Source organism: Dendronalium phyllosphericum CENA369 (assembly GCF_016056275.1).
GTDB classification, from domain to species: Bacteria; Cyanobacteriota; Cyanobacteriia; order Cyanobacteriales; family Nostocaceae; genus Dendronalium; species Dendronalium phyllosphericum.
Genome location: NZ_JAECZA010000003.1, coordinates 57,672 through 103,647, shown reverse-complemented (window position 1 = coordinate 103,647; position 45,976 = coordinate 57,672). Strand labels below are relative to the sequence as shown.

The window sequence follows — 45,976 nt, the reverse complement described above, 5'->3', positions numbered from 1 at the left end:
ATATTTTATTGACCATTATTGAAGATGGTATTGCTCAAGGGATATTCCTCAATCCACCTGCACTTAATGTTCAAATTACTATTAACAGCATTATTGGTACGATTAATTGGACTCTTTACGATCTACTCGTTGTCCAAAATCAAAACCTAGAACCTGAAGTCTTAGCCACACAGATATCTTCCCACTTGCTACGGAGTCTGGCACGTTAGTTCCCCCTCCCCCAAACGCTAGATACGCCCAGATGTGACTCTTCATCATAAAAAGCGATTTCCCGCAAACAGGACAGACATATTGTTGCTTTTGGGCTATCTTCTGTCTACTTTTGATTAATTCGGATTTGGCTTTAGCTTCTTGCCGTTTAATCCAGTAGTCCCTTAATTTGGGCACCCAAAACGGAAAAATTGTACGCTAAGGAACTGATGCTAAAGTTGCTTAATCCCATCCTCTGTCAACCGTATATTCATGCTTTTTAGTGTAGCAAAAATTTTTTAGAAATGGCTAAAAGCTAGACATAGCAGTAGTTTTTAGACTATTTGGCATAATTTTACAAGGATCTCGGCTCAATACCGTATACAGTTTGATTTCAGCATAATTTCCAAATCTAAAGAAAATCTAAAATATTACATAACCTTGTTCAATGTATGAGAACTTATACAAAAAATAAGTTTTGTTAATTAAATGGGGTCAGCTGATATAAAGACCCTAAAGATAAAATTTGCTAAAGCGTCAATCTCTTCACAGGGCTTGGCGCTTTACATATTGAATCCGAGTTGAAGTTATTTTTGAGGATGTCAATGAGTAAATCTCAGCAGCCAAATTGTCTGCTCTAGGAGCGTTCCCAGCCAATGAGAGACTATCAACGCACCCTACTACCTTCATGGATTGGGGTGGCGATCGCCTTATATGCCTTTATTGCTATTGGTATCGCTGAAGCAGGATTAGGAGTTCTTCTGCCTTCCATTGTATCTACATATCACCTGACTCCAGCAACCGTTACCCTGCTGTTTGTCAGTCAAATTAGCGGCTACATTCTAGCAGCATTCACCAGCAGTCTTGTGAGTAACCGACTGGGGTTAGCTCGAATGCTATTGATTGCTGCGGGTGCGCTAACGATGGCGCTGACGATTTATGCCACCTCACCCTCTTGGTTTCTTATGGTTGCTGCCGGAGCAGAGTTAGGATTGGGGATTGGACTGATTGATGCAGGGATCAATACTTACATTGTGCAAGATTCCCGCAGTGCCAGTCTGATTGGTTTGCTTCATGCTTTTTATGGTGTAGGCGCACTCTTAGGGCCTGCGATCGCCACTACTTTATTAGCAGTAGGCATGAATTGGCGACAAATTTATTGGGTGTTAGCCGGGATTGTCAGCCTCTTGATTGTAAGTGTGCTAGGCGTAATTATCTACAAATACACACCAATGACAGTACGAGTATCGGCATCCAATACAACTGCGCTAGAAAATCTAGGCAGATCGCTCCAAACTCCGATAGTACTGCTAAGTGGACTACTTTTGCTGGTTTATGTTGGCATCGAAGCCTGCGTTGGCAACTGGGCATACACTGTGCAATCCGTTGCTCGTTACACTCCCACGCTGATTGCTGGTTACAGCGTTAGTGCCTACTGGCTAGGATTAACATTGGGACGTTTTATCTTAGGTTATTTCTTGCAATGGCTGGGGGCAGTTCGCACAATCAGTATGTCGCTCACTCTTACAATAATTGGATTGCTTGCTTGGTGGCAACTGCCCCAGCAATGGATTAGTTTACCTTTAATCGGATTTGGGCTGGCAGCAATCTTTCCTGCCACCATTTGGTTACTCCCTCAACGATTGCCAGACCCTCTCGTTCCTGCGGCTGTTAGCTTTGCCACTAGTGCTGCCAGTTTTGGCGCAGCGATCGTACCTACTGGAGCAGGCTGGATTGCTAGTTGGGTAGGTTTAGAGATTATTCCAATTTTGATGCTGCCGTTGGCGCTCTTGATGGTAGGCTTACATTGCTGGCTAGTGCAACATTCGTTGACATATCCACCTGAATCAAATTCCGGGAATTCTAGGTTCAAATAGACGATTGCTCGTGAGGTTCGTTGACCGCTAACGGTTAACTGTCAACAGTCAACACAAAAAGATGTGCTCAATGTTTTACCCATTTCAATATCTTCGGATCGTTGTTATAGTAGTAGGTTATATTATCCTTTGTAGTGACAGATTTTCCTTGACTTGCTCTGGTTTTGATAGTGGTAAGAGAATAGTTTGTTAATGTTTGCAGCTCTTGATGAGAAAGCCCTACAATTGTGGCTGTCGCTGCTGAAGGTTCTGATTCTAGTTGGAATTTATTTTTAGGTGAGATACATATTGTGTTTGGCTCTTTTTCAACTGGTTTAATAGCAATTTCTTTTTGCAGCAGATAATCTTCTATAGAAACAAGCTGCCAACTTGATTCTTGTGAAAGTTCTAATACCCATTGATGATAATTAAATAAGCTTTCTCTGTGACCAACGCTGAGAAAAGTTGTTTTGGTTTCTTGTAACTTTTGATATAAATTAGCTTCATTATTCAAATCTAAAGCACTCGTCGCTTCATCTAAGATAGTGAAACTAGGATGTGTAATCAATAGTCGGGCAAAAGCAAGGCGTTGTTGTTCTCCTAACGACAATATATTTTCCCAAGGAACCTCTTCATCAAAGCCTTTAACACGGGTAAGTAAATTTTGCAAGTTAACTTGTTGTAAAATTTGTTCGAGTTCGCGATCGCTCATTTTGCGATCTGTATGTGGATAGAGTAACTGTTCGCGTAAACTCCCTAAAATGATGTAAGGACGTTGGGGTAAGAATAATACTTCTTTTAGAGAAGGACGCACCAGACGACCAGTTCCTGCGTTCCACAAACCTGCGATCGCTCTCAACAAAGAACTTTTACCCCTACCGCTAGGGCCAACAATTAGTAATCCTTCGCCTGGTTGGACAGAAAGTGACAAGTCTTCAACAATAACCTGCTGATAATTTGGTGTTTGTAAAGTAACATGCTCAAAAGCCAAACGTTTTTCTTCTATGACTTTAATAGTACTGACATGCTCTGGTTCTTTACTAACAGCCTCTAGCGCACCTGAAAACTGAGCTAAACGCTGTACATAACTAGAAAAACGCCCTGCAATCCCAAATTCACCGATTAACTCTCCCAGAGCATTAGAAAACATAAAGCAAGCAAAACTGACTTGATTAATTTCTCCAAAATCAATTCGATCTTGAATAAATAAAGGAGTGAGGATAAACATCGAAAATACACCAATGGCAGACTGATATGCTCTGCCGAAAGCATCTTGTCCTCTTTCCAAACTTAGCCTACGTTCAGCGGTTTCCAGAACATTATTAAATCGACGCTGGATTATATGTAATTCTTTTTCTTCTCCTTGAAAAAAAGCAATCGATTCAGCGTGATTACGAATATGAGTTAAGCAATAAGCAAAGTCTGCTTTAAACGCAAGTTCTTCTTGATTAACTTTATTTATAGTTTGATTCACATAAACTGCTATTATATTACCTATAATTGTATAAATTACTAAATAAATTGCAATTTCTGGGGAAACTATCCAGAGAATTATTACAGCACTTCCCATTTCCAAAACTTTTTCTAATAAAGCAGATGAAAATCTTAAAGCACTACTAGTAATAGGTTCTATTTCTTGGGATAAACGTTGATCTGGATTATCTATATTAGATTGAAAATTTATCTTATAATAAGCTTGATTGCTCAGATATTTTTCTAAAATATGATTGTTTAACCATTTGTACCAATCAAGAGTGATTTTCTTCCTGATATATCTCAAGAAAGTTACCAAGAGAACCATCAGTATAACAATTAGACAGGACAGCCATAAAGTACTGTTATATTTAGCAAGGTCTCTTTCTTCAATAACAATATCAATTACATAGCGATTCCAGTAGCTATTTGCTGCATTTGCCGCTACAACTCCGACTATTAATACTACTAGGAGAATAAGCATTCCCCACGAACTAATCACATCTGTGAATGCTCTTCCTTCTGCTTTTGTCGGATACCAATAAGGTTGAGCAACTACTTTCACATCCTCCCAAAATTGAGTTAACGCTGAAAAAGGATTTGTTGCGTTTTGCTCGCGCACAGATGGAATTTGCATATTCTCAATATGTAGCCGCTATTAATTAGACTAGGAATTTTGAAATGACCTTTGAGAATAAAATTAGACTCAGAGACCATTTTGTTTTTAGAGATTGAATAAAGTTTTATTGTTGGCAGTCGAAAATTTTCGAGCCTCCTAAATTCCCTTAATAAGGTGGACTAGGGAGAGTCAAATAAAATTTAATAGGTAAATTGTTCCTCATCAACAACCTCGACTGTTTTCAGAACTGGGACTTCTTCAGACTCAATAAAAAGTATCGGGCGAATGTGATGTTTCAGTTTGAGTTTTAGGTCGTCTGTAATGGGTAACTCTTGAATTTCTTTAAAAATAAATCTTACAGATTCAGTTTTGCTACGTTCTGTATAGATGAGCTTGAGAATGTTTTCAACTCCAAATCCTGCTATATATTCTGCTAAAATGCCTACCAGTCCTAGTAAGCCCAAACCTCCTAAGACACCCAAAGGCCCGCCCAGCGATGAAAGCATAGCGACAACTGCTGCGACACTACCCCCTGATGTAGCCGTTGCAATCACAAAAAGTATACCAGGAAGACCTAAACCAGCAATTTTTTTAACGAGTTCATCCATTGTACTTACCTATAATCCTTATATTTTAGGTGAAAACATGACTGATAAAGCGATCGCTAAATTAAAAGAAATTTTCTAATCAGAATTTAGCCCAACAGATTACACAACTTATCGATTTTTTGGTCTGCATTTGTGCTGGAGTAGAGGGAGAATTCCAAATGCTAATACTTGCTAATTATCCTTTGCGACATCTACTCTTTTGATTGTGTTTGCAGACATGGTGTTTTCTTTGAAGGAAATTACTTTTGCAATTAAATATATATCAGTAATTAAATAGGTGTGCAAGGACAGTTAAGAAGTAATTATAAAATATTTAAGACATTTAAGACATTTAAGACATTTAAGCAAAATTTTTTTGATAAATATTAACATTAAGTAATCAATATTAAACTAGAGCAACTTTATTCGAGCGATGAATAAGTAGATTTGAGTTCGGCGAGGTAATGATTAGTAATTAATCACATAGCAGTTCTAAATGATTTGTGAAAACGCAGATATTTTGCAAAATAGCTATCGATAACTGCTTTATAAAAATATAAGTTCAATGCTTATTAGCAGTGGGCTTAAACTGTTTAATTTATGAAAAAATAATAGTAAATATTTGACCTAAAATTGACAAAATCCTTGTATAAAGCTGTGCTATCATATTTATAATATTCACTTTTAATAAGTTATCTAAAAAATGCCAATCATTATGTTAATCTCTTGATTTGATAATCCTACTCAAATATGAAATATCAAGTAGGGGGTAGCCTCCGCAGTGACGATCCGACATATGTTACCCGTCAAGCAGACGAAAGACTTTATGCCAGCTTAAAATCTGGCAATTTCTGTTATGTCTTAAACTCTCGTCAGATGGGCAAGTCATCCTTACTGCAGCGTACAAGTTATCGTCTTAGAGAAGAAGGACATAGCTGTGTTTACTTGGATATGACTCGTTTGGGTATCGAAGATACTACATCAGAGCGATGGTACAAAGGGATTATTCTCAGCTTGTTCTACAGCTTCAATTTAGCCGAACAGGTCAACTTTAAGCGTTGGTGGGAGATGCAAGCAGGTATTTCCTCAGTGCAAAAACTGCACCTGTTTGTCGAAGGAGTTTTATTACCAAATGTCAACAGCGAACATATTTTCATCTTTATTGATGAAATTGATAGCCTACTGAGTTTAAGTTTCCCAATTAACGACTTTTTTGCCTGGATTCGTCAGTGCTATAATCTGCGATCGCAAAACTCAAACTTCGAGCGCTTGGGATTTGCACTATTTGGTGTAGCAAGTCCCTCTGACTTGATTGCTGATAAACGCCGCACGCCCTTTAACCTTGGAAAAGCAATTGAGTTACAGGGTTTTGAACTCCATGAAGCTATGCCCCTGCTTGGAGGATTAGAGTCAGTAGTCAGTCAACCACAAGCAATACTGCAAGAAGTTATTCACTGGACAGGCGGACAACCGTTTCTGACACAAAAACTCTGTGACTTAATTACCTATGTTGCTTCTGAAACTCCTACAGGAATAATTACCCTTCCTCCAGGTACAGAAGCATTGTGGGTGAAGCAATTAGTCAAAACATACATTATTCAAAATTGGCAGTCACAAGACGAACCGGAACATCTGCGTACTATCAGAGATCGCCTTCTATTCAACCAACAACAGGCAGGGCGGTTGTTAGGTATTTATCAGCAGGTGTTGCAAGCAGAGTCAGTAGAGGACATGGGGACGCGGAGACGTGGGGATGCGGGGATGCGAGAAGACGGAGACACAGGGATACAAGGACGCACAGACGCAAACACAGAAGACACTAATAACTCTTTGCGTCTTCTTTCTCCTGTTCCAACTGATGATAGTCGAGAACAAACAGAACTATTGTTATCTGGTTTAGTGGAGAAACACAATAGCTATCTCAAAATTAAAAATCCCATTTACCGCCATGTTTTCAATAGCGAATGGGTGGTAAGGCAATTAGATAATCTTCGTCCTTACTCGCAGACATTCAATGCTTGGGTAATCTCAAACTATCAAGATGAATCGCGTTTACTGCGAGGGCAGGCATTGAGAGATGCCCAAAAATGGTCTCAGGGTAAAAGTCTCAGCGATTTGGATTATCAGTTTTTCGCTGCAAGTGTTGAATGCGACAGGCGTGAAGTGCAAACCGCATTGGAAGCAGCACGGGCACTAGAAGTAGAAGCACGACTCCTGCAAGAAAAAAGAACAGCTTTATTGCAGAGATATCTATTAGTTGCAGTAGGTATTGGCTTGCTCATTTCTATTAGTTTGGGAATAGGAACTTTCACTTTGTATCGCCAGACTCAAGAAAGCGAAACTCAAGCTAGAAACAGTGAAATTAAAGCGCTTGTATCTTCTTCTGAGGGACTTTTTGCTTCAAACCGTCACTTAGATGCACTTGTAGAAGCCATCAAAGCCAAAAAAAGACTGCAAAAGTTAGGCATTACAAACATAAATATTGAGCGTCAGGTAGAAAATGTACTGCGGCAAGCTGTGTATGGGGCAGATGAATATAATCGTTTTTCAGGTCATACAGCAGCTGTTCTGGCAGTGGATGTTAGTCCTGACAGTTCTCTGATTGCTTCAGCAAGTGTAGATAAAACAATTAAACTTTGGCGGCGTGACGGTACAGAAGTTGCAACTCTCAAAGGTCATACCGCAACAGTTAGATCGATCGCTTTTAGCCCCGACGGTCAGAGACTCGCCTCGGCTAGTGAAGATGGTACTCTTAAACTTTGGCAGCTAAATGGTGAGCCAGCGCTGCGGGAGGGTTTCCCTCCGCAGGCGACTGGCGAACCCCGAAGGGGTCAGCTGCTAAGAACTTTCAAAGGTCACACAGCTTCAGTCTGGGGAGTTGCATGGAGTCCTGATGGTCAATTCCTTGCTTCTGCCAGTTTTGACACAACGGTGAAACTCTGGAAGCGAGACGGGAAGCTGTTAAGAACGCTTCAAGGTTACAAACAGGGGTTTTGGGGAATTGCATGGAGTCCCGATGGTGAAATCGTTGCTGCCGCAAATCTAGACAAAACAGTAAAACTCTGGAAACGAGACACTTCAGGCTGGCAAAATGCCAAGTCACTACAACCTCTTTTAGGTCATACTGGTTGGGTTGTCGGAGTAGCTTTCAGTCCTGATGGTAAAACCATTGCTTCATCAAGTGAGGACAAAACTGTTAAACTTTGGCAGCGAGATAGCAAAGATGGAAGCTACCACCAGTATAAAACTCTTACAGGTCATAGTGCCGGGATTTGGGGAGTCGCCTTCAGTCCCAATGGTCAGACTATTGCCTCTGCTAGTCTCGACAAAACGATTAAACTTTGGAACATTGATGGTACAGAACTGAGAACGCTCAAAGCACATACTGCGTCCGTTTGGGGAGTGACTTGGAGCAAGGACGGTAGCTTTATTGCTTCAGCAGGCACAGAAAATGTTGTCAGACTTTGGCAGAGTGAGAACCCATTTCAAAAATCTATTATTGCCCATAAAGTTGGGATTTGGTCAATCGCGATCGCTTCCAACAGTTCGACCATTGCTACAGCTAGCCACGAAAATACTGTTAAACTTTGGAGTCGCCAAGGCAAGCTGTTCAAAACCTTAACTGAACCTGGGCACATAGTCTTTGAGGTTTCATTCAGTAAAGATGGTAAGTTAATTGCTTTTGGCATTGATAATGATAGCGTAAAACTCAAAAAGCCAGACGGCACTAATGTTGCTACTTATAACGATTCTCAAAGTAAGCTCTTAACAGCAGTATTGAGTCCCGACGGACGTACAATCGCAATGGCAAATATTAACAAGATTGTTCAAATATGGCATCGCGATCGGTCTGCACCTCAAATTCTTAAAGGACATCAGGCGGAAGTTTGGCACATCGAATTTAGTCCAGACGGTCGCTTTCTTGGTTCAGCCAGTGGTGATGGTACTGCTAAACTATGGACATTGGATGGCAAGTTGTTTAGCACCCTTGTAGGACACTCGGCGGCAGTATGGAGAGTTGTCTTTAGTCCTAACAGTAAAATGGTAGCTACTGGAAGTGGCGACAATACCGTTAAGCTGTGGACGCTAAATGGTGAGCCAGCGCTGCGGGAGGGTTTCCCTCTGCAGGCGACTGGCGAACCCCGAAGGGGCAAATTGCTGAAAACTTTCAAAGGTCACAGTGCTGCAATTTGGGGAGTTGCATTTACTCCCGATGGAAAAATACTTGCTTCTGGTAGCGTAGATGCTACTATCAAACTTTGGAAACTTGATGGTACAGAAATAACAACCCTAAAAGGACATACCGCAGCGATTAGAGAACTTGTTATTAGCGCTGACGGGACTTTGCTAGCTTCAGGGGGTGATGACAACACACTCATTTTGTGGAATTTGCAACGTATTCTCAACCTGAATGCACTAACTTATAGTTGCTCTCTGGTGCAAGATTATCTGAAAAATAACATAGCAGTGGAAAAAGACGATCGCTTGCTCTGCAATCACTCTTAGAACTATGAGAAATATTTTTTAACATAAATAGAGATAGCGATCGCCCTTGCTCCAAAACTTATAGTGGTAGTATGCGTGCGAAACAAAAATGATATAAATCCACCCTACCTACATCTGCTATTCGATCGAAGACATATTGGCAAGGTTTTAGATCGCACCAGAGTTAGGCTATTTTTTATACTGTTGATTAAATAAAAACCTACAAGAATTAACCTTTGAGGGTGTGACAATCAGGTTGTAATGTTAAATCAATTACCAATCTTACTTAAGCATCAACACTTAGCCCATCGATTCTATATGTACATGATTGTAGATAATTCAATTAATCGTAGGGCAATTCAATGGAGACCCGAACTACATTTACAGCGCAATATTGATTTATATCAAACTCAGCACGACCTATTTGCAACGTTATTAAATCAAAAAAATGAGCAAGGCTTAGTTCAATTCTGGCTGGATATAGCCTTAAATAACTTGCCATCAAAATATAATTGGGAACCTGAAAACCGCATACAAAAAGCATGGGAGCATTTAAGTCTGTATTGTGAGGATAGTTGTTATCGTGCTGCTTTACAAGTTTGGAAAGAGAATCGATGTAAATGTTGGGAAGAATATATTTTTATTGCGAGATGCTTAATTTACGATCCTGTGAAATTTCGAGAGATATTAGCGAAGTATGACCCTAGTATTTCGCCACTTTACGTCTACATAATTGAGGTTTTGCGAAAAACTATTAAAGACGAGGGTGCTGTTGCTAAATTTTCCAAATGGCGGTTGTTGTGCAAAAAAAGTAACAAAGAACTTAAAGAAGCACTAATTCGATATGGAATCTTTGAACCGGAAGTTTCCAGATTTTTGTTTGCACGTAAATATTTTAGACAAATTTATCAATTCAATAAAATCCAAAACCCTGCAACTCGTAGCGGACAGCGTTGGATAGAACCAGATAGTAATGACTTTCAAGAAGCCGCACAATATTACAACGCCGAAAAATCACTAGCTATAGCACCACATCAAGTTGCGATCGCTAAAGATGTGACTAGCGAACAACTGCATAGGTGGATGGAAATCTGCATTACTGCTTTGCGAAATTATCCACAATCAATTATCCCAAGAATTTCCCTCGAAGTAATAAGTACAGTTAGTTATGAAATTGAGCCAAGTTTGGGTTTTTACTTGGAAATAGAAAACTCAATATTTGAGCAAAAAAGCCTTTGTCAGCGAACAGATGCGGTGTTACAACAGGAATTACTAGCACTCAATGACAACCAAAAAGAAATTTTATATCTTTACTATGGATTGGGATGGAATCAAAAACAAATAGCTGCGAAGTTTGCAGTCACTCAAGGAGCGATCGCCCGTCGTCTACAAACCATTGAACGTCGGCTAATTAATGCGGTATATTCATTAAAGCAACCGCCGCAATGGGTTACTGGATATGTAACAACATGGTTGAAGTATAATTACGAAACTCCCGATAATTCTGATTTAATTCATGCTGCGTTAGTTATAGCAATCCAACGACTGAACGCTCAATCTCAGAATTTATTGCGACTTTACTATGGGCAAAAACTAGATACTAATGCTATTAGTAAACAACTTTGTCTTCCCCTCAGTATAGTAAATGAATTACTCTCTCAAATAAATTATGAATTAGAATGTGCATTATTCAAAGAACTTGATTTAATCATTAGAAAATTTTTAGATATCTGGCTAAATAAAAAGTACCAATATATAAAAAATCAAAATTTTATTTTACAATCTCAACAGTTAATATTGGCATAAAATTTTAGAAAAAATGTTGCTATTTATGGAAATTAAAAATTTGGTAGAGGTATTAAACCCGTTTATTCATCTACTAATCGCACAGTATTCAAGCCTGTATTCTAGCTTTGGACTCCTAAATTATGAATTCTTCTTCAAATTGATGTTAAATTTTTAACATATAATAAATCTAATCGTAAATAAACAAAATTAGCTTTGAACAACGAATTATTGTTGCAAATACCTACTTCCATACAACAGCAAGCCTGGAAAGAAGCACAACAGCATTCTCATAAAATCGCGCAGTACAGTGCCTATTTAAATCGTGTTTGTTTGTATACATTTTTAGGCTGGCTAAACGACGAACTCTCTGATGAAGCTTTATCTAATTCTGCAATTTATCCTAGTGAAGATAGCTTACACAGCATTTTAGAAGTAGTAAATGGTTTTGCGATCGCAATTGGTACGCGGCGAATTATACTTATCCCCTACGAAAATATAGATTCAGAATCATGGCGAATTCCTCAAGAGTGGATAGATATTCCCACTTTTGTCGGTGACTATTACTTGGCAGTACAGGTTGATTTAGAAGCAAAAGCAGATGAATGTACATTGACAGTACAAGGGTTTGCGACATACAGTCAAGTCAAACAGCAAAGTAAGTACGATCCACGCGATCGCACTTATATATTACCAATACACAACTTAACTAAAAGCCTCACAGTTATGCAGCTAACATTAGATATGCAAATGCGTAAGGAAGTCCCAGAATTGCCAATTTTATCTGAACCTGATGCTCAAAGTTTACTAAAGATGCTGGGAAATGCATGTATTTATTCTCCGCGTTTGCGAGTTGATATACCATTTACACAATGGGCAGCACTGCTGAATAATGATGAATGGCGACAACAGTTATATCAGCGACGCATGAGTAGATTGATGACAAAAACTATAGCTACGAACAACTTGAGTAAATGGTTACAAAATACCTTTGATAATGGTTGGCAATCTCTAAATACTTTATTGAATCAAGAATCTGGAAATTTACTTTATAGTTTTAGACAGTATCAGATAGCAGCTCAAGGTATATATGTAGATGGATTCAAATTAATTGATTTAGAAATGCGATTGAGTAATCAATCGGTTGCACTTTTAGTTGGTTTGATACCAGAAATAGATGGAAAAATAGCTGTACGCGTACAACTGCATCCAATCGAAGGACAAACTTATTTACCACCTAATATAAAACTAGCTTTAATTTCTCAATCAGAGTCGATTATTCAAGAAATTCAATCGCGGATTCAAGATAACTTTATTCAATTGAAACGATTTATTTGCCCACCAGGAAAATTATTTAAAATTCAGGTGGCTATTAATGAGTTTAGTGTAACTGAAGAATTTATAATTGAACCACTTGTATTTACACAGCAATGAGTAAGTTAGTTATCTTAAACTTGGGAAAAGGTAACTTGCACTCAGGTTTTCCTTTTGTGAATGTTCAGTTATTCTACGAAAAATTGTTTGACGAACGTCTACACGAAGAAGGTAATTTACAATGGAAGCAACTTCAAGGTAATTTACCAGCTAGTCCAATTCTTAGCGATTTATATTGTCGTTGGCAATTATTATATAAATTAATCTATGAATCTCGCTATATAAATGTAAATTTACGCCAATCTCAGCTAAGAAATGAAGATATTAAAATTGATGATACTGATGTAACTCACTTTTCTGATGTAGATTTTTATCAAGTATGTCACGAGTTACAAAAACAAATTGATATTTGGCTAGATGCTGAAGAGTTTCGCCACATCGAGCGCCAATTACGGATGCAGTTAAGTAGCGACGATGAAATCCGCTTTATTATTCAAAGTGAAGATATATTGCTGAGAAAACTTCCTTGGCATCTTTGGCGTTTTTTCAGTGATTATCCTAAAGCAGAAATTGGCTTAAGTTCCATCGAATTTGGAACTCAAACTCAGGTTAAAAAACATACACAACAAGTAAAAATCTTAGCGGTTTTAGGTGATAGTAAAGGAATTGATATTGATACAGATAGGAAGATATTAGAAAAATTACCCTATGCGAAAACAGTATTTATAGTAGAACCAAAACATTCAGAATTAGATACACTCCTCTGGGATAATCAAGGATGGAATATTCTATATTTTGCTGGTCATAGTTATACAAATTCTCAAACCAAAAGTGGATATATCCATATAAATAAAAATGAAAGTCTAAATATCAATTATTTGACTAATGCTTTAAAAAAAGCTTTAAAAAATGGATTGCAGATAGCAGTTTTCAACTCTTGCGATGGCTTGGGATTAGCACAAAAATTAGAGTATTTACATGTTCCCCAAATTCTTGTTATGCGTGAAAGGGTTCCAGATAAAGTAGCGCAAGAGTTTTTGAAACACTTTTTAACGAACTTTGCTGAAGGTCAATCATTTTATTTATCAGTACGGCAGGCTAGAGAAAAGTTACAGGGTTTAGAAAGCGAATTTCCGGCTGCTAGTTGGTTACCAGTAATTTGTCAAAACCCAGCAGAAATCTCCCCGACTTGGGAAAATTTAAGAAATGGAAAGCAAGAATTAAAAAAATCTATTTTATCTTCATCGCAATTATTAAAGATTAAGTTTCATCTAATTTTATTTATTAGTATAACTGTCACTATTTTATTGACAGTAATTAGGAGTTTTGGGTTATTACAGTTTTGGGAAATGAAAGCATTTGACCATCTAATGCAAATGCGATCGCCAGAATCAGAAGATAGTCGTCTATTAATAGTTGGTGCAGATGAAAAAGATATCCGCACCTATGGTTATCCTCTACCAGATGCTATAATAACTCGACTTTTGGACAAATTACAGCAGCATCAACCCGCAGCTATTGGCTTGAACATTGTCCGCGATTTACCTGTACCGATTAACGATACAGTTAATCATCAAGCACTAATTAATCATTTCCAGAAAAATCACAACCTGATGGCTATATGTGCATTCAATAATAATCTCGAACAAAGCATTGCACCTCCATCTCAAAGTTCAGAAATCCAACTAGGTTTTGTTGACTTATACGACGACAAAGAGCAAACTCACAACCAAGATACAACAGTCCGTCGCTATCTTTTATCCCGTAGCGAAAATCCTATATCTGAAGCTTCTCCCTGTACTACAAAATATTCCCTTGGTTGGCGATTAGCATATCAATATCTTAATGCCAAAAAAATTCCAGTAATAACCTTCAAAGATGATTGGAAATTCGGTACATTTGTCATCCAGCGACTAGAAAAATTTAGTGGAGGGTATCAAAACTTAGATGCACGAGGAAACCAACTGCTGATTAATTATCGCCATACTCCAGACCCCATTCATATTGCTCAACAAGTTACCCTAAGAGATATTTTGAATGCAGATAGCGATCGCTTTAACCCGGCTTGGGTGAAAAATAGAGTCGTCTTGATTGGTGTTGTTGCACCAAGCGTCAAAGACCCGCATCAGACACCTTATGGTGAAATGCGATCGCTTTACATCCACGCCCATGTCGTCAGTCAATTACTCAGTACCGTTGAAGACCGCAGACCGCTATTATGGTGGCTACCAAAATGGAGTGAAACGCTATGGATATTTGGCTGGTCATTGACGGGAGGTATTGTAGTTTGGCGTTTCAGAATCTTACTTCACCGAGGCTTGGTATTAAGTATTTGCAGTGCTATTTTATACGGATTTTGCTGGAGCATTTTCTCTTTGGGTGGGTGGACACCACTTGTTCCAGGAATCATTGCCTTGATTGCACCTTGGGGTGTTATCTGGGTAGGTAATGCAGTTTACAACAAACAACAGACATGAAACAGCTTAGGATTTCCATCGGGTTTATCTGTAGTGGGATTTTGATGTTGAGTACACAAGGACTCGAACAAGCAAGTTTATCCGCAAGTCCACCACAACCACCTGCTACAGGTACGCCAAAAGGAAATTCCACACCCGGAACAACGCGTCCAGAAGCAACGTGTAAGCAAACGAGTAAACCTCTAACAGCACTTAACGCCAACAACGGCAATGATTTTACAGCCTCTCCATATCCCAGCTTTTGGTTTTACGTGCCTTACAGCCAGAACGATGTTAAACGCGCAGAATTTTTACTACTTGATGGACAGGAACACAAAACAATTTACCATACAGCAATTCAGCTAGCTAAAAAACCAGGACTGATCGAAATCACCCTACCGAGAAATCCTCAAACCTTACTAAATCCTAACCAAAATTACCGTTGGTATTTGATGATGAACTGTTATACCAGTCGTAGTGATGAACCAGATATTGTTGTCGATGGCTGGATACAGCGTAAAATAGTTGATGGCGATCGCTGGCAGAATCTTCAAACAGACGAGTCACAAAAACTGATTTTTTATACTAAAAATAATCTTTGGTACGATGCAGTCAACTATTTAGCAGAACTGCATTTTCAATACCCACATGATGCTGGTATTCAAGCAGCTTGGAATAATTTACTTAAGCGATTAGATAAAGAATCGGTAGCACAAGAAGCATTCATTGGTTCGATAACGCTTTCATCTCAAGAGTGATGTATTATAGCCGTAGCCACAACCTTTAGGACAATTGCCATTCCTCAAAGCCCTATAGCAACTGGGTTTTTACTCAGCAACGCCACTTGCTCTACTTTGGGAAACCCCAAGACCGTACTGCTTCACCGCAGTGGCTCCTCAGCACTCAGCACTCAGCACTTTGCTATAGAGGGCGATCGCAAAATTTTCCCAAAATTATTTTCAAAGAACTGATACGACCCTCATATTGCTCTGCTTTTGTCTCCAAATAAAATATTAGGTCAGAAAAAATGGTGGAGAAGTGGAGATATGGAGCAAAGTAATCAGTTCAACTCGGAAAAATTTTCTATTAAGCAACAGTACCTAACTCCCTTTGAACGAAAGGAACTGCAAAAAATTTTAGAGCAAGAAGACTTATCTAAAAAATATCGTCAGCGTATCCAAATTATGCTACTAGCAGACGAACGTAAAACGCAGAGTCAAATCTGTAAATTACTAAACTGTTCGCGGGTGACAGTCCGACACTGGATTTTGGTAGCTAAATCAGGTGAGGTTCATAATTGGAACGCCTTTCCTCTTGGTAGACCAAAAACTGTTGATGACCGATATCGAGAGCGATTAAAAGAACTAATCAGCTACAGTCCGAAAGCTTTCGGCTATCCATTTCGGCGTTGGACAGCACAATGGTTAAGCAAGCATCTGGCAAAAGAATTGGGTATTGAAGTAGGTGTGCGTCACATCAATCGTTTGCTTAAGGATATGGGTTTATCTACTAGATTGGGAGGGAACAGGGAAGAAGGGAGGTAGAGGTATTTTTTTCACGCGATCGCAGAGGAGTCCTCTACTATTTGAGTATTGAGCAGTTCAGGAAGAAACTTTACTAGATAAAGCACTGTGCGGCAAAACCCTCAACACTTCTTCTACCGTTGTCACGCCAGTTGTCACCTTTTGGGCAGCAGCCACACCAAAGGAGGTATAATTAATTTCCTTCAAATAGCGATGTAGCTGAGTCATTGTTCCTTCATAAATCAGTTCCCGTACCCGATCGTCTACATCCAGTAATTCTACAATTGCTTCCCGCCCCAAATAGCCAGAATGAAAACACTTAGGACAACCTTTTCCTCTTCGCCAGCCTGTGGTTGTAGCTTGCGTTTGTTCTAATCCCAGCCTCCGCAAATCTGCCGTTGTTGGGGTGTAAGGTTCTGCACAGAAAGGACAAACCCGACGCACTAAACGTTGAGCAATTATACCTAAGAGAGCATCACTCACTAAACTAGGGTCTTGACCAATATCTTTGAGGCGGGGAATTGCGCCAACTGCGTCATTTGTGTGCAGTGTAGTAAATACCAAATGTCCTGTTAAAGCCGCTCTAATAGCGGTTTCTGCTGTTTCGCTATCCCTGATTTCTCCTAACATAATTACATCAGGGTCTTGCCGAAGAATTGCCCGTAAACCAGCAGCAAAGGTCATACCAGCTGCTTCGTTGACTTGGGTTTGGGTAATACCTGGTAATACATATTCAACAGGGTCTTCCACTGTCACCACGTTGACCGATTCAGTAGCTACTCTTTGTAAACTGGTGTACAGGGTGCTGGTTTTGCCGGAACCTGTGGGGCCAGTGAGAATAATCATTCCTTGGGGTTGACTTAACCATCTTCTGTAAGTTTCTAATGTAGTTCCAGAAAACCCTAACCCATCCATGTTAGAAAAGGGGTTGCGCTGGGGTAACAAGCGAATGACTACTTTTTCGCCACCTACGCAAGGAAGAGTGCTAACTCGCATATCTAATCCCACTTCTGATGACCCACTGGTTGCATACTTCTCACCGATGCGTCCGTCTTGAGGGCGACGGCTTTCGGATATATCTATTTCTGCCATCACTTTGAGAGTTACAACTACTTTTCGACTCACTTCTAGGGGGAGAGTGGTAATAGTCCGTAATACGCCATCTATGCGATAGCGGACTCTTAATCCTTCTGGCATCGGTTCTAGATGGATATCACTAGCACGGTTGCGTAAAGCGCCACTGATAATGGTTTTGACTCGTTCGATTTGGTCTGAGGCTTTGGAGAGATAGAGTTCTGTGAGTTCGGAAATGTTTTCTGATTCTGATATTTGGGTGAGGGGATTGATCAGAGATTCGCTACTGATTTTATTCAGATTCAGGTTTTGGGTGTGATACCAAGCATTGTAGCTTTTTTCGGTAATCGGGATGATTTTGATTTCAGTAGCTGTGCGATCGCTCAATTTCTGGATTATATCTGGTGTGGGAGTGATTGGAGTCCCCAAATAGTAGCAATTGCGCCAGAGTAATAGAGGAATGACTGGGGGTAATTCCTGACGGTTGGCAAATTTGCCAAAAAATCGAGAACTGACTTCAGAATCTAATAATTCCAGGTTGAGTTTTCCTGTCTCATCGATTAAGAGATTGATTGCTTGTTGGCAGTTAATTTCGCCTTTTTTTAGCTGTTGCCAAGGAGATAAAAAATTAACGATAGCTTGCATCTTTTGTTCATCCAATTAATAAAAATAAAACTCAGATTGACTGATGAAGCCATCTGAGTTGCTTTAGTCGCAGCCTAGCCAATCTCTACTCCCAAATAGAGGATATATCTTAGTTGTTTGCTGTCATAGGACTGGGAATAGAAGTAGGAGACAATGTATAGCCACCAATGCTAAAGTCCTTGCTAGGAAGCCCAAAATGCAAATGTGGAGCATAAGATTTAGCACAATTGTTCCATGGCATATTAGCCGCCACAGTGCCGATTTGCTCTCCTCTACGGTAGGTTTTGCCAACTGAGATATTTGAGGTGGTGACATGAATCATGCTATATTGCTGCCCATTAGATGCCTGCAACAAAATGGCACGGTGGTTGCTGCCAGCATCACACTGCTTGATAACTGTGGAGTCTATAGGAGCTAATACAGGAGTTCCAGCAGAAAGCCCAATATCAATCCCATTCATCCCATAACCATCAACATGCCAGCCTTGAGTGATAGTAGCTCTCACACCAGTACTCCAGGGCAGTCTCCAAGCTGATGTGACTGTGGTACTAGTGGCACTACTCTTCCAGCGTTGATTACCATTATTACCATCACAAGTCCATAGATGAACTTTTCCTTGATTATCTCTGGTTGGAGTATCTACACAAAGATTTGTACCAGTCCGCTTGATTAAGCTATAACCACTACCAACATCAACTAGGTTCCAGTTTTGATCGGGGTCATTAGCGTCGCAAGGCCAGACATTAATTTGTGAACCGTTGCTTAAATAATGAGCATTCAAACACTTGCCAGTAGAACGATGTTTTAAAAGAGTACCACCACGATTTCCTGACAATCTATCGAACTGTTGATCGGGATCGTTATCATTTCGGCGATAGATTGACATTCTAGGGTTACCATCAATGCGACTGAAGTTGTTATTGGTATTTAACGCCACACCTTCTTGGACAAAAAAAGTTTCCGCAGCTTGAGCAAATGCTGAACCAATAGATAATGCAAGAGAAAGAGATGCAGTTGCTAACGCAACATACTTACAAATGTTGTTAGACATAATGTTGTTATTCCTTTTAATGTTGATATTTGACAATTCGAGTTGATTGAAAAATTATTGGCGTTTAATTGTTTGCAAAGTTTGAGGTTTCTTCGGAGCTAAAATATTAGCTCCGACTTTTTTAGCCATTTCAGAAGGCAAACAAATCACATCACCATTTTTACGTCTGCATAAACTGTTTCCTGATATATAGGGGTTTTCCCATTTATCCCAACTCAAAACGGATGGCATAGATATAACTCTTGAAGCTCGTTCCTCTTCTGATAAATAAGGATCGTCAGAACCACCTGCATGAGCTTTAGCTGTTATCAACAAAAAACTAGTCAATAAAACTAAACCAGATGGAAAAATACACTTTGTAATCAAAAAAAATACTTTCATTACCGTTCTTAGCAAGCAAGTAGGAAAAATCATCAATTTTTCAAAGTTATGCCAACTAAATTGAAGGACTTTGAAATTGATTTATCACCTTGATAGGCAAGTAAAATTACATTTTTTCTTGCCTTATTTAAGATTTAATTCTAGAAAAGTTAGCTTGTCACTACTAATTAGCTAACTGAATAGACATTAAAATAGACATGATTTTTAGTGAAGATGTGAAAAATAGAAATTTTAAAAATACGATTTTTCAATGAAATCATCAATAAAACACATTAAATATAAATTTATATTGTTGAAAATATAATTGCTTTAAATTATTTAGGTAAGTTCGCGTAAATAATGTCTTCTATACAATTTAAGATGAATTTGATTTTGGACAAAAAGCTAAACATTTTTTCCAAATACAATTTTTAGTTACTAGAGAATATTGTTTTTAAATAAAGTCAACAATAAACTGCCCGTGAATTAACTCATAAGCAGCTAAATTCTGTTCCAAAACGTTTTTAATTACTCAACTCTGAAAGTCTCAGTAACAATTCTTGGCTGAACTGTATTCCCTCACTGCCAATTCCCAACTAAGATGTAAGCAGCCCAGTAATAAGGATTTTGATATTCCGGCTGTGCCAACAGTGCTTTCTGCGCTCGATGCAGTGCTTCAGCTTTCGTAATGCCTTTTTTAAGCTCAGTATAAAACTGCACCATCAATTGAGATGTCGAAGTATCATTAATTTGCCATAACGTTGAGAGAGTGCTGTTTGCTCCCGCCCGCACAGCAAGTCCAGCTAAACCCAAGATAGCCCGATTGTCGCCTTCAGCGGTTTTACAAGCACTCAGTACCAGCAATTTGATATCTCTGGAATTAACTGTGTCATCCCGCAGTAAGTTATTTAGCTCCCTAGCTTTGATAAGTTGTTGGTAGGCAAGTAGATATGTATCTTCAGGGTCAGAGCTAAAGTTGCCATGAGTGACAAAATGAACAATGGAAAATGCTCCTGACTGTAACTGCTTGTGAATGTTTGCTGATGTGAACTGGGAATTAATTAACAGTTTGCTGGGTAATATTTTTGCAATTTGCTGCAATTCATCGATGTTGAGTGGCGAAAAGTTACGGGTTTCTACATTTTCTTGCTGTTCTCCTACTCCACCTGCTAATAGCTTTGGCTTTTCAAGTTGTGAGTTACTTAAATCAAATAATTGCGAATTTGGTAACAAGGCAAGGGCATAATCTTTTTGGATGAGATATTGGTCTTTGGGTTCGTCATACAATACTGCCATTGGAACATTGCGAAGTTCGCCATCAAGAACAAAAACTAAAGTTTTGATGTTGCTATGTTCTTGCAAATATGGTTCGATGGGTTTAATTAGCCAGCGATAAATTACTTGAGATTTGGCTCGAATTTTACTAGGGTTGCGAGTATATATGGCGCTGCGGAGTTGCGTTACAGTATCTTGAAGTGCATTTCTGGGAATGAAATCTACATAATGTTCTAAATGTTGTCCTGGTAACTTAAAGATAACTTCTAGTCGGTTTTCTAGAATTATGGGATAGATAAAGACGGCATTGTTATCAACAGTTTTAATTTCCCGATCGCTAGGCAATATCTGCCCTAAATTACAGCGTAAAAAATTCTGGAGTTCTGCAAGTTGTAATGCGTCAATATTTACAATTGCTTGCTGGAGATATTCTTGAGGTACTTCGGAGTTCACGTGATTTCTTAATAGTAAATCGACTAATTCCCGATAGACAGGTTCTACATTATCCCGATAGGAAAATTGCACATCGGAATTAATGGTAAGCAAATCACTACGAACAGATTTGAGGCTTTCTACAGCCATTTGGTAAAATGCGATCGCTCGTTCGTCTTTTGTTTGCGCTGCTAAAATTCTCCCCATCTGCCATTCCCACTGATAAGCAATGTCTGGTGCAGTGATGGGTTGAGTGAGGAGTAATGCTTGTTGCGTCAGATTTTGGCTCGTGAGTAAATAATCTGTATACGCTTTTGATATTGACTTGGGCGGTGATTTGTGCAATTCTGCTACAGCAAGATATTCATAAAACCCACCTTGATTACCAAGGGCATAAGATAAAGCGCGGGAGTCTTGGAGTTGCTTGGCATCTTGAATTGCCGTCCCTAACAAACTATCAATTTCACCCAACACAGAACTATCCGCAGCAGTTTTTTGAGAGATGCACGCGAGGTTTTTCGCAACGTTAATCTTTGCATACACCGCCTGACGATTGTTTGGGAAGTCAGAAAGTTTGATTTCGTGCCATAATGCCTGTGCTGCGGATAATTGCCCAGTTTCCACCAACAAACTCAAATAATTAATCTGTGCTTGGACTTGTATTGATGGGGATGAGGGTATGGCTAATACTTGTTGGTATTGCAAAGCAGCATTCTGATACGATCGCAATGCAGTATTGGGAAACGTTCGCTCTTGGCACTGCCAAGGGATATTATTATAGTTGCGAGTCGTGTTGCGATCGCGCTCCAAGTTTCCCTTTGCCCAATACATGTTTGCTAAACTGACCCTAGCTGCACTTTTAACTTCAGTTTTAGCGGACGACGGCAATTTTTCCACTAGTGCTAAACTATTTTGCAACGCTGTTTGCGATCGCTTTAACTCACCAATAGCTAGCAGCACGTTACCCAAACTCAAATATCCTTGAGCTTTAATTATAGAATTGGGTATTGTACTCAACCTTTGCTGAATCTGTTCGAGGTTATTATATGCTTGCTGATACAATCCTGATGCTTGTAATGCTTGCGCTTGGTTGATGCTATTACTAATACTTAGAGCTTCATCTCCCAGACGTATATAAATTTCTGCTGCTTGTTGCAAACTATTTAATGCAGCTTCTGGTTTCCCTTGCACATACCAAAGACGACTTTGGATATCCAAGGATTGCGCGTAGATTTTCAGCAGCGTTGGCGAATCCTGGTTTGATTGCGAAGGATGTAAAAGTTGCAAACTGGCTGCGATATGACTTTGTGCTGCATCCCAATTGCCAAGTTGCTGATAGGCTAAGGATAAGTTGCTATGGATCGAGGCTTGAATGCGATCGCTCTTACTAGTTGTGGCGAGTTGCAATGCTTTTTGTAATAACTTAACAGCCAAAGAGTAGCTGCTGGAGTTATATGCTTCTTTTCCCTGGCGTACCAACTGTTGTACTTCAGTGGTAATTAAATTGTTTTGTAAAGTAGGTGTTTTGCCAAGTACATAGGGTATCTTAGCTACAGATAACACCAATATCAAACTTAGAGCTAGCAGGCGATACCGTATCCTCATCAACTTGAACTTAAATTTTTTACCCTACGCAGCAGTTTATACCAATTCGTAATTCGTAATTAAGAAAGTCTCATTTTGTCTAGGTTCCTGGGTTTGGATCTGTATCATTTTTTTTGGGAAATGGTATGACTAAAGCTATATCTATTTTCCTTGGCAGGTGGAATTTGGAGGAGTTGTTGTTGAGCCTGTCGCGCCATTTGAGGAATTTATAATGGCATCAATAGGTGAAGAATTCTCTTCAGCTTCAGTATTGGTATCCAAATCAATCCATCTCGTCAAAAACATTTCTACATTCTGCGGTTCTTCGGGGCGTGATGGTATTCCTCCACGTCCTTGATTGATAAACCGCACCCGTTTTGAATTGGCCGATCTGACTTGACAACCTTCACTAATTTCAACGCTACGCGGTTCGCTTGGCAAATTCACTAATCCCTGAGTTGGGTCGATACCGAGTGTGTTGATTTCAATCGCGCCATTAAGTTGCGGATTGGTTTGTGAAAAAGCTGTAATATCACTCTGTTGAGTTAGCTGTTCGCGGGATTCTAATCCAAAAACTCGCTGGGCGTTAATTTCAACTAGCCCACCTTGACCTGCAAAAGCATTTGCAATAATATCGTTGTTTTCCTGGGGAACACCAATAATAAAACCATTTCTCGCATCAATTTTGATATTCCCACCATTGCCAGGAGCCTGTCCAGTCCCAGCCGTGGTAGATATCAAGCTGTTTTGACTCATCAACAGTAAATCTTGTACTTGTAAGAAAACATTCCCACCGTTAGCTGATTTCGTTTCCCCTGTAATCGCACCTTGATTTTGCAAGTGGATGGTTTTGGCGGATATTTCTATATTCCCAGCAACTCCAGATCCTTGACTGCTGACGGTAATTACACCCCGATCTCTAAGATTTACTTGTTTGGAGAGGATGAATACATTACCACCATTCCCTGTTGCATTAACATCGGTACTAGCTAGTACCCCACTAGCAGCACCTTGATTAGTAAATGTATCCAGACCAATTTGAATATTTTTCAGAGCGCGATCGCCATAACTCAAATCACTGCCAACAAGGTTTATACTATCTGAAACGTTAAGTTTGATATTACCTGCATTACCACTGCTGCGAGTAGAAGTAACAATTTGTCCGCCATTAGTGGCTTCTAAGGTCTGAGCATTAATTACAATACTACCTCCCCTCCCGGCATTTGCAGTTAAGGCATTAATTACACCTCCATCTACTACCCGTAAAGTGGCTGTATTGACTGTGATTTCTCCTCCTTGACCAATTCCAATGGGTTCAGTATTGCTATAAAGTCCACTAGAATATCCATCGCCAGCAACTCCAGCGACGGTTACAGTATTAGCCCGATTAATCAAAATATCTCCTGCATCTCCACGTCCACGAGTGCTAGTAACGATGACTGCACCGTTGCTTAAAGATAGTGTATTGGCGTTAACAATAATATTTCCACCTATCCCGTCACCTTTTCTTTTGACACTGCTGAATGCGCCACTAGATTGAAAAAAGCCAAATCCAGGAGTATTGTTAAAGCGACCTTCACCATCAAGAACGATATCACGAGCATTAATAGTCACATTACCTGCATTTCCTTTTCCATCAGTACTGGTTGTGAGAACCGCACCGTTGCTTACTTTCACTGTTCTGGCTGAGACATTAACACTACCAGCGTTTCCCACTGCTCTGGGGTCAACACGACTGTATGCACCGCTACTAAATGTAAAAGTCGATACCTGTTTAAAATCAGCAGCCTCGCCGTCAAATAAAGCTGTATCGCTGACATTGACATTCACGCTCCCAGCATCACCCCGCCCAACAGTACTAGCTTCGAGAATGGCTCCGTTAGTCACAGCCAGGGATTTAGCTGTAATATTGAGATTACCTCCTCGACCTGTACCACCATCTGCGATCGAACTATAGCCACCAGTATTAATCCCATTCGTCCCGATACCATCAAACAGTACCGTATCGCTGACATTGATATTCACATCGCCAACATCTCCATTCCCATATGTGCCGGCAAAGATTTGAAAACCTCCAGTTACTGCGAGCGATCGCGCTGTTAAATTAACATTACCGCCTTTACCTCTAGCGTTAGGAAGCACCGCATTAGAAATAAAGCTACCAGTACCAGTCAGCGTAACTGCGTCCGTAGCATTAATTTCAATATCTCCTGCCTTGCTGTCAACAGCACCTTGACCAGAAGCGATACCTGCCCTAATGGTACTTCCTTGAGCAATATTTAAATTATGAGTGGCGATCGCAATACTACCAGCTTTACCAGCTCGGACATTAACTTGTGAACCCTGAGTTAGCGAAACATCAGCACGGACTACATCAACAGGAAAACTCAAGCTACCATTTTGATTAAGTGTTACCGTACCTTTTTGCGCCAATCCTCCTAACTCGACTCGACCCCCTGGCGCTAAGATTGTGCTGTTGTCTAAACTGACGTTACCACCCACTAACGCCAGGGTTTTATCTGGCTGCATAACTAAACGTGCTGACTGTAAACTAATAGCCCCTGGTATATTCTCGAATTCCAAGCCAATGGGAACTTTGAGCGTCAACAAAGGTGGGGCTTGTGAATTAATTACACTAAATTTTGTACCATCAGCAAAAACCAGACTGCTTGCTGTACTGGCTACAAATGAGCCACCGACATCAAGTTTGGCATTTGCTCCAAAAATAATGCCGTTGGGGTTAATTAAAAATAAGTTGGCTTTTCCCAATACACCCAAGGTTCCTAAAAGCTGCGAACGGTTTCTTCCTGTAACTCGGCTAATAATATTCTCAATTCCTACTGGGTTGGCGAAATATACACTTCTTCCTTCACCAACGTTGAATTCCTGAAAGCTGTGGAAGAGATTTGAACCGCGAATTGCTCCGCCATCCACTTTGTCAACTAGCTGATTTTGCGGTGTAACGGTAGAACTTTCACTCCCAAGGGTATTATCTGGGGTAATTTGGGGAATAAATTGAGCTAATGCCTTGTTCTCAATGCCACCGTATATCTGCGCTCCTACCGCGTCGAGTGCGACAATCAACATGAAAAAACTTAGTACTCTCAATTTCTAGTACCCACAATCAGGAATTTACAACTATCACGGAAATTAATCCAAAAAATCTAGATTTTTGGATTTTTCCAATTTAAAACCCCTATTCAGTGAAAATACTAGCGTAAGATTACGTAAAATTGTGGCGTGTTAAGTAAAACTAACGTCACATAAAAGATTTGAGTTTTGTAGTAGCGTGGCAAGGCTAAAATATTGCTGGGGACTGGGTGAAAAGTCTTTTTGTGTCTAGGTTTGCTCGTCTGTTGAAGTCCTAACACCAATGGCGACGGCTATATCGCAAAAAAAATTGTAGGTTGGGGAGCCACTGCGTTGGGCGGCTCTGCCGACTTGAAGTAAGTGGCGTTTGAACGAAGTGAAATCCAACACGAAGATCCACGTTGGGTTTCGTATTGCTCAACCTAACCTAAACGAATGCACTATAAATTTATTTAATATTTCAAATTTTATTCTTAATTTAATTAGTAAAAAATTATCAGTTTTTTAGGTTACTTAAAACCTAATCTTCTAAATTCTATCCATGTAAATAAAAAAATGATTAAACAAATAATGATTTCTACACTAGCTACACCATAATAGATGCCGTTAACTCCAAAAAATACGGGTAAAATTAACAGTAATGGTAAAAATAAAATGATATGCCTAATAGCTGTAATTATTCCTATAATTTTAGCATTGCCTAAAGCCTGGAAAAATTCAATACTACACGCCTCAAAAGAAGCAACTGGAAGTAAAAAAGTCACAATATGAAAATTCAATAAATCATTATAACTAAAATCAAAATCTGGTATTAACCAGCGAATAAATGTTTTGGGAAATATCTGTAGAGGTAGCCATATTAAAATTAAAAAAACAGTTCCCCCGATGCCAAAAGTCAAGTAAGCATTCTTGAGCCTTTGATAGTTATTGAGCGCTCCATAATTCATGCCAATGATTGGTTGTAGGGCTTGAACAAATCCATACATAGGGGTAATAATCAAAGAATACAATCTGATAGTTGCTCCACCAAACGCAATGTCACTATCGGTTCCATAATATGCTAGTGATTTAAACAGTACAATCTGTTGAATTATATCCATAACTTCTACAAGAATAACTGATAAAGCCATAGATATGATTGCAGGTAGTAAATATCCTGCCAGATGCAATTTTTTGTAATTAACTGGAATAGAAGTTTTACCAGAAATAAAATATGTACAAGTTACAAGAGAATAAACTATTGCAGAAATAACTGTAGCCAGAGCTATTCCTTTCATTCCCCAATTCAAGACAATAACAAATATAGCGTTAAGAATAGTATTGATTAAAACATAAATTCCCGAAAATAAAGTTGCGAGTGCAATTTTACCTTCAGCTTTGATTAACTGGCTAGAAGCAACTGCTATAAATAAAAAGACTGAACCTAATATGTAGGTTTTAAAGTAGTCTATTCCATATTCAGCAACTTCACCTTTACCTCCCATAAATAAAATTAGTGCTTCGCCGAAATTGTATCCCATTATTGTAATTAATGAGGAAACAAGGAGACTAATAACTATGAGAGTACCAAAGATTTCTGACTGAGTTTTAGTATCTCCAGAACCAATAGCTCTACTGAGAACTGAAGCACAACCGACTCCGATCGCAACTGCACAGACAATGGCAATAGAGGTGAGGGGAATAGATAGAGATATAGCTGCCAAGGCAGTTTCACCGAGAAAATGCCCTGCAAATAAGGCATCAATAAAAGTGTTCAAGCCGATGAGCAACATTCCCAAAATACCAGGAATTGATAGCTTGAACATCAGTTTAATCAGATTGCCTTGAAGAATTTCATTGGCGATTTGAGATTGTTTTTGTGAAGTCATTTTTTATTCTTAGCTCTTACTATTTACTCAACCTTAATCAAACGACTAACGTGATATTGCTTAACTGCTTTTAGTTGCATTTCTGTTGCTGAATTCAATGCACTCATAACTTGACCGCAAACTTCAATTCTGGCTTGATAAGCACCTGAAACACTGTTATCTGGAACTGCAAAATCAATCTGAACTTCCGCCCAATCAACATCTTCTCCCGGAGAGACTTCTTGTTTCGCTAGCACTTTTCCAGCCTTCAAGTAATCAAGCCAAGTCCAACCCAATTGCAGCCAAATTTCCCGTTCGGCGATTTGCTCAAATTTGGTTAAACCCGACCATCCTCGGTAAAACTGACGCAGCCCAGAAGGTGAACCATTTCTGTTTACTAATAAGTCAAGAGCTTCAGGTTCTAAATGTCCCCAAAAACATCCTTGGGGTAAGTCGGCTAAAGTGGGGGCGAATTGATGACCGCCAAAGTGAGTTGTTTGCCAAACTCTTAACTTACCGTTGCTAGCCGGAGCATATTCTTTGCGTAATCGACGATATATAGGATTTCCAAATCTGCCACAAGAAAGGTCTACTTGAGCGTGAGTGCAAACCATGAGTTCGCGGATGTGACTGGTTTGTTGCTGATACTGTTGAAACTCTGATAAATCATTAGGCTGTTGCATCAACTGCTTAAGTATTGCCGTGACTAAAGCAGTTACTTTCTCTTCTGGAACAATAAACTCCTGCTTCTCAAACTGAGAAAATAGTTTGGCAGGACGATAGTAGTACAATATGCGGGTGAAGCCAGGGTGAGAGTACTCGCGGTCAGGAGCAATTACCATTGGTCTGAGTTTAATCTCATGTTGCTCAAAGACCTGATAGAACAAGCCTAATAATGGCTTGATTTTTGGATGTTCCTCAAAAAGGTCTTGAGGCCAAGGTTGGGGAATTTCTATCAGTAGCCAATGTTCGCAAGTCTCTGCTGTACCAATTGGGTCTTCTTTGTTAACTTTAGAAACTAAAGAGCAAAAACGACAATCTGTGAGAGAAAGTTGCTCGGTTTGTTGAGTTTGCATATTTATGAGTTGTATATTTTAGGTAGAACTAGTCACAAGTTGTGGCGATCGCTCTTGATGTGGACGCTGACCGAGTGCGATCATTTTCAAGCCACTAGCAGGAGGATAGTTAACACCTATAGCTTTAGGTTTCTCTACTTTTTGATGTGCTAAGGCTAATTGATAGCGGGAAATAATTGTGGCTAAGACTAGTTTCATTTCCAACAAACCTAAAGCCTCGCCAGGACAGCGACGAGCGCCACCGCCAAATGGTAGAAATTCATAAGGAGTGTACTGTCTTTCTAGAAAACGCTCCGGCTGGAATTGCTTTGGTTGTGGGTATAAATCTTCTCGTTGATGTGTCAGATAAATACAGCCTCTTACAACTGTACCCGGACTCAATTCATAGCCCATTACTTCAATTGGCGATTCTACAAGTCGGGGAAATGTGACTACCTGAGTTGGATAAATTCGCAGAACTTCGTTACAAACGGCACTTAGGTAAGGTAGTGCAGCAATCTTCAGCGGATCTGGAGATTCGCCTAAAGTATCGAGTTCTGCTAACAAGCGATCGCGCACAGCAGGCAAACTGTGAATCCAGTACAATGACCAAGTAATAGCAGTGGCTGAAGCATCTTGACCGCCTAATAGCAATGAGGGAAATAGATCGCGAATATCCTCATAACTCATTGGTTGACCCGTTTCATCACGAGCTAACACGAGTTCAGAAAGTACGTCAATACGAGATGTATCTGCTTGCGATCGACGTTCTTCTATTTCTGTCTTGAGTAGTTTGTCAAACTGTCGCTGGAGACTCAGCCAATATCCCCAAGGAGTCCACTGACCGAAATCCTTTCTAAGAAAAGGATAAGCCAGCGATAACCCCAGCCAGTAAGAGCGAGAAAAACTTAATAAATTGCCAAGCAGTTGCCTAAATTGTTCGTAACGTTCTCCTGAATGCAAACCAAACAAAGTTTGCAATATCACCTCTAGAGTAATTTTTTTTACAGTAGGGTAAGCATAAAAAGATTTGCCGATCGCCAGATTGTTAATAACTTTGTCTGTAACTTGACAAATGCGTTCTCCATACAATTTTATGCGAGTGCCATGCAGGGGAGGCATCAACAACTGACGGCGATGTTTGTGACGCAAGCCATCAAGCATAAGCAATCCATTGCTTCCCACTAATAAAGCACCATCTTGATTGAGCTTGCCAGAAGCTGTAATCTCTTTAGTACTTGTAAAAATCTGTTTTATCCCTTCTGGATGGCTGACTATGACTAAAGGTGTGGAATCGGCCATCACAGTGAAAATATCACCATAGCGATCGCTCATAGCATCCATGAAACTCAGAGGATCGGTTTCAAATTGATAACCTAGCAACCAAGCGGGAGTTTTTGGCCCTGGGGGTAGTTTCATTAGTATTATTTACTATTTAATTATTAATATTTGCGAAGCTCAAGCAACAATCGATAATTTTGATTGTTTTTGATGTTGATGCCGACCATGTGTAATCATCTTCACGCCACTAGCAGGATACCCCAGAAGACCGCCAAATTTTGGTCGTTCTGGTCGTTGACTGACTAATGCTAATTGATAGCTTGAAAGAATTGTTGCTAATACAAGTTTCATTTCAAATAAGGCAAAATTTCCACCAATACAAACACGAGAACCACCACCAAAAGGGAGAAATTCGTAAGGTGAAAATTGTTTTTCTAAAAAGCGTTCTGGTTGAAATTCTTTTGGTTTGGGGTATAAGTCTTCGCGTTGATGTGTGGAATAAATATTACCAATAAGTATCGTACCGGGATTTAGTTCATAGCCCATCACCTCAATTGGGGATTCTACTAACCGGGGAAATGTAAACAACTGAGTTGGGTAAATTCGTAAAGCTTCATGACAAACTGCACTGAGGTAAGGTAAGGAGATAATACTTGTGGGGTCTGCGTTTTCCCCAAGACTATCGAGTTCTAATAATAGGCGATCGCGTACTCTCGGCGAACGATGAATCCAATATAATGCCCAAGTAATTGCAGTTGCTGAAGCATCGCCAGCTGCAAAAATTGGCGATAGCAGCAGGTCGCGCACCTCTTCATTACTTAAGGGTTCGCCTGTCTCATCAGCAGCAAAAATGAGATCGTTAAGCATGTCAGTGCGTGAAGAATCTGCTTGCGATCGCCGTTCTTGAACTTCAGTATCTAGCAATTCAAAAATCTCTTGTCGGAGGTGAAGCATATATCCTTGCGGACTCCACCGACCTAAATTTTGTTTTCCTAAAGGTAGTTTTGTAATAAATTGAAAAAGTTTAGATTGCTCGAATTTAAACATAGAAACGAATAAATGCTTGACTTTGTCATAGCGTTTCCCTTCAGATAATCCCAGCACAACTTCTATCCCGATCGACAGAGTAATTTCTTCGACAATTGAGTAAGCAACAAAAGGTTTCTCAATCACCTGTCGATCCATAATTTTTTGTGTAAGTTCGCAGATACGCCGTCCACAAGCTTGCATCCGCGTTCCATGAAAAGCTTGCATTAAAAGCTTACGTCGATTTTTATGAACGAAGCCATCAAGTTGAAGGATTCCCCGATTTCCTGTGAACAAAGCAAAATCTTCGTTCAATGTACCAGATGCGGTAATTTCTTTAGCATTAGTAAAAATTTGCTTAATGCCTAAAGGATTACTAACATAAATCATCGGCGTAGAACCAAACATTATAGTTACTATGTCACCATAAAGTTGGTAATTAGCATCCATATAGGTAAAGGGGTTAGCCTCGAATTGGCGAGTTAGTAACCAAGCAGGAGTTTTTGGGCCTGGGGGTAGTTTCATCAGTTTTTTTTACTCCCTACATACAGCATTATCAATACAAATTCTCAAATTTTTAGCTAACTCATGAATATAAGGTTCTACAAAAATCGAGAAATGGTCGCCGGGAACTTCAATCATTTGTAGAGGTTGATGAGAAAATTTTCCCCACCCTAGTAATGGGTCGTCTGTATTCCACTCTGGATTTTCAAAATCATGAATTATTTCTTTATTAGCTCGAAATAAAGTTATCTTCTGGGAATAAACCGATGGCACATAGTCTCGCATAGCTTGGACGTGAGCTTTAAACAGTTTGTAATGACGAAGGAAATCATTAATTTCTGCATCGCTAAACAGAAAGTTAGCTTTTTTATTAATTAAATGAAGTTGCTCTTTTAATGGCAAATATCGCAGTTCTTCAAAAGGTACGGAAAAGTCTATATTATTGTCAGTTTTTATTGATTCAGCAATGCGGAGTAAAAATTTTGCATCGTCATCATCTGTCGATTCAACGGGTGTTTCTGAAATGATGGCATCGATGATAACTAATAAACTTACTGTTTGACCTTGCCTTTGTAACTGTTGCGCCATTTCAAAAGCAAGCACACCGCCATAACAATGACCGCCTAAAAGATAAGGGCCATTTGGTTGTACTTTACGAATTTCTTGAAGATAGCGAGTTGCTGTCTCTTCTACTGAGACATCTGATTTATCTTGCTCTAAAGTATCTTCCAAAGCATAAAATTGATAATCTTCACCAAGTCTTCTAGACAAATTAAAGTAGTGACTAATATTTCCACCAGCGCCATGAATACAGAAAAAAGGTATCTTAGAACCAGAAGAATTAATTGCTACTAGAGGAGCATGAGAATGACGGGATGGCTGACTGACAATAGTTGCTAGTTTTTCAATTGTGGGGTTTTCAAAAAGAGTAGATAGAGGAAGATTATGCTCGAATCTGTCGTGAATTTGAGCCATTAAGCGTACAGCTAAAAACGAGTGACCACCCAAGTCAAAGAAATTATCTGTTACCCCAATAGGGTTAGTATTGAGAAGACTTTCCCAAAGTTTTACTAATGATAATTCTGTAAAATTTCGAGGAGCAACAAAGGATTGATTAGTATTTACTCTAATAACTTCATTAGTTGGTAAAGAGCGCCTATCTACTTTGCCATTGGGTGTTAATGGAAGCTTATCGAGGACAATGAAAGCAAACGGTTGCATGTAATTAGGCAATTTCTGTTGCAAATATGGTAGCAATTGTGTAGCTATATTTTGTTTATCTGTGACGACATAGGCAATTAAACGGGGATTTTCTTGAGCATCATTGCTTGCAATTACAACAGATTCTTGCACATCTGGATGTTGTGCAAGAACAGCCGCAATTTCACTCAATTCCACTCGAAAACCTCGAATTTTTACCTGTTCGTCCCGGCGACCAAGATACTCAATATTACCGTCGTTAAGATAACGTACAATATCACCAGTCTTGTAAAGCTTGTTTCCTGGAATAAAGGGGTTATCAATAAATCTTTCTTGAGTTAATTCCAGACGATGTAAATAACCCTTTGCCAACCCGTCACCACCAATATAAAATTCGCCAGCAACTCCTATAGGTGTTAATTGCAAATTGCGATTTAAGACATATATCTGAGTATTATCAATTGGACGACCGATAGGCACACTATTTGCTTGTGGCAATAAACTGGTGTCATAATAAGTGGCATTAGCAGAAACTTCTGATGAACCATAAAGGTTAATTAGTTTTGCCGATGGCATCAATTCTCGGAAAGCTTGCACTAACTTAATAGATAGAGCTTCCCCGCTAGTTATCCAAATTTTTAATTGCGATAATTTCTTGGTCAGATGGCTGTAATTATCTAAAAGTAAGCGGAGTAGTGAGGGTACAAGTATAATCCGAGTAACTTTGTAATTTGCCAAAGCTTCTATAAATAACTGTGGGTCTTGTACAGTAGGATTGCTAATAATTACTGTTGGAATTCCTTGTAGCAAAGGAGCAAAAATCTCCCATACAGAATCGACAAAACTAATAGCTGTTTTTTGACAACAAACTTCTTCTGGGGTAAAAGGATAAGTTTTCCATAACCAGTGTAAGCCGTTAACTGTACCGCGATGAGTGCCAAGAACGCCTTTAGGAGTTCCAGTTGAGCCAGAAGTATAGATAATATAGGCGAGATTATCAGCTTTTGAAGTGTTAATAGGATTTACTAGATTTTGTTTAGCGATTTCATCTTTGTGGATATCCAAGTAAACGACTTTATCCGCAGATAATGATAGTTTTTCTAATATCTCTTGCTTGGTAATTAACAACGAAGCTTGAGAATCAGAAAGCATAAAATTTAAACGCTCAACTGGATAACTCGGATCTAAAGGAATATATGCACCACCAGCTTTGAGAATAGCTAAAATTCCTACTACCATGTCTATAGAACGTTCTAGACATAGAGCAATCAAAGTTTCTTTTGTTACACCCTGTTTTTGTAAATAATGTGCAAGCTGATTAACTCTGTGGTTAAGTTGACGATAAGTTAATTCCTCAGACTGACTAATTAATGCTTTTAGGTCTGGTGTTAGTTCAACTTGCTGCTCAAATAATTGATGTAGAGATGCATTTTGGGGATAATCGGTACGAGTTTGATTAAACTTAAATAATAGTTGTTCTTGCTCAGAAGCAGTTAGTAGCGATAACTCACTTAGGCGTTGCTCTGGATTAGCAATTATATTGCCCAACAAAGTTTGAAAATTGTTGATAAATTGGGTAATCGTTGTTGAATCAAAAATATCTGTATTATATTCCAAACATCCTGTTAATCCCTCTGAAAATTCAGACATCGATAGGAAAATATCTAGTTGAGCTGTACCGCTATCAAATTCTAAAGTTTGCAAAGTTAAACCAGAAACTTCTTGCACATTCGCTGGAGTATTTTGCAGCACAAACATGACTTCATAAAGTGGATTTCTGCTTAAGTCGCGTTCCGGTTGCAATCTTTCTACAAGCATCTCAAAAGGCAAATCTTGATGTGCATAAGCATCAAGTGTTACCTCACGTACTCGATGGAGAAATTCTAAAAAGCTGGGATTACCACTCAGGTTATTACGTAATATTAAAGTATTAACAAATAAACCTAACATCCCTTCTAATTCGGCTCGATTGCGATTAGCAATTGGAGAACCAATTAAGATGTCTTCTTGGTCTGTATAGTAATATAATAATATGTTAAATGCTGTCAGCAAACTCATAAATAAAGTAGCGTCTGCTTGCTGGCTTAATTGTTTCAATGCATCTGTCAGAGATTTTGATAAATTAAAGTATTGTTTAGCACCAGTAAAAGATGTAACGCTAGGTCGCGGACGGTCTGTAGGTAATTGTAGTACGGGTAGCTCACCTTTGAGTTGTTGCTGCCAATAATTTAATTGAGTTTCTAAGAATTTACCTTGAATGCGATCGCGTTGCCAAATTGCAAAATCTGCATACTGGATGGGGAGTGCAGTTAAGGGAGAAGGCTGATTTGTCGAGAAAGCCGCGTACAGCGTTGATAACTCCCGCAGGAAGACATCACAAGACCATCCATCTGTAATAATGTGATGCATGGTAACAAGCAAAACGTGTTCTGCTTCATTCAAGCGTAGTAAAGTTGCTCTAACTAAAAGTCCTTGAGCTAAATTAAAAGGTTTTTTGGCTGATTCTGCTACAAGTTGCTTAACCTCTTCTTCCCAATTTTTCCCAGATAAATGTTCTAGATTAATAATAGGTAAATCCCAAGTTGATTGAGTTGTAATCTTTTGGGATGGTTCTCCATTGACAATCTGAAAATTTGTCCGCCAAACTTCATGACGCTTGATAATTTCATCGAGGCTTTGTTGAAGTGCTGTAATATTTAGTTGTCCTTTGATATGCAAAGCGATAGGAATATTATAGAAAGGACTACCTTGGTAAAGTTGGTCAATAAACCATAGCCTTTGTTGGGAGAAAGATAAGGGAATATTCTCTGATGTTTGGCGTTTGGGAATAGTATCAGCTAGAAACTTTCCTTTCTTCCATTTTTCTAAAAGGGCTTTCTTCGCCGATGATAAATTAGAGTTTTGTTTATCCATTGCCAATTAATTATGAATTATTTAAAATAACCGCTACTTCTTCTTCTGACAATTCTTCAATTTTTGCTAACATAAGTTCCTCAATCATTTCTGCTTGTTTAGCTGGTATCATTGCTTGTAATAACAGGTCGCGTAGTGGTAAGTCTACAGGAAACTTTGTTCGCAATCGAGAAACTAGCTGAGTTGCAATTAGGGAGTCTCCTCCTAACTCATAGAAATTATCGAAAATACCAACTCCTGTAACTCCAAGTACCTCTTGCCAAATCTCCGTAATTTGTTGTTCCAACTCATTTGTTGGCGTAACATAAGCGTTACTCAGCTGAGGTCTGGAATAGCGCGAAGATGAATCTGAGCAATTAAGAGATTTTGAATTTGCTAGAAAGTCGGGATTAAATATATGATGATTTCTGTTATTGATATCTACTGTAGAAATAACGATCTGACTTCCTTGCTCTAAAGCAAATATTCGTTTAAATACTTCTACAGCTTCTCTGGAATTAATAGCTAATTTTGACTCGGTTGTTTGTTGATTTTGGTTAACTTCTATCTCTAATTTATCCCAGTTAATAATATACCACGGCAAAGAATTATTTTGGTTGTGTCGATTAGTAAAGGTATCTAAAAAACAATTAGCTGCCGAATATAAGCCTAAGCCGAATCCTCCTAAAATGGAAGATAAAGAAGAGAAGACAATACAAAAATCTAATTTTTGTTTTTGTAATACTTGTTCTAAGAGAATAATTTGATGATGCTGGAAGTTCAATACATTTTCTGATTCTATTGACTTAATTTCAGAAATTGAGCAAAATAAATGTTCGCGTTTAATTCCAGTCGAATAAATAACCCCATTAATTTGACCAATATTTTCTAACGAAAAGCCTTGATAAATTTTTTCATCATTATTTGTGTCTACACGGATGACTAAAACTTTAGCACCTAACTTCTCTAATTCCAGCAATTGTTCAATTTTGCGGCTCGTTTCATTTTGTTGATTGTGAGTTTCCAGCCATTGCCAAAAATCATCATTTTCTGGAAAATTTGCATCCTCGATAAATATGAGTTTGGCTGGGAAAGTTTTTGCTAAATATTGCGCGATCGCAACTTCAATATCTTCTAACCCTCCGGGAAACAGATAAACACCCTGTTTTCTTAATGGCGTTTTTTCTTCTACTATTGACTCTAAGTAAATTGGCTCAAAAGTTTGTACCCAACGATAGCGATCGCGATAAGCAACAACCAAGTCTAAAGATACAACAGTTAACTCATTTGAGAGTTGGTCAACAATAATACTGTCATAATCTCCTTCTCTTTTTTCTGCGTCCACCGAAGTTTGCTCAACGGGGGGAACCCCCGCACGCAACTTCTCTCTGCGGTTTGTTAAATCAACATCAATACACCGACAAGTAATATTAGGATACTCTTGAGGGATTACCTTACATAAACCTAATATTGCTGCTTTTTGTGGGTCTAGTTTTTCATTACCATTTACCTGTTGAATGTTGTTCGATATCACCCAAAATTGTAAGCGATCGCTAATTTTCAATTTAGATATACTTTGTGTTAAAAACAGCAGACTATTGAATTCTAAATATTTTTTTGATTGATTTATTTCAACTTTATTAACGCTCCATAAATAAGCAATATTCTGGAGACCTCTCCCAATTGAAATTAATTCATGAAACAAAGTATCATAATCTTCGCATCTGTATTGATTAATTGTATAAACGCCATCAGTAACTTTACTAAATTGTTCTGCACACTTGACTGTAATAATATTTTGCTTTTGTTTCAGTACATTAATTAATTTTTCACCGATTCCTAACTCATCAATAAAAAATAGCCATTCTTCCTGTGTAGATTCTATTTGAGAAGAGAATGAATTTGGCAGCAAAGAGCGTTTCCATGAAGGAACGTAAAACCAGTCAGCAATATCTTGTTTCTTATCCAAACTTGCTGATTTAGTATTTAAAGAAGGCGATAGAGATTTAGCATCAATCCAGAATCGTTGTCGCTCAAAAGGATAAGTAGGCAAAGGCAAACGATGACGTTGCTCGTAAGCATAAAACCCCGACCAATCAATTTCCACACCACAAAGCCACAACCGACCTAACGTCTGCAATAAAAACTGCACATCAGATTGTTCATCTTTAACATGGCGTAACGAACTCAGCACCTGTTGTTTAGCGTTTGAAGACAAATGCTGTTTTGTTAAAGTACTTAAAGTCCTTCCCGGCCCTACCTCCAGAAACACACCCTCAAACTGCCGTATCAATTGAGATATCCCTTCAGAAAATCTCACAGTTTGACGCAAATGTTGACCCCAATAATCAGGATTTGTCGCTTGTGCAGCTTCAATCCACCTACCAGTAACATTAGAAATAAAACCAATACTTGGTGGATGCAGCTTAACTTGTTTAACTATCTCGACAAACTCCTCTAAGATTGGCTGCATCATCTGTGAATGAAACGCATGAGATGTATGCAACAGCCGACATTCAATACCTTGAGAAATTAATTGATTTTCTAAGGCTGCAACAGCTTGTTTTGTGCCAGAAACAACACATGAAGAAGGACTATTAATCACCGCGATTTCTAAGTTTTCCTTTAACAGCAACTCTACTTCATTTGCTGGCAGGGGAATTGCTAGCATACTTCCTGAAGGTAACTGTTGCATCAGTTGTCCTCGTTTTGCCACAATCATCAAGGCATCTTCTAAAGAAAAGACACCTGCAATAGTTGCTGCAACATATTCCCCGATGCTATGACCAATCATTGCTTGTGGCTGTATGCCCCAGGACATGAATAACTGAGCTAGGGCATACTCGATGACAAATAACGCGCTTTGGGTAAAAGCTGTTTGTTGTAGTTGCACTGATGCAGCAAGAGTATCTTCGGCACTGGGATAAAGTAGCGAACGAATATCAACACCGAGGTGCGGTTGCAAAGCAACAGCGCAATTATCTACATGTTTGGTGAAAGTGGGTTCATGTTCGTACAGTTCCCTAGCCATGTTCGCATATTGCGCTCCTTGTCCGGAAAACATGAAGATGACTGGACAGTGACTTGGTTGACGATGATTAGTCAAAATTCGTTGTGATTCAATCTCTGTTAGGGCTTTGACTGCATCTTCAAGCTCGTGGCAAACTACTAGGCGACGATGGTCAAATGCTCTCCTACCGACTTGGAGAGTATGAGCGACATCTGCGAGGTTAATGTCTGGATTTTGCTTGAGGTGTGTTGCTAAATTGATGGTGGCAGTTTCTAGTGCGGTGCTGGTTTTGGCTGACAGGAGTAATAATTGCCAAGTCCGCGAGGGACTCGAAGGCTCAATTGCTGGTGCTTGTTCTAAGATGACGTGGGCGTTAGTCCCGCCAATGCCAAATGAACTCACGCCTGCGCGGCGTGGTGTGCCGTTGGTTTGCCAAGGTGAGAGTTTGCTGTTGACGTAAAATGGGCTGTTGGTGAAGTCGATTTCTGGGTTGGGTTGTTGAAAGTGCAGGCTTGGAGGTATGAGTTGATGTTTTAATGCCAAGACTGTTTTGATTAAGCCTGTTACGCCTGCTGCTGTGTTCAAATGCCCAATATTTGTCTTTACCGAACCCAGCGCACAATATCCTTTTTGTTTGGTGCGGGCTGCAAACGCTTTTTTCAAAGCACTAATTTCAATGGGGTCTCCCAAGGCTGTACCAGTTCCGTGAGCCTCAATATAAGTGATGGTTTCGGGAGCAACGCCTGCGATCGCTTGAGCCTCGGCAATTACCTCAGCTTGACCGCTCACACTAGGAGCCGTATAACCGACCTTAGCCGCACCATCGTTATTAATGGCTGAACCTTTGATGACTGCATGAATATAGTCACCTTCAGCCAAAGCATCTTCTAATCTCTTGAGGACAACAAGACCTATTCCATCCCCGAAAACAGTTCCTTGTGCTTGAGCATCAAAAGCACGACAGTGACCATCAGGAGAAGTTATATCCCCTTCTTGATAGAAATAACCTTGTTTTTGCAGAGATTCTATAGAAACACCACCTGCCAAAGCCAAATCGCACTCGTAGTTTAGCAATCCTTGGCAAGCTGAGTGAACAGCAACTAACGATGTAGAACAGGAAGTTTGAATATTGATGCTTGGCCCCTTCAAGTTCAATTTATATGAAACTCTTGTGGCAGCAAAGTCTTGACTGTTGCCATATGCAATTAAATCAGTCAATTCGCTCAGGTCAGGGTGGGAACTCAAATTACTCATAAAGTAATTACTCATATTGGTTCCCAAATAAACACCAGTCAAACTTTTGCTCGATCCAGGTTCGTAACCAGCTTTTTCCAATGCTGACCAAGCACACTCCAGAAGAATACGGTGCTGGGGGTCAATGACTTCAGCTTCTCTTGGCGAAAAATCGAAGAAAGCTGCGTCAAACATCTCAATATCTGATATATTCGCACCAGCTTTGACATACTGCGGGTTACTCAGCCATGCCGGATCTACACCCGAAGCTTTTAATTCTTCATCGCTGAAAAAAGAAATTGACTCTTGTCCTTTGCACAAGTTTTCCCAAAATTCATCAACATTTTTGGCTTTTGGAAAACGACCAACTATACTGATTACGGCTATGCCTTTAATAGAATTGTCCATTTGTAGATCAGACATCTATTTTTCTCCTTTGCTTCATTAATTGTCGTTTTTCCTGCATAGCCGCTTCTTTTTTGCTGGCGCGTTCATCAGCTTGTTGAAATATTGGTTCTGCAATTTTTTGATCGCTGATATATTCAGCCAAGGTACTTATGGTTGAATATTCAAATAGTTCGGCAACTGATAAATTTTTGTTTAATATTTTGAGAATTTTACTACGAACCTGAATTATTAAGAGTGAATCTCCTCCTAATTCAAAGAAGTTGTCATATAGTCCTATATTTTTTATTCCCAGCAACTCTTGCCAGATATTCGCCAGATTTTGCTCAATTTCATTTCTAGGAGCAACATACGGATTCTGTAACTCAGGTCTAGAATGTAGTAATAAATTTGCTTGTTGAGTCTCTGTTTCTTGTAATGATTCTAACTGAATCCATTGTTTGATTCTAGCTTGAATATCTGCCGTAGAAATAACAATGTTATTAATGTTACTAAAATTTAAGATTATTTGAAAAGCTTTTATTCCTTCTTCTGTATCAATCGCCAACTCACGCGGTGCATCCAGAGATATACTTTGTTCGTTAGCTTGATTAAGTTGCCAACCATCCCAAATTATGCTGCTCCATGAGATAGGATGACTTTGATTATGTTGGTGTACAAAAGCATCCATAAAATTATTGGCTGCTGAGTAAGCAACATGACCTAATCCTCCTAAAATAGAAGACAAAGAAGAGAGTAAAAAGCAAAAATCGAGCTTCTTGTTTTGCAAGACTTTGTTCAATACTAAAAGTCCGTATACTTTTGGTTGAAATTGCTGCTCGCAATTGCTGCGACTTATTTTTTCAATTGCTTCAAAAGATTTCCCTTGAGTAATTCCAGCGGCGTGGATAACACCGTTAATTTGACCAAACTGTTGTTCGGCTTGCGCGATCGCACTTTGCATTTGTTCTATGTTGCTGACATCAGCACTCACCACCAAAACTTCTGCACCTAAGTCTTCGAGTTCTTGAACTTGACGAATTTTGCGGTTAATACTGTCAGTCTCATCATGAGTAGATAGCCATTTTTCCCACTCGTCTCGTTGAGGTAAAGGAGAACGTCCTAGCAACAGTAGTTTTGCTTGCACAGTTCTAGCCAAGTATGCTGCTAAAACAAATCCAACACCTCCGAGTCCACCTGTAATTAAATAGACTCCTTTCTCTCTGAGTCGAGGCTTTTCTAGGTTAGTTTTATCGAATCGCACTGGCTCAAAAGTTTGCACCCAACGATTTAAGCCTCGATAAGCAATCAGCTTTTGGGAATCAGCAACGGTCAATTCTGCTAGTAATTTTTCTATAAGTTGTTGTTCTTGCCAACTTCCGCTAGGAGGAAGGATAACATCGATATTACGACAATTAATATTTGAATATTCTTGAGATATAACTTTAATTGTTCCGAGCAAAGTTGCTTTTTCTGGACAAAGCACTTCAGTTCCTGTAACCGACTGTAAGTTGTTAGAAATAACTGTGATTTTTACTTCATCTAGAGTCTCTTGTTTTCCCAAAATTTGGGCAATAAATAGCAGGCTATAAAATCCTGTTGTTTGAGCTTTTTCTATTTCTGCAATTTCTAATTCTTGTTCAATAATAGGTGCGACATTCCATAAATGAATAATTGTTTTGGGTAACTTAGTTTTTGCGGCCAACTCCTGGAATAATACATCATAATCATGATGATTTTGAGGATTAATTGTATATTTAAACTCATTTTCTCTAATAAAGCGATCGCCAATTTTTACTGTAACTATATCTTGATTTTGTTTTTCTAATTGTTTTAGCAATTTGATACCCAAACCATACTCATTGATAAACACCAAAGTGCAGGTTTTTGGAGATACCAATTCTGGATGGTCGGGTTGTATTGGAAGTAAAGAAGGCTTCCAAAAAGGAATATAAAACCAGTCAGCTATATCAGGCTTTTTATCTAGTGAAATTGAAGTGCGTAGGCGTAGCCCGTCGTAGACATCGCTATCTTGTCCAGGATTCTTAGACTCAATCCAGAATCGTTGGCGCTCAAAAGGATAAGTAGGCAAAGGCAAACGATGACGTTGCTCGTAAGCATAAAACCCCGACCAATCAATTTCCACACCACAAAGCCACAACCGACCTAACGTCTGCAATAAAAACTGCACATCAGATTGTTCATCTTTAACATGGCGTAACGAACTCAGCACCTGTTGTTTAGCGTTTGAAGACAAATGCTGTTTTGTTAAAGTACTTAAAGTCCTTCCCGGCCCTACCTCCAGAAACACACCCTCAAACTGCCGTATCAATTGAGATATCCCTTCAGAAAATCTCACAGTTTGACGCAAATGTTGACCCCAATAATCAGGATTTGTCGCTTGTGCAGCTTCAATCCACCTACCAGTAACATTAGAAATAAAACCAATACTTGGTGGATGCAGCTTAACTTGTTTAACTATCTCGACAAACTCCTCTAAGATTGGCTGCATCATCTGTGAATGAAACGCATGAGATGTATGCAACAGCCGACATTCAATACCTTGAGAAATTAATTGATTTTCTAAGGCTGCAACAGCTTGTTTTGTGCCAGAAACAACACATGAAGAAGGACTATTAATCACCGCGATTTCTAAGTTTTCCTTTAACAGCAACTCTACTTCATTTGCTGGCAGGGGAATTGCTAGCATACTTCCTGAAGGTAACTGTTGCATCAGTTGTCCTCGTTTTGCCACAATCATCAAGGCATCTTCTAAAGAAAAGACACCTGCAATAGTTGCTGCAACATATTCCCCGATGCTATGACCAATCATTGCTTGTGGCTGTATGCCCCAGGACATGAATAACTGAGCTAGGGCATACTCGATGACAAATAACGCGCTTTGGGTAAAAGCTGTTTGTTGTAGTTGCACTGATGCAGCAAGAGTATCTTCGGCACTGGGATAAAGTAGCGAACGAATATCAACACCGAGGTGCGGTTGCAAAGCAACAGCGCAATTATCTACATGTTTGGTGAAAGTGGGTTCATGTTCGTACAGTTCCCTAGCCATGTTCGCATATTGCGCTCCTTGTCCGGAAAACATGAAGATGACTGGACAGTGACTTGGTTGACGATGATTAGTCAAAATTCGTTGTGATTCAATCTCTGTTAGGGCTTTGACTGCATCTTCAAGCTCGTGGCAAACTACTAGGCGACGATGGTCAAATGCTCTCCTACCGACTTGGAGAGTATGAGCGACATCTGCGAGGTTAATGTCTGGATTTTGCTTGAGGTGTGTTGCTAAATTGATGGTGGCAGTTTCTAGTGCGGTGCTGGTTTTGGCTGACAGGAGTAATAATTGCCAAGTCCGCGAGGGACTCGAAGGCTCAATTGCTGGTGCTTGTTCTAAGATGACGTGGGCGTTAGTCCCGCCAATGCCAAATGAACTCACGCCTGCGCGGCGTGGTGTGCCGTTGGTTTGCCAAGGTGTGAGTTTGCTGTTGACGTAAAATGGGCTGTTGGCGAAGTCGATTTCTGGGTTGGGTTGTTGAAAGTGCAGGCTTGGAGGTATAAGTTGATGTTTTAATGCTAAAACTGTTTTGATTAAGCCTGTTACGCCTGCTGCTGTGTTCAAATGCCCGATGTTAGTTTTTACCGAACCCAGCGCACAATATCCTTTTTTATTCGTGCTAGCACTAAAAGCTTGTGTGAGAGCCTTGATTTCAATTGGATCTCCTAAAATAGTTCCTGTACCGTGTGCTTCTACATAAGTAATAGTCTCAGGTTCAACTCCAGCTAAAGCTAAAGCTTCTAAAATTACTTCTCTTTGACCTTCAACACTAGGAGCGGTATATCCAACTTTTAAAAAACCATCATTATTAACAGCTGAACTTTTGATTACAGCATGAATTAAATCACCATCAGCAAGGGCATCTTCCAATCTTTTTAAAACTACTACACCCAAACCATTGCCACCGTTAGTTCCTTTGGCTTGAGCATCAAAAGCTCGACAATGACCATCAGGAGAATGAATTCCTCCTTGTTGATAGCGATAACCAAGTTTTTGCGGTACTACAACAGAAACACCTCCTGCTAAAGCGATATCACTTTCACCATTCATTAAACTTTGGCAAGCAAGATGAACGGCAACTAATGATGTAGAGCAGGCAGTCTGGACATTGATACTCGGCCCTTTTAAGTTTAATTTGTAAGAAATTTGTGTTGGTAAAAAATCTTTCTCATTTCCAATAGTAATACTGTCCTCTGATTCCATCAAATCACGATGAGGATATAAATTGGCAAGCAAATATGTACTTAAAGCAACACCCGCAAAAAGACTAATTGAGCCACTATAAGTTTCAGAGTTATAACCAGCATTTTCCAAAGCTTGCCAAACACATTCCATAAAAAGACGGTGTTGTGGATCTGTAATTTCGGCTTCTCTAGGAGAAAAGCCAAAAAATGTAGCATCAAATAAATCTATATCATCTAATATACCGCTGGCCTTCACATAATTATGGTCATTAATCATTGCTGGTTTTACACCAGCAGATACTACTTCCTCATCAGTGAAAAAAGATATTGATTCTATCCCGTCTCGCAGATTTTGCCAAAAAAGATCGACGTTTTTTGCTCCAGGAAAACGTCCTGACATCCCAATAATAGCTATTTCATCTTCATTGAAATTTAGAGAAGTATTGAAGTTATCCATTTCTCTGATTTGAATTATTTAAAAAGTTTCAAATTGATATTTTGGCAGCAATCTGTATTTGATCTTTTAAAACAGCGTTAATGTCTTCTTCGGTAGTTAAAGGATTAGCAATCACAGCACGCATGGCCACCACAGGAATTTCATTACCGTAATTAACATTTTTTTTGACAGTTCTGGAGATAAAAGTATTGCCAATTTGCCGCTGTGTTTTCTGTAAATATTCATTAAATTTATTAATAACTTGATTATCTATTTTTGTTAATTGTCTTTTAGCAGCATGACTTCTAAATTGCTCTGGAATATAGCGATAAATTAAGAGATTTGTATCTGGTTCTGCTAGCAATTCAAATTCAGGCATTTCTGAAATACAAGCAGCCATGTATTGAGTTTTTCGGATTCCTTCATTAATTAAAAACTCATATCCTTTAAGCCCAATTAGCTTTAACCCAGCATGTAACAATAAAGCCATGGCTGGTCGAGAACCTTCTAAAGCACGTTTTCCTAAATCAAACGAACCCTTACGCATGGTATAACTAGCCTGTTTTTCGATTGAAGAAGCTAGATATGGGTCGCGGAAAAAGACCATACCAATGCCCATAGGTAGATATAGTTGTTTATGGCCATCAATAGTAACTGAATCAGCTTTTTCTATACCAGCAAGCTTATAGCGATATTGTTCTGAAAAAATTAATGGTCCGCCCCAAGCAGCATCTACGTGAAAATGAGTATTGGCTTGTTGTGCAATCTCTGCAATCTCTTTAAGAGAATCAACTCCGCCGGAATCTGTCGTGCCAGCAACCCCGATAATTGCAATAATTAGTAAGTTTTGCTGACAACAGTCCATAACAGTTTGGCGCAGCAATTGCAAGTTAACCCGATTATTTCCATCGGTAGGAATTCTGATTAAACTATGGATACCAATACCCATCAAATCGGCAGCTTTATCAAAAGAGTAATGCATCAAATCAGAGCCAA

At 39.3% G+C, this 45,976-nt stretch carries 23 protein-coding genes (1 of these 23 running past the window's edge); 8 read left to right on the top strand and 15 right to left on the bottom strand.

Features of this window, described 5'->3' with window-relative positions; all coding sequences use genetic code 11:
- A partial coding sequence (locus I8752_RS01765; protein ID WP_214430611.1) for a hypothetical protein occupies window positions 1–209 on the top strand: 209 nt, incomplete at its 5' end.
- Window positions 210–845: 636 nt separating this feature from the next.
- Window positions 846–2,066: an MFS transporter gene (locus I8752_RS01760; protein WP_214430610.1), complete on the top strand. Its 1,221-nt coding sequence runs from the start codon at window positions 846–848 to the stop codon at window positions 2,064–2,066.
- A gap of 67 nt (window positions 2,067–2,133) precedes the next feature.
- Here I8752_RS01760 and I8752_RS01755 read toward each other — a convergent pair whose 3' ends face one another.
- Both I8752_RS01755 and I8752_RS01750 read right to left on the bottom strand, forming a co-directional pair.
- Complete coding sequence (locus I8752_RS01755) at window positions 2,134–4,155, bottom strand: ABC transporter ATP-binding protein/permease (RefSeq protein WP_214430609.1); 2,022 nt, start codon at window positions 4,153–4,155, stop codon at window positions 2,134–2,136.
- Window positions 4,156–4,337: 182 nt separating this feature from the next.
- Window positions 4,338–4,745, bottom strand: coding sequence for a hypothetical protein (locus tag I8752_RS01750; RefSeq protein WP_214430608.1), 408 nt, complete (start codon window positions 4,743–4,745; stop codon window positions 4,338–4,340).
- Between the two features lie 729 nt (window positions 4,746–5,474).
- Here I8752_RS01750 and I8752_RS01745 point away from each other — a divergent pair.
- The 6 genes from I8752_RS01745 (at window position 5,475) to I8752_RS01720 (ending at window position 16,368) form a co-directional block, all read left to right on the top strand.
- Window positions 5,475–9,230, top strand: coding sequence for a WD40 domain-containing protein (locus tag I8752_RS01745; protein ID WP_214430607.1), 3,756 nt, complete (start codon window positions 5,475–5,477; stop codon window positions 9,228–9,230).
- Window positions 9,231–9,470: 240 nt separating this feature from the next.
- Window positions 9,471–11,015: a sigma factor-like helix-turn-helix DNA-binding protein gene (locus I8752_RS01740; protein ID WP_214430606.1), complete on the top strand. Its 1,545-nt coding sequence runs from the start codon at window positions 9,471–9,473 to the stop codon at window positions 11,013–11,015.
- Between the two features lie 195 nt (window positions 11,016–11,210).
- Window positions 11,211–12,428 (top strand): DUF1822 family protein, encoded by a 1,218-nt coding sequence (locus tag I8752_RS01735; protein WP_214430605.1) that lies wholly within the window; start codon window positions 11,211–11,213, stop codon window positions 12,426–12,428.
- Complete coding sequence (locus I8752_RS01730) at window positions 12,425–14,845, top strand: CHASE2 domain-containing protein (RefSeq protein WP_214430604.1); 2,421 nt, start codon at window positions 12,425–12,427, stop codon at window positions 14,843–14,845. The genes I8752_RS01735 and I8752_RS01730 overlap by 4 nt, the downstream gene beginning before the upstream one ends.
- The gene (locus I8752_RS01725; protein ID WP_214430603.1) at window positions 14,842–15,582 is read left to right on the top strand and encodes a DUF928 domain-containing protein; all 741 of its coding nucleotides are present in this window, start codon (window positions 14,842–14,844) and stop codon (window positions 15,580–15,582) included. Before I8752_RS01730 ends, I8752_RS01725 begins: the two co-directional genes overlap by 4 nt.
- Before the next feature lie 288 nt (window positions 15,583–15,870).
- Window positions 15,871–16,368 carry a helix-turn-helix domain-containing protein gene (locus tag I8752_RS01720; protein ID WP_214430602.1) on the top strand — a complete coding sequence of 166 codons (498 nt, stop codon included), beginning with the start codon at window positions 15,871–15,873 and terminating at the stop codon, window positions 16,366–16,368.
- A 57-nt stretch (window positions 16,369–16,425) separates the two neighbouring features.
- On the opposite strand, the gene I8752_RS01715 is transcribed toward I8752_RS01720, so the two are convergent.
- The 13 genes from I8752_RS01715 to panP all read right to left on the bottom strand — a co-directional run.
- Complete coding sequence (locus I8752_RS01715; protein ID WP_214430601.1) at window positions 16,426–18,066, bottom strand: GspE/PulE family protein; 1,641 nt, start codon at window positions 18,064–18,066, stop codon at window positions 16,426–16,428.
- A gap of 109 nt (window positions 18,067–18,175) precedes the next feature.
- Window positions 18,176–19,117 carry a ricin-type beta-trefoil lectin domain protein gene (locus I8752_RS01710; RefSeq protein ID WP_214430600.1) on the bottom strand — a complete coding sequence of 314 codons (942 nt, stop codon included), beginning with the start codon at window positions 19,115–19,117 and terminating at the stop codon, window positions 18,176–18,178.
- 54 nt (window positions 19,118–19,171) lie between these two features.
- Window positions 19,172–19,498 (bottom strand): hypothetical protein, encoded by a 327-nt coding sequence (locus I8752_RS01705; RefSeq protein WP_214430599.1) that lies wholly within the window; start codon window positions 19,496–19,498, stop codon window positions 19,172–19,174.
- Window positions 19,499–20,056: 558 nt separating this feature from the next.
- On the bottom strand, window positions 20,057–22,789 hold the full coding sequence (locus I8752_RS01700; RefSeq protein WP_214430598.1) for a CHAT domain-containing protein: 2,733 nt from the start codon (window positions 22,787–22,789) through the stop codon (window positions 20,057–20,059).
- 141 nt (window positions 22,790–22,930) lie between these two features.
- Window positions 22,931–25,855 (bottom strand): two-partner secretion domain-containing protein, encoded by a 2,925-nt coding sequence (locus I8752_RS01695; RefSeq protein ID WP_214430597.1) that lies wholly within the window; start codon window positions 25,853–25,855, stop codon window positions 22,931–22,933.
- Window positions 25,856–26,367: 512 nt separating this feature from the next.
- Entirely contained in the window at window positions 26,368–27,726 is a 1,359-nt protein-coding gene (locus I8752_RS01690) for an MATE family efflux transporter (RefSeq protein WP_214430596.1), read from the bottom strand.
- A gap of 23 nt (window positions 27,727–27,749) precedes the next feature.
- Complete coding sequence (locus I8752_RS01685) at window positions 27,750–28,781, bottom strand: sucrase ferredoxin (protein ID WP_214430595.1); 1,032 nt, start codon at window positions 28,779–28,781, stop codon at window positions 27,750–27,752.
- 18 nt (window positions 28,782–28,799) lie between these two features.
- On the bottom strand, window positions 28,800–30,179 hold the full coding sequence (locus I8752_RS01680; protein ID WP_214430594.1) for a cytochrome P450: 1,380 nt from the start codon (window positions 30,177–30,179) through the stop codon (window positions 28,800–28,802).
- A 39-nt stretch (window positions 30,180–30,218) separates the two neighbouring features.
- Window positions 30,219–31,592: a cytochrome P450 gene (locus I8752_RS01675; protein WP_214430593.1), complete on the bottom strand. Its 1,374-nt coding sequence runs from the start codon at window positions 31,590–31,592 to the stop codon at window positions 30,219–30,221.
- Between the two features lie 9 nt (window positions 31,593–31,601).
- On the bottom strand, window positions 31,602–35,684 hold the full coding sequence (locus I8752_RS01670; RefSeq protein ID WP_214430592.1) for a non-ribosomal peptide synthetase: 4,083 nt from the start codon (window positions 35,682–35,684) through the stop codon (window positions 31,602–31,604).
- Between the two features lie 10 nt (window positions 35,685–35,694).
- On the bottom strand, window positions 35,695–40,329 hold the full coding sequence (locus tag I8752_RS01665; protein WP_214430591.1) for a type I polyketide synthase: 4,635 nt from the start codon (window positions 40,327–40,329) through the stop codon (window positions 35,695–35,697).
- On the bottom strand, window positions 40,322–45,001 hold the full coding sequence (locus tag I8752_RS01660) for a type I polyketide synthase (RefSeq protein ID WP_214430590.1): 4,680 nt from the start codon (window positions 44,999–45,001) through the stop codon (window positions 40,322–40,324). Before I8752_RS01660 ends, I8752_RS01665 begins: the two co-directional genes overlap by 8 nt.
- A gap of 28 nt (window positions 45,002–45,029) precedes the next feature.
- Window positions 45,030–45,976 carry the 3' portion of a pyridoxal-dependent aspartate 1-decarboxylase PanP gene (panP, locus tag I8752_RS01655; protein WP_214430589.1) on the bottom strand. 694 nt of this gene lie beyond the right edge of the window, so only the last 947 of its 1,641 coding nucleotides appear in the window; the start codon falls outside the window, past its right edge; its stop codon occupies window positions 45,030–45,032.

Bases quoted from the DNA above. Each gene is read 5' to 3' on its own strand.
- I8752_RS01740 (WP_214430606.1), top strand. From the start codon at position 9,471: ATGTTAAATCAATTACCAATCTTACTTAAGCATCAACACTTAGCCCAT.
- I8752_RS01685 (WP_214430595.1), bottom strand. From the start codon at position 28,781: ATGCAAACTCAACAAACCGAGCAACTTTCTCTCACAGATTGTCGTTTT.
- I8752_RS01710 (WP_214430600.1), bottom strand. From the start codon at position 19,117: ATGTCTAACAACATTTGTAAGTATGTTGCGTTAGCAACTGCATCTCTT.
- I8752_RS01665 (WP_214430591.1), bottom strand. From the start codon at position 40,329: ATGTCTGATCTACAAATGGACAATTCTATTAAAGGCATAGCCGTAATC.
- I8752_RS01695 (WP_214430597.1), bottom strand. From the start codon at position 25,855: ATGTTGATTGTCGCACTCGACGCGGTAGGAGCGCAGATATACGGTGGC.
- I8752_RS01680 (WP_214430594.1), bottom strand. From the start codon at position 30,179: ATGAAACTACCCCCAGGGCCAAAAACTCCCGCTTGGTTGCTAGGTTAT.
- I8752_RS01720 (WP_214430602.1), top strand. From the start codon at position 15,871: ATGGAGCAAAGTAATCAGTTCAACTCGGAAAAATTTTCTATTAAGCAA.
- I8752_RS01760 (WP_214430610.1), top strand. From the start codon at position 846: ATGAGAGACTATCAACGCACCCTACTACCTTCATGGATTGGGGTGGCG.
- I8752_RS01750 (WP_214430608.1), bottom strand. From the start codon at position 4,745: ATGGATGAACTCGTTAAAAAAATTGCTGGTTTAGGTCTTCCTGGTATA.
- I8752_RS01730 (WP_214430604.1), top strand. From the start codon at position 12,425: ATGAGTAAGTTAGTTATCTTAAACTTGGGAAAAGGTAACTTGCACTCA.
- I8752_RS01690 (WP_214430596.1), bottom strand. From the start codon at position 27,726: ATGACTTCACAAAAACAATCTCAAATCGCCAATGAAATTCTTCAAGGC.
- I8752_RS01745 (WP_214430607.1), top strand. From the start codon at position 5,475: ATGAAATATCAAGTAGGGGGTAGCCTCCGCAGTGACGATCCGACATAT.
- I8752_RS01705 (WP_214430599.1), bottom strand. From the start codon at position 19,498: ATGAAAGTATTTTTTTTGATTACAAAGTGTATTTTTCCATCTGGTTTA.
- I8752_RS01700 (WP_214430598.1), bottom strand. From the start codon at position 22,789: ATGAGGATACGGTATCGCCTGCTAGCTCTAAGTTTGATATTGGTGTTA.
- I8752_RS01660 (WP_214430590.1), bottom strand. From the start codon at position 45,001: ATGGATAACTTCAATACTTCTCTAAATTTCAATGAAGATGAAATAGCT.
- I8752_RS01675 (WP_214430593.1), bottom strand. From the start codon at position 31,592: ATGAAACTACCCCCAGGCCCAAAAACTCCTGCTTGGTTACTAACTCGC.
- I8752_RS01670 (WP_214430592.1), bottom strand. From the start codon at position 35,684: ATGGATAAACAAAACTCTAATTTATCATCGGCGAAGAAAGCCCTTTTA.
- I8752_RS01755 (WP_214430609.1), bottom strand. From the start codon at position 4,155: ATGCAAATTCCATCTGTGCGCGAGCAAAACGCAACAAATCCTTTTTCA.
- I8752_RS01725 (WP_214430603.1), top strand. From the start codon at position 14,842: ATGAAACAGCTTAGGATTTCCATCGGGTTTATCTGTAGTGGGATTTTG.
- I8752_RS01715 (WP_214430601.1), bottom strand. From the start codon at position 18,066: ATGCAAGCTATCGTTAATTTTTTATCTCCTTGGCAACAGCTAAAAAAA.